At 71.8% G+C, this 47,913-nt stretch carries 49 protein-coding genes and 1 pseudogene (1 of these 50 running past the window's edge); 14 read left to right on the forward strand and 36 right to left on the reverse strand.

The genetic code is table 11. The features are described from left to right. From JJV70_RS10775 to JJV70_RS10820, 10 genes and pseudogenes are all read right to left on the reverse strand, one after another. On the reverse strand, positions 1–674 hold the 5' portion of the coding sequence (locus JJV70_RS10775) for an NADH-quinone oxidoreductase subunit J (protein WP_219047597.1). It extends 148 nt beyond the left edge of the window; only the first 674 of its 822 coding nucleotides appear in the window; it begins with the start codon at positions 672–674; the stop codon falls past the left edge of the window. Continuing rightward, complete coding sequence (gene nuoI / locus JJV70_RS10780) at positions 671–1,330, reverse strand: NADH-quinone oxidoreductase subunit NuoI (protein WP_257573704.1); 660 nt, start codon at positions 1,328–1,330, stop codon at positions 671–673. Before nuoI ends, JJV70_RS10775 begins: the two co-directional genes overlap by 4 nt. Further along, on the reverse strand, positions 1,323–2,711 hold the full coding sequence (gene nuoH, locus JJV70_RS10785; protein ID WP_219047652.1) for an NADH-quinone oxidoreductase subunit NuoH: 1,389 nt from the start codon (positions 2,709–2,711) through the stop codon (positions 1,323–1,325). Before nuoH ends, nuoI begins: the two co-directional genes overlap by 8 nt. Positions 2,712–2,755: 44 nt before the next feature. Continuing rightward, the gene (locus JJV70_RS10790) at positions 2,756–5,362 is read right to left on the reverse strand and encodes an NADH-quinone oxidoreductase subunit G (RefSeq protein WP_219047598.1); all 2,607 of its coding nucleotides are present in this window, start codon (positions 5,360–5,362) and stop codon (positions 2,756–2,758) included. Then, entirely contained in the window at positions 5,359–6,717 is a 1,359-nt protein-coding gene (nuoF, locus tag JJV70_RS10795; RefSeq protein WP_219047599.1) for an NADH-quinone oxidoreductase subunit NuoF, read from the reverse strand. The genes JJV70_RS10790 and nuoF overlap by 4 nt, the downstream gene beginning before the upstream one ends. Positions 6,718–6,857: 140 nt before the next feature. Then, a pseudogene (gene nuoE / locus JJV70_RS10800) lies at positions 6,858–7,655 on the reverse strand (NADH-quinone oxidoreductase subunit NuoE); the annotation flags it as partial. Positions 7,656–7,672: 17 nt separating this feature from the next. After that, a complete protein-coding gene (locus tag JJV70_RS10805; RefSeq protein WP_219047600.1) occupies positions 7,673–9,031 on the reverse strand; it encodes an NADH-quinone oxidoreductase subunit D in 1,359 nt (452 codons plus the stop codon). Then, on the reverse strand, positions 9,031–9,780 hold the full coding sequence (locus tag JJV70_RS10810) for an NADH-quinone oxidoreductase subunit C (protein ID WP_219047601.1): 750 nt from the start codon (positions 9,778–9,780) through the stop codon (positions 9,031–9,033). The genes JJV70_RS10805 and JJV70_RS10810 overlap by 1 nt, the downstream gene beginning before the upstream one ends. Further along, positions 9,777–10,331: an NADH-quinone oxidoreductase subunit B family protein gene (locus JJV70_RS10815; RefSeq protein WP_219047602.1), complete on the reverse strand. Its 555-nt coding sequence runs from the start codon at positions 10,329–10,331 to the stop codon at positions 9,777–9,779. Before JJV70_RS10815 ends, JJV70_RS10810 begins: the two co-directional genes overlap by 4 nt. 59 nt (positions 10,332–10,390) lie before the next feature. Continuing rightward, positions 10,391–10,750: an NADH-quinone oxidoreductase subunit A gene (locus JJV70_RS10820; RefSeq protein ID WP_219047603.1), complete on the reverse strand. Its 360-nt coding sequence runs from the start codon at positions 10,748–10,750 to the stop codon at positions 10,391–10,393. A 610-nt stretch (positions 10,751–11,360) separates the two neighbouring features. On the opposite strand from JJV70_RS10820, the gene JJV70_RS10825 reads away from it, so the two are divergent. Both JJV70_RS10825 and JJV70_RS10830 read left to right on the forward strand, forming a co-directional pair. Next, positions 11,361–11,621 carry a CopG family transcriptional regulator gene (locus tag JJV70_RS10825; RefSeq protein WP_219047604.1) on the forward strand — a complete coding sequence of 87 codons (261 nt, stop codon included), beginning with the start codon at positions 11,361–11,363 and terminating at the stop codon, positions 11,619–11,621. Then, complete coding sequence (locus JJV70_RS10830) at positions 11,618–12,061, forward strand: PIN domain-containing protein (RefSeq protein WP_219047605.1); 444 nt, start codon at positions 11,618–11,620, stop codon at positions 12,059–12,061. Before JJV70_RS10825 ends, JJV70_RS10830 begins: the two co-directional genes overlap by 4 nt. Before the next feature lie 97 nt (positions 12,062–12,158). Here JJV70_RS10830 and JJV70_RS10835 read toward each other — a convergent pair whose 3' ends face one another. Next, positions 12,159–12,545, reverse strand: coding sequence for a DUF2267 domain-containing protein (locus JJV70_RS10835; RefSeq protein ID WP_219047606.1), 387 nt, complete (start codon positions 12,543–12,545; stop codon positions 12,159–12,161). 149 nt (positions 12,546–12,694) lie between these two features. Between JJV70_RS10835 and JJV70_RS10840 the strand changes: the two genes are divergently transcribed. The 6 genes from JJV70_RS10840 (at position 12,695) to JJV70_RS10865 (ending at position 17,987) form a co-directional block, all read left to right on the forward strand. Beyond that, on the forward strand, positions 12,695–12,970 hold the full coding sequence (locus JJV70_RS10840; protein ID WP_219047607.1) for a type II toxin-antitoxin system Phd/YefM family antitoxin: 276 nt from the start codon (positions 12,695–12,697) through the stop codon (positions 12,968–12,970). Continuing rightward, positions 12,963–13,367: a type II toxin-antitoxin system VapC family toxin gene (locus tag JJV70_RS10845; RefSeq protein ID WP_219047608.1), complete on the forward strand. Its 405-nt coding sequence runs from the start codon at positions 12,963–12,965 to the stop codon at positions 13,365–13,367. The genes JJV70_RS10840 and JJV70_RS10845 overlap by 8 nt, the downstream gene beginning before the upstream one ends. A gap of 534 nt (positions 13,368–13,901) precedes the next feature. Further along, on the forward strand, positions 13,902–15,554 hold the full coding sequence (locus tag JJV70_RS10850; RefSeq protein ID WP_374227273.1) for an alpha/beta hydrolase: 1,653 nt from the start codon (positions 13,902–13,904) through the stop codon (positions 15,552–15,554). 295 nt (positions 15,555–15,849) lie between these two features. Then, entirely contained in the window at positions 15,850–16,212 is a 363-nt protein-coding gene (locus JJV70_RS10855) for a hypothetical protein (RefSeq protein ID WP_219047609.1), read from the forward strand. Next, positions 16,206–17,534 carry a peptidoglycan-binding protein gene (locus JJV70_RS10860; protein WP_219047610.1) on the forward strand — a complete coding sequence of 443 codons (1,329 nt, stop codon included), beginning with the start codon at positions 16,206–16,208 and terminating at the stop codon, positions 17,532–17,534. The genes JJV70_RS10855 and JJV70_RS10860 overlap by 7 nt, the downstream gene beginning before the upstream one ends. 36 nt (positions 17,535–17,570) lie before the next feature. Beyond that, complete coding sequence (locus JJV70_RS10865; RefSeq protein ID WP_257573705.1) at positions 17,571–17,987, forward strand: hypothetical protein; 417 nt, start codon at positions 17,571–17,573, stop codon at positions 17,985–17,987. Positions 17,988–18,078: 91 nt separating this feature from the next. On the opposite strand, the gene JJV70_RS23395 is transcribed toward JJV70_RS10865, so the two are convergent. From JJV70_RS23395 to JJV70_RS10880, 3 genes are all read right to left on the reverse strand, one after another. After that, positions 18,079–19,125: an N-acetylmuramoyl-L-alanine amidase gene (locus tag JJV70_RS23395; RefSeq protein ID WP_308294769.1), complete on the reverse strand. Its 1,047-nt coding sequence runs from the start codon at positions 19,123–19,125 to the stop codon at positions 18,079–18,081. Beyond that, positions 19,122–19,370: a hypothetical protein gene (locus JJV70_RS10875; protein WP_219047612.1), complete on the reverse strand. Its 249-nt coding sequence runs from the start codon at positions 19,368–19,370 to the stop codon at positions 19,122–19,124. Before JJV70_RS10875 ends, JJV70_RS23395 begins: the two co-directional genes overlap by 4 nt. A gap of 308 nt (positions 19,371–19,678) precedes the next feature. Beyond that, entirely contained in the window at positions 19,679–20,743 is a 1,065-nt protein-coding gene (locus JJV70_RS10880; protein WP_219047613.1) for an XRE family transcriptional regulator, read from the reverse strand. A gap of 122 nt (positions 20,744–20,865) precedes the next feature. On the opposite strand from JJV70_RS10880, the gene JJV70_RS10885 reads away from it, so the two are divergent. Next, a complete protein-coding gene (locus tag JJV70_RS10885) occupies positions 20,866–21,432 on the forward strand; it encodes a peptidoglycan-binding protein (protein WP_219047614.1) in 567 nt (188 codons plus the stop codon). Between the two features lie 54 nt (positions 21,433–21,486). Here JJV70_RS10885 and JJV70_RS10890 read toward each other — a convergent pair whose 3' ends face one another. Then, entirely contained in the window at positions 21,487–22,545 is a 1,059-nt protein-coding gene (locus JJV70_RS10890) for a helix-turn-helix transcriptional regulator (RefSeq protein ID WP_219047615.1), read from the reverse strand. A gap of 398 nt (positions 22,546–22,943) precedes the next feature. Here JJV70_RS10890 and JJV70_RS10895 point away from each other — a divergent pair, with 398 nt between their 5' ends. Further along, positions 22,944–23,795, forward strand: a complete 852-nt coding sequence (locus JJV70_RS10895) for a C40 family peptidase (RefSeq protein ID WP_219047616.1) — start codon at positions 22,944–22,946, stop codon at positions 23,793–23,795. Between the two features lie 183 nt (positions 23,796–23,978). On the opposite strand, the gene JJV70_RS10900 is transcribed toward JJV70_RS10895, so the two are convergent. The 5 genes from JJV70_RS10900 to JJV70_RS10920 all read right to left on the reverse strand — a co-directional run bounded on the left by JJV70_RS10900 (position 23,979) and on the right by JJV70_RS10920 (position 28,769). Next, positions 23,979–25,277, reverse strand: a complete 1,299-nt coding sequence (locus tag JJV70_RS10900; protein WP_219047617.1) for a geranylgeranyl reductase family protein — start codon at positions 25,275–25,277, stop codon at positions 23,979–23,981. A gap of 37 nt (positions 25,278–25,314) precedes the next feature. Next, a complete protein-coding gene (locus tag JJV70_RS10905) occupies positions 25,315–26,022 on the reverse strand; it encodes a demethylmenaquinone methyltransferase (RefSeq protein WP_219047618.1) in 708 nt (235 codons plus the stop codon). Positions 26,023–26,081: 59 nt separating this feature from the next. Beyond that, positions 26,082–26,591, reverse strand: a complete 510-nt coding sequence (locus tag JJV70_RS10910; protein ID WP_219047619.1) for a hypothetical protein — start codon at positions 26,589–26,591, stop codon at positions 26,082–26,084. A 9-nt stretch (positions 26,592–26,600) separates the two neighbouring features. Beyond that, positions 26,601–27,797, reverse strand: coding sequence for a cyclic dehypoxanthinyl futalosine synthase (mqnC, locus tag JJV70_RS10915; RefSeq protein ID WP_219047620.1), 1,197 nt, complete (start codon positions 27,795–27,797; stop codon positions 26,601–26,603). 108 nt (positions 27,798–27,905) lie between these two features. Then, a complete protein-coding gene (locus tag JJV70_RS10920; RefSeq protein WP_374227274.1) occupies positions 27,906–28,769 on the reverse strand; it encodes a menaquinone biosynthetic enzyme MqnA/MqnD family protein in 864 nt (287 codons plus the stop codon). A 234-nt stretch (positions 28,770–29,003) separates the two neighbouring features. On the opposite strand from JJV70_RS10920, the gene JJV70_RS10925 reads away from it, so the two are divergent. Continuing rightward, positions 29,004–29,207 (forward strand): cold-shock protein, encoded by a 204-nt coding sequence (locus JJV70_RS10925; RefSeq protein ID WP_219047621.1) that lies wholly within the window; start codon positions 29,004–29,006, stop codon positions 29,205–29,207. Between the two features lie 198 nt (positions 29,208–29,405). Here JJV70_RS10925 and otsB read toward each other — a convergent pair whose 3' ends face one another. The 4 genes from otsB to JJV70_RS10945 all read right to left on the reverse strand — a co-directional run bounded on the left by otsB (position 29,406) and on the right by JJV70_RS10945 (position 32,808). Then, positions 29,406–30,347: a trehalose-phosphatase gene (gene otsB, locus JJV70_RS10930; RefSeq protein WP_219047622.1), complete on the reverse strand. Its 942-nt coding sequence runs from the start codon at positions 30,345–30,347 to the stop codon at positions 29,406–29,408. 11 nt (positions 30,348–30,358) lie between these two features. Continuing rightward, a complete protein-coding gene (locus tag JJV70_RS10935; RefSeq protein WP_219047623.1) occupies positions 30,359–30,592 on the reverse strand; it encodes a DUF3263 domain-containing protein in 234 nt (77 codons plus the stop codon). Between the two features lie 115 nt (positions 30,593–30,707). Then, positions 30,708–31,952 (reverse strand): extracellular solute-binding protein, encoded by a 1,245-nt coding sequence (locus tag JJV70_RS10940; protein ID WP_219047657.1) that lies wholly within the window; start codon positions 31,950–31,952, stop codon positions 30,708–30,710. A 352-nt stretch (positions 31,953–32,304) separates the two neighbouring features. Further along, a complete protein-coding gene (locus tag JJV70_RS10945; RefSeq protein ID WP_308294771.1) occupies positions 32,305–32,808 on the reverse strand; it encodes a flavin reductase family protein in 504 nt (167 codons plus the stop codon). Between the two features lie 478 nt (positions 32,809–33,286). On the opposite strand from JJV70_RS10945, the gene cdgB reads away from it, so the two are divergent. Next, the gene (gene cdgB, locus JJV70_RS10950) at positions 33,287–35,065 is read left to right on the forward strand and encodes a diguanylate cyclase CdgB (RefSeq protein ID WP_219047624.1); all 1,779 of its coding nucleotides are present in this window, start codon (positions 33,287–33,289) and stop codon (positions 35,063–35,065) included. Between the two features lie 90 nt (positions 35,066–35,155). Beyond that, on the forward strand, positions 35,156–36,244 hold the full coding sequence (locus JJV70_RS10955; protein WP_219047625.1) for a hypothetical protein: 1,089 nt from the start codon (positions 35,156–35,158) through the stop codon (positions 36,242–36,244). A gap of 9 nt (positions 36,245–36,253) precedes the next feature. Here the strand turns inward: JJV70_RS10955 and nagA are convergent, their stop codons facing one another. The 7 genes from nagA to arfB form a co-directional block, all read right to left on the reverse strand. After that, complete coding sequence (gene nagA, locus JJV70_RS10960) at positions 36,254–37,495, reverse strand: N-acetylglucosamine-6-phosphate deacetylase (protein WP_219047626.1); 1,242 nt, start codon at positions 37,493–37,495, stop codon at positions 36,254–36,256. Beyond that, entirely contained in the window at positions 37,492–38,430 is a 939-nt protein-coding gene (locus JJV70_RS10965; RefSeq protein WP_219047627.1) for an ROK family protein, read from the reverse strand. Before JJV70_RS10965 ends, nagA begins: the two co-directional genes overlap by 4 nt. A gap of 137 nt (positions 38,431–38,567) precedes the next feature. Then, positions 38,568–40,001 (reverse strand): NupC/NupG family nucleoside CNT transporter, encoded by a 1,434-nt coding sequence (locus JJV70_RS10970; RefSeq protein WP_219047628.1) that lies wholly within the window; start codon positions 39,999–40,001, stop codon positions 38,568–38,570. A 246-nt stretch (positions 40,002–40,247) separates the two neighbouring features. Then, on the reverse strand, positions 40,248–40,376 hold the full coding sequence (locus JJV70_RS22670; RefSeq protein WP_257573706.1) for a hypothetical protein: 129 nt from the start codon (positions 40,374–40,376) through the stop codon (positions 40,248–40,250). 99 nt (positions 40,377–40,475) lie between these two features. Further along, positions 40,476–40,898, reverse strand: coding sequence for an RNHCP domain-containing protein (locus JJV70_RS10975; protein ID WP_219047629.1), 423 nt, complete (start codon positions 40,896–40,898; stop codon positions 40,476–40,478). Positions 40,899–40,923: 25 nt separating this feature from the next. Beyond that, positions 40,924–41,295: an RNHCP domain-containing protein gene (locus JJV70_RS10980; protein WP_308294772.1), complete on the reverse strand. Its 372-nt coding sequence runs from the start codon at positions 41,293–41,295 to the stop codon at positions 40,924–40,926. A gap of 539 nt (positions 41,296–41,834) precedes the next feature. After that, complete coding sequence (gene arfB / locus JJV70_RS10985) at positions 41,835–42,266, reverse strand: alternative ribosome rescue aminoacyl-tRNA hydrolase ArfB (RefSeq protein ID WP_219047631.1); 432 nt, start codon at positions 42,264–42,266, stop codon at positions 41,835–41,837. 159 nt (positions 42,267–42,425) lie between these two features. On the opposite strand from arfB, the gene JJV70_RS10990 reads away from it, so the two are divergent. Next, positions 42,426–43,001 (forward strand): TerD family protein, encoded by a 576-nt coding sequence (locus JJV70_RS10990; RefSeq protein ID WP_219047632.1) that lies wholly within the window; start codon positions 42,426–42,428, stop codon positions 42,999–43,001. A 157-nt stretch (positions 43,002–43,158) separates the two neighbouring features. Here the strand turns inward: JJV70_RS10990 and JJV70_RS10995 are convergent, their stop codons facing one another. From JJV70_RS10995 to JJV70_RS11015, 5 genes are all read right to left on the reverse strand, one after another. Continuing rightward, positions 43,159–43,605, reverse strand: coding sequence for a peptidoglycan-binding domain-containing protein (locus tag JJV70_RS10995; protein ID WP_219047633.1), 447 nt, complete (start codon positions 43,603–43,605; stop codon positions 43,159–43,161). Between the two features lie 321 nt (positions 43,606–43,926). Beyond that, the gene (locus JJV70_RS11000; RefSeq protein ID WP_219047659.1) at positions 43,927–44,109 is read right to left on the reverse strand and encodes a His/Gly/Thr/Pro-type tRNA ligase C-terminal domain-containing protein; all 183 of its coding nucleotides are present in this window, start codon (positions 44,107–44,109) and stop codon (positions 43,927–43,929) included. A gap of 115 nt (positions 44,110–44,224) precedes the next feature. Continuing rightward, entirely contained in the window at positions 44,225–46,432 is a 2,208-nt protein-coding gene (locus tag JJV70_RS11005) for an ABC transporter permease (protein WP_219047634.1), read from the reverse strand. After that, a complete protein-coding gene (locus tag JJV70_RS11010) occupies positions 46,429–47,034 on the reverse strand; it encodes an ABC transporter ATP-binding protein (RefSeq protein ID WP_219047660.1) in 606 nt (201 codons plus the stop codon). Before JJV70_RS11010 ends, JJV70_RS11005 begins: the two co-directional genes overlap by 4 nt. 187 nt (positions 47,035–47,221) lie before the next feature. Continuing rightward, positions 47,222–47,701 carry a hypothetical protein gene (locus tag JJV70_RS11015; RefSeq protein WP_219047635.1) on the reverse strand — a complete coding sequence of 160 codons (480 nt, stop codon included), beginning with the start codon at positions 47,699–47,701 and terminating at the stop codon, positions 47,222–47,224. Between the last annotated feature and the right edge of the window lie 212 nt (positions 47,702–47,913).

Here is a 47,913-nt window from a genome sequence, read left to right on the forward strand (position 1 = left end):
TCGGGCAGCAGGCCGGGCCGGTCCACGGCGTTGTGCCGGGCGTAGACGCCGGGGGCGGGCAGCGGCGGCAGGTGCTTGCCTGCGCGCACCCGCTCCTCGGCCTGCTCCCGCTGGGACTTGGTCTGCTCGATCCGCTCGCGGTGGGTGAGCAGCGTCGCGCCGACGGCGGCGACGGTCAGCAGCGCGCCGGTGACCTCGAAGGCGACGACGTACTCGGTGAACAGCCGCTCGGCGATGCCGGGCACGTTGCCGCCGAACTGGGCGTTGGCCTCGCCCACCCCGGCGAAGGTGCCCAGGGCCGCCTGGCCGATCCCGGCGATGAGCAGGATGCCCAGGCCCAGCGCGCAGGTGGCGGCGAGCCAGCGCTGCCCTTTGAGGGTTTCCTTGAGTGAGTCGGCCGTGGAGACGCCGACGAGCATCAGCACGAACAGGAACAGCATCATGACCGCGCCGGTGTAGACAACGATCTGCACGACGCCGAGGAAGTAGGCCCCGTTGGCCAGGTAGAAGACGGCGAGGATGACCATCGTCCCGGCCAGGCACAGCGCGGAGTGCACGGCGCGGCGCAGCGCGACGGTGCCCAGCGCTCCGGCGACGGCGATGGTGCCGAGCACGTAGAACTGCACGGCCTCGCCGGTGGTGGTGGCCGCGAGCTGCGTCCCCAGGGAGCTCACTGGTGCTTCACCCCTTCGACGGACTCGCCCGGCGCGGCGGTCGGCTCCGGCCCGGCGCCGGGGGAGGCGGGCTCGTCGGGGCCGAAGGTGTCGGCCGCGGGCTGCGGCGTGCCGGTGTCGGTGACCGGCTGCTGGACGGTGCCGGGCGCGGCCTCGGTGACCAGGCCCCGGTAGTAGTCCTTCTCCGTCATGCCGGGGTAGATCGCATGCGGCGAATCGACCATGTTCTCGCTGAGACCGACGAGCAGCTCCTCCTTGGTGAAGATGAGCGACTCGCGGGTGCGGTCGGCGAGTTCGTAGTCGTTGGTCATGGTCAGCGCCCGGGTGGGGCACGCCTCGACGCACAGCCCGCACAGAATGCAGCGCAGGTAGTTGATCTGGTAGACGCGGCCGTAGCGCTCTCCGGGCGAGTAGCGCTCCTCCTCGGTGTTGTCCGCGCCCTCGACGTAGATGGCGTCCGCCGGGCAGGCCCACGCGCACAGTTCGCAGCCGATGCACTTCTCCAGCCCGTCGGGGTGCCGGTTGAGCTGGTGGCGGCCGTGGAAGCGCGGCGCGGTGGGTTTTTTGTACTCGGGGTACTGCTCGGTGAGCCGCTTGGTGAACATGGCCTTGAAGGTCACGCCGAAGCCGGCCACAGGCCCCAGGGGATCAGGCATCGTCGGACTCCTTCTTCTCAGCGGTCCCAGCGGCCCCGGCAGTTCCGGCGGCCCCGGCGGTCCCGGCGTCCGTGGCGGGTGCCCCGGCTCCCACCGAGGCGGTCTGACGCTCGCGGCGCGGCCTGCGCCGGGGCACGGGCGGCAGGCTCTGGCCGGGCAGCGGCGGCACCGGGTAGCCGCCAGCCATCGGGTCGAACACGGGTGGGTCGCGGCGCGCGGCCTGCGCGGCTTCCCGCTCCTCGCGCTGCTCCCCCCGGTCGCGGAAGAGATCGACGACGAAGGAGACCAGCAGCAGGGCGATGACGCCGCCGGCGACCCAGAGCACGACCTCCTGGAAGTCGTAGCCCTCGTTGCGCATCGCCCGCACGGTGGCCACGAGCATCAGCCACACCAGCGAAATGGGGATGAGGACCTTCCACCCCAGCTTCATGAACTGGTCGTAGCGCACCCGGGGCAGCGTGCCGCGCAGCCAGACGAAGACGAACAGCAGCACGTTGACCTTGAGCACGAACCACAACAGCGGCCACCAGCCGTGGTTGGCGCCCTCCCACACCGTGGAGATGGGCGCCGGGGCCCGCCAGCCGCCCAGGAACAGGGTGACGGCCAGGGCGGAGACGGTGACCATGTGGATGTACTCGGCCAGCATGAACATCGCGAACTTGATGGACGAGTACTCGGTGTTGAAGCCGCCCACCAGGTCGCCCTCGGACTCGGGCATGTCGAACGGCGCCCGGTGCGCCTCACCGACCATGGCGACGAGGTAGATGAGGAAGGACACCGGCAGCAGCACCGCGAACCAGGTGTTGGCCTGCGCGTCCACGATGGCCGAGGTGGACATCGACCCGGAGTAGAGGAAGACGGCGGCGAAGCTGAGGCCCATCGCGACCTCGTAGCTGATGATCTGCGCCGTCGCCCGCACCCCGCCCAGCAGCGGGTACGTCGAGCCGGAGGACCATCCGGCCAGCACCGTGCCGTAGGCGGCGACGGAGGCGGTGGCCAGGATGTAGAGGACGGACACCGGCAGGTCGGTGAGCTGCATCGCGGTGCGGGTGCCGAAGATCGACACCTCGTTGCCGGGCGGCCCGAACGGGATGACGGCGATCGCCATGAACGCCGGAATGGCCCCGAGGACGGGGGCGAGGACGTAGACGGCCTTGTCCGCGCCCTTGACGACGACGTCCTCCTTCAGCATCAGCTTGATGCCGTCGGCGAGGGACTGGAGCATGCCCCACGGGCCGTGCCGGTTGGGGCCGATGCGCCGCTGCATCCAGGCGACGACCTTGCGCTCCATGACGATGGAGATCAGCACGGTCCCCATCAGGAAGGCGAAGCAGAACACCGCCTTGACCAGGATCAGCCAGAAGGGGTCCTGCCCGAACATGGACAGGTCCTCGACGGCCAGCACGGCCGTGGGCTGGGGGGCGATCACGACCGGACCTCCTGCGTCGTCGTGGCGGTACCCGGCTCGCCGTCACCGGGCGCCGGGGCGGCGTCACCAGGGCCGGGCGCCGGGGCGGCCTCAGCGGGCGCCGGGCCGATGCGCACCAGTTCGCCGACGCGGGCTCCGGTGCCGCTGGTGACGCCGCCGCCCGTGGAGTTCAGCGGCAGCCACACCACCCGGTCGGGCATCGCGGTGACTTCGAGCGGGAACGTCACCGACCCGGCGGGCCCGGTGACGGTCAGCTGGCCGCCGTCCGCGACGCCCGCCTCGGCGGCGGTGGCCGCCGACAGGCGGGCGAGCGCCGGGTGCCGGGTCCCGGCCAGCGCCTCGTCACCGTCCTGCATCCGGCCCTGGTCCAGCAGCAGCCGGTGCCCGGCGAGCACGGCCTCACCGGCTGCGGCGGCGGGCAGTGGGCGGGCGGGGGCGGCCGGGTCGGCGGCGCGCGGCCCGTCCCACGCTCCCTGGGCCGGGCCGCCGGGAGGTGCCCCCACGAGCCGGGCCAGCTCCGCGCGGGTGGTGCGCAGGTCGGGCAGGCCCAGGTGGACGTCGAGGGCGTCGGCGAGCAAGGTGAGCGCGCGGGCGTCGGGGAAGACGAAGCGGCGCGTCATCTGGTCCGGCTTGATCGCGGGCTCGAACGGGCGGTGGCGGCCCTCCCAGTTGAGGAACGCGCCGCCCTTCTCGGCGACGGCCGAGACCGGCAGCACCACGTTCGCCCGGGCGGTGACCTCGCTGGGCCGCTGCTCCAGGCTGACCAGGAACGGCACCGCCTCCAGCGCCTGCCGGGCCCGCGCCGGGTCCGGCAGGTCGGCGACCTCCACGCCGCCGACGACCAGCGCGGCCAGCTCGCCGGTGGCGGCGGCCTCGATGATCTGCCCGGTGTCCCGCCCGGCGGCGCGCGGCAGTTCGGCCACGCCCCACACGGCGGCGACCTCCGCGCGGGCGCGCGGGTCGGTGGCGGGACGGGCGCCGGGCAGCAGCCCGGGCAGCGCCCCGGCCTCGATCGCGCCGCGCTCCCCGGCCCGGCGCGCGATCCACACCAGGCGGGCGCCGGTCGCCGTCGCGGTGCGCACGGCGGCGGTCAGCGCGCCGGGCACGCCCGCGAGGCGTTCACCGACGACGAGGACGGCGCCGTCGGTACGCAGGGCCTCGGCGGCGTCCCGCGCGGCGGCGGTGTCCAGGCCGACGCCGCCGGCGAGCGCGTCCAGCCACTCGGTTTCGGTGCCGGGCGCGGCGGGCAGCAGCGTGCCGCCCGCCTTGGCCAGGCCCCGGGTGGCGTGTGAGGCGATCGCGTAGGTGCGCTGCTGGTGCTTGCGGTGCGCCTTGCGCAGCCGCAGGAAGACGCCGGGCGCCTCCTCCTCCGCCTCGAAGCCGACGAGCAGCACCGTGGGCGCGGCCTCCAGCGTCCGGTAGGTCACGCCGGTGGCGTCCAGGCTCACGCCGTGCCCGGCGACGCGGGCGGCCAGGAACGCGGCCTCCTCGTCGCTGTGCACCCGGGCGCGGAAGTCCACGTCGTTCGTGCCGAGCGCGACGCGGGCGAACTTGGCGTAGGCGTAGGCGTCCTCCAGCGTCAGGCGCCCACCGGTCAGCACGGCCGCGCGGCCCCTGGCCCCGGCCAGCCCGGCGGCGGCCGCGTCCAGCGCCTCCGGCCAGCTGGTGGGCTCCAGTTCACCGCTCTCGGCGTTGCGCACCAGCGGGTGGGTGAGGCGGTCGGGGCGCTGGGCGTAGCGGAACGCGAAGCGGCCCTTGTCGCACAGCCACTCCTCGTTGACCTCCGGGTCGTCCTGCGCGAGGCGGCGCATCACCTTGCCGCGCCGGTGGTCGGTGCGGGTGGCGCAGCCGCCGGAGCAGTGCTCGCACACGCTCGGCGAGGAGACCAGGTCGAAGGGGCGGGAGCGGAACCGGTAGGCGGCCGAGGTCAGCGCGCCCACGGGGCAGATCTGGATGGTGTTGCCGGAGAAGTAGGACTGGAACGGGGTGTCCTCGCCGGTGCCGACCTGTTGCAGCGCGCCGCGCTCCAGCAGTTCGATCATCGGGTCCCCGGCGATCTGGTTCGAGAACCGGGTGCAGCGCGCGCACAGCACGCAGCGCTCGCGGTCCAGCAGTACCTGGGTGGAGATCGGCACCGGCTTGTCGAAGGTGCGCTTGCGCCCCTCGAAGCGGGACTCGGCGGCCCCGGTGGACATCGCCTGGTTCTGGAGCGGGCACTCGCCGCCCTTGTCGCAGACCGGGCAGTCCAGCGGGTGGTTGATGAGCAGCAGCTCCATCACCCCGCGCTGCGCCTTCTCCGCCACGTCCGAGGTCAGCTGGGTGCGCACCACCATGCCGTCGGTGCAGGTGATGGTGCACGACGCCATCGGCTTGCGCTGGCCCTCGACCTCCACGATGCACTGGCGGCACGCGCCCGCCGGGTCGAGCAGCGGGTGGTCACAGAACCGGGGGATCTCGATGCCCAGCAGCTCGGCGGCCCGGATGACGAGCGTCCCCTTGGGCACGCTGATCTCGGCGCCGTCGATGGTCAGGCTGACCAGGTCCTCGCGCGGCTGGTCGGCCTCGCCGCCGCCGGAGGTCGTGGCGTCAGTGGTCACGGTCACGCGTTCACCTCCAGGTGTGCGGTGTCGTCGCTGCGGCCGGTGTCGTCGGCCCACACCGTGGACCTGGCTGGGTCGAACGGGCAGCCACGGCCGGTGATGTGCCGCTCGTACTCCTCGCGGAAGAACGTCAGGGAGGAGAAGATCGGGCTGGCGGCGCCGTCGCCGAGGGCGCAGAAGGACTTGCCGTTGATGTTGTCGGCGATGTCGGCGATCTTGTCGAGGTCGGCCATCTCGGCCTTGCCCGCCTCGATGTCGCGCAGCAGCTGCACCAGCCAGTAGGTGCCCTCGCGGCACGGCGTGCACTTGCCGCACGACTCGTGGGCGTAGAACTCCGTCCAGCGGGTGACGGCGCGCACCACGCAGGTGGTCTCGTCGAAGCACTGGAGCGCCTTGGTACCGAGCATCGACCCGGCCGCGCCGACGCCCTCGTAGTCCAGTGGCACGTCCAGGTGTTCGTCGGTCAGCAGCGGCGTCGAGGAGCCGCCCGGCGTCCAGAACTTCAGCCGGTGGCCGGGGCGCATGCCGCCGCTGAGGTCGAGCAGCTGGCGCAGCGTGATGCCCAGCGGCGCCTCGTACTGGCCGGGGTTGGCCACGTGGCCGGACAGCGAGTACAGCGTGAAGCCGGGGGACTTCTCGCTGCCCATCGAGCGGAACCACTCCTTCCCCTTGGCCAGCAGCGCCGGGACGGACGCGATGGACTCCACGTTGTTGACGACCGTGGGGCACGCGTACAGACCGGCGACGGCCGGGAAGGGCGGACGCAGCCGGGGCTGGCCACGGCGTCCCTCCAGGGAGTCCAGCAACGCCGTCTCCTCGCCGCAGATGTAGGCGCCCGCGCCCGCGTGCACGGTCAGCTCCAGCGGCTTGCCGGGCCCGAGCGCGTCCTCGCCCAGGTACCCGGCCGCGTACGCCTCGGCGACGGCCGCGTGCAGGCGGCGCAGCACGGGAACGACCTCGCCGCGCAGGTAGATGAACGCGTGGCGGGAGCGGATCGCGTGGCAGGCGATGACGATGCCCTCGATGAGCGCGTGCGGGTTGGCGAACAGCAGCGGGATGTCCTTGCAGGTGCCCGGCTCGGACTCGTCGGCGTTCACCACCAGGTAGTGCGGCTTGTCGTCACCCTGCGGGATGAACTGCCACTTCATGCCGGTGGGGAAACCCGCGCCGCCCCGGCCGCGCAGGCCGCTGTCCTTGACGTACGCGATGAGGTCGTCCGGGTCCATGGCCAGCGCCTTGCGCAGACCCTCGTAGCCGTCGTGGCGGCGGTAGACGTCCAGCGTCCAGGCGTTCGGCTGGTCCCAGAACGCCGACAGGACGGGGGCGAGCAGCTTCTCGGCGGACTCGGTGGCGGTCATCGGCCCGCACCGCCCTTCGGGTCGCGCTGGGTGCCGGTGTCGCGCTCGGTGCCGGTGTCGGTGCCGGTGTCGCGCTCGGTGCCGTGCTCGGGGTCGGCGGTGCGCTGGTCGTCGGCGTCGCCCTGGTCGCGGCCGGGGACCGGGCCGGTGGGGTGGGCCGGGTCGGACGCGGCGGTGGGCTCGGGCGCGTCGTGCGAGCTGGGGTGGCCCCCGGACTGACCCGACGTCGTACGCCTCGGCGGCGTCTCCGCGCGCGGGCTAACCACCCGCCCGGCGGGCGCCTCGCCCCGGGCCAGCCGCAGCCCCGCCAGCGAGGCGGGACCCGCGCTGCCGGTGGCCTCCGTCGCGCCGGGGCGCTCGTCGGGGAAACCGGCCAGGATGCGCGCCGTCTCCCGGAACGTGCACAGCGGCGCGCCGCGCGTGGGGCGCACCTCCCGTCCGGCCACCAGGTCGTCCACCAGCTGTTTGGCGGACTCCACCGTCTGGTTGTCGAAGAACTCCCAGTTGACCATCACCACGGGCGCGTAGTCGCAGGCCGCGTTGCACTCGATGTGCTCCAGCGTGACGCTGCCGTCCCGCGTCGTCTCCCCGTTGCCGACGGCCAGGTGCTCCTGGAGCGCGGCGAAGATCGCATCACCGCCGAGCACCGCGCACAGGGTGTTGGTGCACACCCCCACCTGGTAGTCGCCGCCCGCCGAGCGGCGGTACATGGAGTAGAAGGTGGCCACGGCGGTGACCTCGGCCGTCGTCAGGCCCAGCACGTCGGCGCAGAACCGCATGCCGGTCGCCGTCACGTACCCCTCCTCGGCCTGCACCAGGTGCAGCAGCGGCAGCAGCGCGCTGCGGCTGTCGGGGTAGCGGGCGACGATCCGCGCGGCGTCGGCGGCGAGCCGTTCGCGCACGTCGGCCGGGTACTCGGGGGCGGGCAGTTGCGGCATGCCCAGCTGGACGTCCGTCACCGGTCAACACCTCCCATCACGGGGTCGATGGATGCGACGGCGACGATGACGTCGGCCACCTGGCCGCCCTCGCACATCGCCGCCATGGATTCGAGATTGGTGAAGGACGGGTCGCGGAAGTGCACCCGGAACGGGCGGGTTCCGCCGTCGCTGACGACGTGCACGCCCAGCTCGCCCTTGGGCGACTCGACGGCCGCGTACACCTGTCCGGGCGGGACCCGGAAACCCTCGGTGACCAGCTTGAAGTGGTGGATCAGGGCCTCCATGGAGGTGCCCATGATCTTCCGGATGTGGTCGAGGGAGTTGCCCAGGCCGTCCGGGCCGATCGCGAGCTGCGCGGGCCAGGCGATCTTCTTGTCCGCCACCATGACCGGGCCGGGCTCGCCGAGCCGGTCGATGCACTGCTCGACGATGCGCAGCGACTGGCGCATCTCCTCCAGGCGGATCAGGAACCGCCCGTAGGAGTCGCAGGTCTCGGTGGTCGGCACGTCGAACTCGTAGGTCTCGTAGCCGCAGTAGGGCTGCGCCTTGCGCAGGTCGTGCGGCAGACCCGCCGAGCGCAGGATCGGGCCCGTCGCGCCCAGTGCCATGCAGCCGGAGAGGTCGAGGTAGCCGACGTCTTGCAGGCGGGCCTTGAAGACCGGGTTGCCGGTGGCGAGCTTGTCGTACTCCGGCAGGTTCTTGCGCATCGCCTTCACGAACTCGCGCAGCGCGTCGATCGCCCCGGCCGGGAGGTCCTGCGCGAGCCCGCCGGGGCGGATGAACGCGTGGTTCATGCGCAGGCCGGTGATCAGCTCGAAGACGTCCAGGACCAGTTCGCGGTCCCGGAAGCCGTAGATCATGACCGTGGTGGCGCCCAGCTCCATGCCGCCGGTGGCGATGGCGACCAGGTGCGAGGAGAGCCGGTTCAGCTCCATCAGCAGCACGCGGATGACGGTGGCGCGGTCGGGCACGTCGTCCTCGATGCCCAGCAGCCGTTCCACGCCCAGGCAGTACGCCGTCTCGTTGAAGAACGGCGTCAGGTAGTCCATGCGCGTGACGAACGTCGTGCCCTGCGTCCACGTGCGGTATTCGAGGTTCTTCTCGATGCCGGTGTGCAGGTAGCCGATGCCGCAGCGGGCCTCGGTGACCGTCTCGCCGTCGATCTCCAGGATGAGCCGCAGCACGCCGTGCGTGGAGGGGTGCTGCGGGCCCATGTTGACGATGATCTTCTCGTCGTCGGTGGCCGCCGCGGCTGCGGCGACCTCGTCCCAGTCGCCGCCGCTGACGGTGTAGACAGTGCCCTCGGTGGTTTCCCGGGGCACGGCCTCCGCCTCCGCCGGGCCCGCTGGTGCGTGCGGGGTGTTGGTGCTCATCAGCTGTACGACCTCCGCTGGTCGGGAGCCGGGATCTGGGCGCCCTTGTACTCGACGGGGATGCCGCCGAGGGGGTAGTCCTTGCGCTGCGGGAAGCCCTGCCAGTCGTCGGGCATCATGATCCGCGTCAGCGCCGGGTGGCCGTCGAAGACGATGCCGAAGAAGTCGTACGCCTCGCGCTCGTGCCAGTCGTTGGTCGGGTAGACCTCGACGACGGAGGGGATGTGCGGGTCGGCGTCCGGGGCGCTGACCTCCAGCCGGATCACCCGGTTGTGGGTCAGCGAGCGCAGGTGGTAGACGGCGTGCAGTTCCCGCCCGGCGTCCCCGGGGTAGTGCACGGCCGAGACGCCGGTGCACAGCTCGAACCGCAGCGCCGGGTCGTCGCGCAGCGTGCGGCACACCTGGAGCAGGTACTCCCGTTCGATGTGGAAGGTGAGCTCGCCCCGGTCAACGACCGTCTGGCCGATGACGTTCTCCGGGACGAGGCCCTGTTCCTCCAGCGCGCCTTCGAGCTCGTCGGCCACCTCGTCGAAGTAGGAGCCGTAGGGCCGGGTGGCCGGTCCGGGCAGCCGCACGGTACGCACCAGGCCGCCGTAGCCGGAGGTGTCACCGCCCGCGCTCGGGCCGAACATGCCCCGGCGGACGCCGATGACGTCCCCGGCGCCGGTGCGCGCGGCGGGCACCGTGCCGTTGGTGCCGTTGGTGCCGTGGGGTTCGCTGGCGCCGTTGTTCTGGTGGTTCTCGCTCACCGCAGCAGCCCCTTCATCTCGATCGTCGGGAGTGCCTTGAGGGCCGCCGCCTCCGCCTCGCGGGCCGCCTCCTCGCGGTTGACGCCGAGCTTCTCCTCGCTGATCTTCTGGTGCAGTTTGAGGATGGCGTCCAGCAGCATCTCCGGCCGTGGCGGACAGCCCGGCAGGTAGATATCGACCGGCACGATGTGGTCAACGCCCTGCACGATCGCGTAGTTGTTGAACATGCCGCCCGACGAGGCGCACACCCCCATGGAGATGACCCACTTGGGGTTGGGCATCTGGTCGTAGACCTGCCGCAGTACGGGCGCCATCTTCTGGCTCACCCGCCCGGCGACGATCATCAAATCGGCCTGGCGCGGGGAGCCACGGAAGACCTCCATGCCGAAGCGGGCCAGGTCGTAGCGGCCGGCGCCCGTGGTCATCATCTCGATCGCGCAGCAGGCGAGACCGAACGTGGCCGGGAAGACGGACGACTTGCGCACCCACCCGGCGGCCTTCTCCACCGTCGTGAGCAGGAAGCCGCTCGGCAGCTTCTCCTCGATTCCCATCTCGTTTCGCCCCTATCCGAGTTCCGCTGGTCCGCCCGCGGGTGTGGCGGGCGCGCCGGTCAGTCCCACTCCAGGCCCCCTCGGCGCCAGTCGTAGGCGTAGGCGACACCGATGAGGCCGACGAAGATCAGCATCTGGACGAGGCCGAACATCCCGAGCGCGTCGAAGTGGACGGCCCACGGGTAGAGGAAGACGATCTCGACGTCGAAGACGATGAAGAGCATCGCGGTGATGTAGTACTTCACCGGGAAGCGCCCGCCGCTGGCCGGCATCGGAGTCGGCTCGATCCCGCACTCGTACGCCTCCAGCTTGGCGCGGTTGTAGCGCTTGGGGCCGATGACCGAGGCCATCACCACGGAGAACACCGCGAAGGCCGCCCCGAGGGCTCCGAGCACGAGGATGGGCACGTACGCGTTCACCGCACCTCGCTCCTTCCAGTCGCCGATGACTAGCTGGGGTACGCCCGGAGCCCGCTCCCCCGCCCCACCCGCCCCGATCGGTTGCGAAGATCGTGCATATGTGAGGCAGTTCACAAGCCCGAGTCGAAGGCATCCTATGCCCCTGCATCTGTGACATGCGACACGGGGTACGGGTCAGACTTTGTGATCTTTGACACCTGACGATCGATCACCCGGCGGGTGAAGCGGTGATCTTCATACGCGAAGCCCGCGAACGGTCACCGATAGTGATTCTCGCAGGCTTCGCCGCAGGCGGGAAGGGTTTTGGCTAGCAAAAGATGTCTCGGCCATGCAAATTCGCAATGCGCGCGGGAAGGTGCTAGCCGAACCGCCGCCGGGTGGTGCCGGGACGTTCACCCACCGCCCCCGGCTCACGGGCCGGGACGGCCCGCGCCACCTTGTGCACGGCGGCACAAGCGCATCGCCCCTTCCCGGGGCACCCGCACCGCGTTGGCGACGAGTCTCCGCCCGCGCCCGCCGCCCCTACCCACGCAGTCCTGGTCCACCGGGTCCGGGCGGTGCGCCGTCGCGGGCCGGGCGCCCTCATGGGTACATGTACTACTCTTGGTACATGCCCCTCAAGCGCACCAACGTCTACGCCGACTCCGAGGACCTCGCCCTCATCAAGGAGGCCGCCCAGCGTCGTGGCATCAGCGAGGCGGAGATCATCCGTCAGGGAATCCACCTGGCCGCCATGGCCCACCGCGTCTGGGACGAGCCCCTGTTCTCCCGCACGTTCGAGGGCACCGGTCGCACGCCTACCCGGGAGACGGTGCGAGATGCCGTCGCTGACGCCGTCCAGCGGGGCGAGCAGCCGGGCACCGCCGCGTGATCATCGTCATCGCCGACACCTCCGGGCTCCTGGCCGCCCTGGATTCAACACACCCCGAGCACACGCCCGCTAACGAGGCGATCATGGCGGCGGGTCTGCTGGTCATCTCCCCGCTGCTGCTCGCCGAGATCGACCATGTCGCCACCCGAGAACTGGGGCGCGAGGCGGCCGTAAGCGCCGTTGACGACATCCGGCGCTGGATGGCACACGGACGGGTGGCCGTGCCGGAGATCACCGAGGCGCATCTCGGTGCGGCCCAGTCCGTGCGGCTGCGCTACCGGGGGCTCGACCTGGACCTCGCTGACGCGGTGAGCATCGCCCTGGCAGCCGAGTACGATACCGACACCGTGCTCACCCTCGACCGTCGTGACTTCCGTACCGTCCGCCCGCTCGGGCGGCACAAAGCCTTTCGGCTGCTGCCCGACGATCTGCCGGTGTGAGGCGGTCACGCGTAGGGGGACGCCGCCGCGCTCCCGGCCCCGGCGGCAGCCGTGCCCGCGCCGCCTGTCACCGGTCATCCCGCCCCGCCGGTCCGGTTCAGCTCAGCTCCGGGTGGCCGAAGAGGTCGGCGTAGCCGGAGGGCAGGTCGCTGATCACCTTGTTCAGCTCGCCGCCGCTGACCTGCCCGGCGACGGCGGTGAGCACCGCGCGGCTGTGGGCCTCCGCCTGCTCCTCGGTGTCGCCGGTGATCTCCGCGACGCGGTGCACGAACTCGCTCACGCCCCAGTGCCGTGGCGTGGAGTTCGCGCCCTCGATCAGCTCCGCGACCGGTTCCGGCAACTGTTCTGCCAGGTGCCCGGCGGTCTCCGGCGGCAGCCGGTCGCCCAGCGTGCTGATCACCGCCTCCATCACCCGCGCGGCGTCCTCCCGGTCGGCGTAACCGCCTGCCTCCGTCACGGTCATCAGAAACTCGTCGTACACCATGCGCGTGCCGTCTCCTTACCCGATGCCACGTTGCACGTACCTCGGCCCATCGAGCCCCAGGGGTTCCCGGGCCGGGGTCACCCAAAACAGCGGTGCGCTTGCTGTCGGGCGACGTAGCTCATGGTGCTACATGTCGCTACAATGATGCTATGAGGACCATTACGCAGCGCGAGTTCCGCAACGACTCCGCAGCCGTCATGGACGCCGTGGAGGCGGGCGAAACATTTCACATCACCCGCAATGGCCAAGAGGTGGCCGAACTGCGGCCTCTGGTGCGCAGACGAGCGCTGAGCGCGGAGGAACTGGTGGCAGGCCACCGGGGGCTACCCCCGCTCGACGCCGGCGAGCTGCGCAGCGAGGCGGACGCGTTCTTCGGTACGGACGCGGTGGACGCGGACGATCCGTGGGACCGGCCCCGTGGTTGACCGGCACCCCTCCGGTGTTCTCGACACGTGCACCTTCATCGACCTCGGCACCCTCGATCCCCTGCGACTGCCGCACGTACCCGAACTCACCGCGATCACGATGGCGGAACTTCAGCAGGGTGTGGTCTTGGCGAAGGACCCCGCCTCACGTGCCGCGCGCATGGAGAAACTCGGCGCCGCAGTCGCCGACTTCACCCCGCTGCCGTTCGACGCCGAGGCGGCAGCCCGGTACAGCACGCTCGTCGCCCTCGTGGTAGCGACGGGACGCAGCCCCAAGCCCCGCCGCCCGGACTTGATGATCGCCGCGACCGCCTCAGTGCGGGGACTGCCGCTCTACACCCGAAACGGTGCCGACTTCGCGGGTCTTGGCGATGCCCTGACGGTGGTCGAAGTCTGAACGCGGCACGCAGGAGGCACCGCTCGCCCGGCCCGTGACCCGGGCGCCGGTCCGCCCTGTCGGTCCTGCTTCCGCCCCGCCCGGTGGCGGCGGACATGCTCACCCCCGTGATGGGATGCGTCCAGTCAGGTTGCCCAGCCCCTTGGTCTGCGCCGGTGTGCCGCCACGCGTCACGCCTTGGCGCCCTGCTTCCGCGTCGCCGTGTCCCGGCCTGCCGCTGACGGGAGACCGGGACGCCGCATGGGGGCGCGGAGCGCGGTATCGCCCGGAGCCGTGGAAGCGCCGGACTCCCTTCTCCCGGAATCCGAAAATCCGGAATGTCGCATTTCGAATTATGCGGAAATCTCTGGCCCCCCTCGTCGATCGTTCTTATCATTTTCGCGGAGATATCACGTGTCCGCCGCCGGTTATATCCAGAGCACTAGGATTCTTCCGGCCAGCGGGGCGGCCTGCACCACTAAAGGGGAAGGAAAACGGGGTCGCCGAAATCTTCAGGGAATTCACAAGTGACGCACAGACGGAGGAGCACGCTGCGTGTTCGGTAACTCATCCCCCACGGCCGCACCCCGGCGGCGGCCAGCCTGGGGCCGGATCATCTCCCGGGGCACACTCGCCGGGCTGATGCTGTTCGCGTCCGCCGGAGCGGGGTCCGCGGCGGCCGCGAGCGCGGACCACCCCCCGGCCGCCCCGGTGCCGGAACTGGACTGGAGCCCGTGCGAGACCTCTTTCGAGTGCGCGGAAGCCCGGGTCCCGCTGGACTACCGGGACCCGACGGGAGACACCCTCACCCTGGCCGTCATCCGCAAGCAGGCCACCGAGCCCGGACAGCGGCTGGGCACCCTGTACCTCCAGCCCGGCGGCCCGGGCGGCTCCGGCGTGGACTTCGTGAAGTACAACTACGCGGAGCTGCCCGATCAGCTGCGGGAGCGCTTCGACGTGGTCAGCATGGACGTGCGCGGCGTGCACCGCAGCAACCCCGTCCAGTGCTGGGACGACGCCCGCTACGACCAGGCCGTGGCCGCGGCCAAGGGCGCCCCCGGCCCCGGAGCCTTCGAAGCCGCCTACCGCCAGGCCGCCGACTTCAACCAGGCGTGCGCGGAGAAATCCGGTGACCTGCTGCCCTTCATCGGCACCGGCTACGTCGCCCGCGACCTGGACCTGCTGCGGCAAGGGCTGGGCGAGGAGAAACTCAGCTTCTACGGGCGCTCCTTCGGCACCTACGTCGGCACCGTCTACGCCAGCCTCTTCCCGCAACGGGTCCGGGCCATGGCACTGGACGGCGGCTACAACCCGGTGGACCACACCCTGGTGCCCTACCGCTCGGACCGGGCCCAATACCGGGCACTGGACGGAGCGATGGAGCGCTTCCTCCAGTGGTGTGCCGACCACGCCGCCCAGTGCGGCTTCGGTGACGGCCAGCCCCGGCAGCGCTTCCAGGAGCTGAAGCAGGAGCTGGACGACAACCCCGTGCCCGTCGCCGGCGGCAAGACGGCCAACGGCTACACCCTCGCGTACCGGCTGCTCTTCAACATCAACGCCGGGAAGGAGATCTGGCCCGCCCTGGGCAAGGCCCTCCAGCAGGCTGTGGACCGCGACGGCACCTCCTTCCTGCTCCGCCCGCCCTCCCCGGCGTCCTACGACTTCCTCATCCCCAACGTCACCGTCGAGTGCACCGACCGCGCCTACCCGCCGTACCAGGGCTGGCTGAGGTACGAGGTCAAGAACAACGTCCGCGCCGCGCCGCTGCTCGGCCCCGCCCTCACCTACGGGCCCCCCACCTACGACCACACCCACGGCATCACCTGCTCCCAGTGGCCGGTGCGGCAGGTCAGCCGCTACAGCGGCCCCTACAACGCCCCCGGTTCCGCCCCGATCCTGGTGATCGGCACCACCGGCGACCCCGACACCCCCTACCAGGACTCGGTAGCGCTGGCCCGGGAGTTGGACAACGGGCGGCTGCTGACCTTCGAGGCCGAAGGCCACACCGCCTTCGGACGCAGCCAGTGCGCCACCACCGCGACCACCGACTACCTGGTCAACCTGACCCTCCCCGCGCCCGGCCAGCGCTGCACCGACGAGCAGGCCCCGACCCCGCCGCCCGCCAAGAAGCTGGCCCGCGACGCCGCCAACGCCGAGCTCTACTACGGCGTCAACGACCGCATCGACATGCTCCCCACCCTCGACTGAGCTGACCCAGCCCGCAGCGGCTCGCGGTGGCTCGTGGCGCAAGGCCGCCACGAGCCACCGCGTTTCCCGCCGGGACACCGGTGCGCGGTCCGTCGCGGCGAGACGGACCGCGCCCTCGCGTCCCGGGTGTCCCCCCGGCTCCCGGTGTCCCACCTCGCGGTGGGACGCCGCAGGTCAGACCGGGTGGCGTCCCGGTACCTTCCGTCCCGTGGGGTGATGCTCGCCTGCCTGCGGCGGCGCTTGCCAGGCTCGTGGCCGTCCACCTGAACGACTGCGGCCAAAGGAGCAGGCAGGCATGAGAGCGAAAGCCATACGACGCGCGGCGGGAGCCGCCGGAGCCCTGGCGCTGGCGGCGGGACTGAGCGGGGCCACCGTCGCGCCCGCGCAGGCGGCGCCGAGCGGTTGCCCCTACCCGTACGTGTGCTTCTACGACGGCCCCTACGTGCTCGGCAAGTACAAGGACGTGACGTCGTATTACCAGAGCGTGTCCAGGAGCGCGAAGGCCACGACCGTCTACAACACGCGTAACGACGATGTCGCCTACATCCGGCTCAGCAACGGCAACGTGGCCTGCGTCGGGCCGAAGCAGCGCCTGGCGCTGAACCCGTTCAACATCCGCGTCACCGGCATCAAGATCTCCTGGTCGGCGACATGCTGAGCCTCAGCCGACCAGCGGCAGCGGGAACGAGAGCGGGGACGGGCCGGGGGCCGCTGGTGCTGCTCGCCCTGCTGATGGCGCTGACGGGACTGTTCGCGGCGCCCTCGCCCGCCGTCGCCGCTCCCTCGTTCACCGTGCGGCAGGTGCAGATGAACCTGGCCGGGCTGGCCTACCTGCCCGCCAACGGGATCGACGGCATCGCCGGCCCGGCGACCGCTGCGGCGGTGCGGGCGTTCCAGTCCGAGAATTGCCTGGCCGTGGACGGCATCGCCGGACCCAACACCAACTCAGCACTGGCCCAGCGCGTCAAGGCGGTCCAGCGCGCGGCGGGGGCGACGGCGGACGGGATCTACGGTCCCCGCACCGAAACCGCCGTGCTGCGCTACCAGCGGACGCATGACCTCCTTGAGGACGGGATCGCCGGACCGCAGACCATGGGAGCCATGGGCGTCAGCCGTGGCGCCTGCGCGGGTGGCGGCGGTGGCGGCGGCGGCGGCGGTGACAGCGGCCTGCCGTACCCGTCGTCGCACGCGCTGCAGGTGCAGTGGAACCTGGCGGGCATGGGCTACCTGCCCTGGTCCGGCGTGGACGGCATCCTCGGCCCGCAGACCGCGAGTGCCGTGCGCGCCTTCCAGCGGGACGCGTGCATCACCGTGGACGGCATCGCCGGTCCGGTGACCGACTCCCACCTGGCCCGCCAGGTGCGCAAGGTGCAGCGGAAGGCGGGCAGTACGGCGGACGGCGCGTACGGTCCCAACACCAAGTCCGCCGTGGAGCGGTACCAGCGTGCGAACGGCCTGTCCGTGGACGGGATGGCGGGTCCGGCGACCATGCGCGCCATGGACATCGACCGCGCCATGTCCTGCGACGGCGGCGGCACCGGCGCCAACCCCACGCCGCCCGCCAGCGGTTCCACGCGGGAGAAGATCGTCGAGATCGCCCGCAGCCAGCTGGGCGTGCGCGAGACGGGCAACAACTGCAACCCGTACGGCTGGTGCGCCGCGTGGTGCGCCATGTTCGGCACCTGGGTGTGGCAGGAGGCCGGGGTGGACGTGCCCTCGTACGCGTTCACCGGCGCCTGGTTCAACTGGGGCCAGCGCAACGGCCACTCCTCGTGGGGGTATGACGGCGTCCAGGCAGGCGACGCGATCATGTACGGCACCGGCCCGTCCAGCGTCTCGACCAGCACCCACGTGGACCTGGTGGAACGGGTCAACGCGAACGGCACGCTCACGGTGATCGGCGGCAACGTCAGCGACGCCGTGACGCGCAGGACCATCAACCCCGCCAGCGCCGGAATCTACGGCTACGTACGGCCCTGACCACGGATCATCGCCAAGAAGAAGGAGGAGGAGACGATGACGTTCCCCACCACGCGGCGACGGCCGCTCGCGCGAACCCTCGGCCTGGCGGGTGCCGCGACGGCGGCGCTCGTCACGGCACCCGCACCGGCCGCGGCGGCCACGGAGGCGGCGGGCACGGCACCTGGGGCGTCGGCGGCGTCCGCTGCCGCCGCCCGGAGTATCGGCGACTGCCCCTACCCGTACGTCTGTCTCTACGACAACCGCTCCGGCCGGAAGCTCGCCCAGTTCCGCGACGTGACCAGCGGCTACCAGCCGCTCACCCGGCGCGCGTACAAAGTGGTCAACACCCGTAACGACGACGTCGCGTACTTCCGGCACTTTGACAGCTACGTGTGTATCGCCCCGCGCACCTCCACCTCGCTGCCCGTGGTGAACGGCATCCGCATCAGCTGGGAGGCCACGTGCCGGTGAGAGGGGCCGTTGGCTCGTGACGCCAGCGCGTCGGGTGGTGGGGCCGTCCCCCGTGGCGGCCCCACCACCCCGCTCCCCCGGGCGGCCCGGATCAGGTGACCGGGGAACTCCAGGCGGCGTGCCAGGTGGTGGGGCCGACGACGCCGTCCTCGGTCAGGCCCTTCTCCGCCTGGAACGCCAGGCACACCCGCCGCGACTCCTCCCCGTACGCCCCGTCCACACCCAGCGACCAGCCCCGCTCGCGCATCCGCGCCTGCCACGTGCGGACACCGGAGTGCACCGTCACGGGCGGGTAGGTGAACAGCACGCCGGGCCAGTCGGGCGCGGCCGCCGGGTGGGAGGCGGGCGGGGTGGCGGGCGTCTGCCACGCCGCGTACCACGTCCGGGGGCCGACGACGCCGTCCACGGTCAGGCCCTTCTCCGCCTGGAACGCCAGGCACACCCGCCGCGACTCCTCCCCGTACGCCCCGTCCACACCCAGCGACCAGCCCCGCTCCCGCATCCGCGCCTGCCACGTGCGCGCCGAGGGGTGCACGGTCACCGGCGGGTAGTGCAGCAGGACGCCCTCGAAGGGCGGGACGCCGGGTTCGGCTGGCGGGGTGTCCGGGTCGCCCGGGTACTCCGCCCCGGGTTCGAACGTCCCACCCCGCACCAGGTCGTACAGGGCTCCCGGGCAGGCGGTGCTGAGGTGGTCGCGGTGGCCGTTGATGCCCGGACCGGCACTGCCGTTGCTGCGCAGGCGGGCCACGGCGAGCCGCACCCCGGCCACCATCTCGGCCGTGCGGGTGTCGTAGTTCGCGCCGCTGCCGCCCAGCAGCGCGCACACCGCGTACCAGCGGGCGTTGGCCACGTTCGTGCCGTTGGCCGCGGTCCGGATGCCGACGCCACGGCCCTCGTAGACGTAGCCGTGGGTGCACACCAGGTACGAGTAGGCGATGTCGTCCCAGCCGTTGCCGTCCATGTGGTGGTTCTGGATGCCGCGCACCTGCCCGGCGCACTTGCTGTGGTACCACGAGGCGAACGGCGTGCCACCGGTGTGGTGGATCGTCACGCCGCCGCTGCCGGGGTCGGAGATGTAGGCGTACTTGCGGCGCGGGCGGGCTCCCCAGGCGCTGCGGGGCACGAACGTCGCGGTCACCGCGTGCCTCCCGTCGCGCACGAGACACTGCCGTTGAGCGGTTCACGGGAGACCCCGGCCGCGTAGTCGCTGTCCGAGACCCGGGGGTGGATCGCGTGCGGGTCCTCGGGGTGCAGCACGATGGGCAGTTCTTCCGCGTGTGCCTGTGCGGTGCAGATGACGGGCAGCGCCGCCGCCACCGCGGTGACCGCCGCGGCCCGCCCGCCCAGCCCCAGGAACCCCCGGCGCGTCGTTCCTCCGTGCACGTGCCTCGCCTTTCTCTCGTCATGGTGATCGGGTGCGCTTCGGAGCTTGCCCGGTACGGGGCGCGGGGCGCCAGGGCTGGTGCGCATGTGGGACATGGCAGGACAGACACGCCGCTGACCTGCTGGAACGCCGACCGCGAGGGCCACGGGCCGGGACGCGGTGGGACGCCGAGCGGGGCGCGGGCGGCGCGGGCGGCGTGCGCCCACGGCGGCAGGCGCGACGGGGCAGACGGGGTGCGGCGCGCTGACGCGTCCTGCGTGGGCGCGGGGAACGCGTCAGCACCGTGGCCCTACCTCAGCCGAACCGCTCAGGAGGGCACGGGCGGCGCCTCCGGCAGGGGCTCGCTGCCGCCCGGGGCTGTACAGCCTTCCTCCCCGTCGGCGGTCTGCCAGCAGGCGCGGGCCTCACCGGGCATGGGTGCGCCCACCATGAAGGTGAAGGCGGCCAGGTTGGCGTCGTCAGGCACCGTCTCGGCGTAACGGCGGCCGTCCGTGGTCACGATCTCCACCCGGTCGCCGGGCTGCGCCCACCTGATGCGCGCCCAGGCCGCGCGGCAGGAACTGCTGTAGCGCACCTCCACGTAGGTCTGGCCGACGCGGCTGGTGGCGGCCGTCCACGCGTCGGCACCGCAGCCCTGCTGCACGGAGTCCTGCCCGTCGCAGGAGGAGTCGTGGCAGTCCACCACCTGGCCGTTGACCGGATCGTCCACGGCCTGGGAAAGCCCGGCCCCGCCGCCCGGCCCCGCCGGTTCGTCCCGCCCGGTGAGGACGACGGCCAGTGCCACCACGGCCAGCGCGGCGGCGGCGGCGCCCGCCAGCAGGCCGACGGGCAGGCGACGGGTGGGAGCTGCGGGCGGGAACTCGGCTGCGTCCGGGACGGTTTGTCCGGGTTGGCCCGGGGGCACTCCGGGCGCCGGGCTCTGCCGGTCCGGTGCGACTACCGGACCGGGTGCGTCTGCCGGGCCGGATGCGTCTCCCGGGCCGGGTGCGTCTCCCGGGCCGGATGCGGGGGCCGGGTCAGGTGCGGCCGGGGGCGGCGGGGCGGCACGGCCGGGCTCCGGGGACCTCGGGGTGGGCGCGGCCGGGGGCGCGGTGCGTCCACGTCCGCTGGCCGCGTGCTCGGCCAGCTCCCACAGCGCCAGCAGCCGTTCCGCGTCACCGCCGCCGATGCGCTGGGCGAGGGCACGCACCGCCGTCTCGGGCGGGAGCCGGCCGCCGTTAAGGCACCGCTCCCACGAGGACTTGCTGTACGCCGTCGCCTGGGCGAGCGCCACCAGGCTGAGCCCGGCGGCGTCCTTCCGCGCGCGCAACTCCTTGACGAACCGCTCCACGTCGGGCTCCAGCCCGGCGGGAAGTGGCTTCCACTCGGTCATCCGCATCCCCTGGTGCTCTGGCGGGCAGTCAGCACTCCCGTCTTCCGCGAGGCGCCGTGACAACCCACCGGTGCGAGGAAGGCGGGGGTGCGCCCGCGCGTGAAGTCGGTAAGAATCTTCCCATGCTCCGATCCCGGTATCCCGCCGTGACCGTCCTGGCCGTGGCGGTGCTCGGCCTGTCCGGCTGCGGGTCCAGCGCGTCCTCGCCGGACGCCAAGACCCCCGGCAGCGCGACCGCAAGCCCCACCGCCATCCCGCCCGAACGCGCGTACGTCAGCGGCGACGGCGCTCCCGCCGACGACTGGGAGGACGAGGGTCTCCTCGGCGAAGACCTCCCGATCCGCAGCGACCTGGCCGCCCTGTGGCAGACGGTGCTGTGGGCGGACGGCTACCTCGAACGATCCGACGTCAACTGCCGTTACACCGGGCCCACCGTGCAGGCCACCCGCACGTGGCAGAGCAACCGGAAGCTGGCCGCCGACGGCATCGTCGGCCCGTTGACGTTCGGCCGCGCCGGGGAGCAACTCGTGGAGCGGGACGGCGCGGTCCACTACACCGGCACCGAGCACACCGTGGAGTTCCGGCGCGCCGAGGACGGCCGCTACCTGGTGGAGGACGTCGGCAGTTACCGGCCGCTGCGCCGGGACCGGGCGACGCTGGACGTGTGCGAGGGGGCCGCCGGGAGCTGAGCCGGGCTCACCCCCGGTGGCCGGCTGGGGCCGCACGCGCCGCCACCGCCGCACTCACCGCACACCCCTCGCGGACCACACCTGATGCCCGGCGTCCAGACACGCCTGGACGCCGGGAAGCACCGCGCAGAACTGCACGTTGCTGCCGAGCCGGGCGGGCGCGGGCAGCATGCGGGACTGCGCGGTGCCCGGCTCCTCCCAGCTCTGCCCGGCGCCGCGCACGCTCAGGGAGAGCCCCCGCACGTCGTCCGACGGGGCCACCTCGCCCCACACCGCCGCGCACGCGGGGCTGTGGAACAGCTGGACGCGGTGGCCGTCCCGCACGTAGCGGCCCAAGCTGCGGCGGTCCTCCGCACACCCGGTCCGCTCAGCGTCCCGCCCCCGGCACGTCTGCCCCCGGCACCCGGCCACGGTGTCGCCCGGAGCCTGGGACGCCTGGACGCCCACGGGCCACGGCCACTTGGGGCGGGCCACCCCGTCCGGAGCGGAAGCGGGTACGGCCGCCACCAGCGTCACCGCGAACACCCCGCTCACCGCCCGGACCACCCGGGCGCGCCGACGGGCCTTCGGGCCACCGGGCCCCGGAGCGGCGGCGGGCGCGCCCGGGCCGGTGTGGGGGGAGGGACGCGGTACGGGTGGCCCGGGCTGGGGCTTGCCGGGCAGGACCGGAACGGGGCTCGCGGACGAGGGCGCCGACGCGGGCGCGGACTGAGACGCGGACGCAAATTCCGGCGCGGACGCCGACGCGGGCTCCGGCGAGGCCCCAGACGCGGGCTCCGGCGAGGCCCCAGACGCGGGCTCGGGTGCCGACGCGGGCTGAGGCGGCGTCGGCGGGCCGGAGCGGCGGTCGGTGTCGGCGGCCTCCCACAGCACGCGCAGCCGGACCAGGTCGCGCGCGTCGGCCCCGGCGAGACGGCCGAGCGCGTCGGCCGCGTCCCACGGCGGGAAGGTGGTGCCCCCGAGGTAGCGGTGCCAGGAGGACGCGCTGTACGGCGTCCGGCCCGCCAGCGCGGAGTAACTCAGGCCGGTACGGTCCTTCAGCAGCCGCAGCCGCTGGATGAGCCGCTTGGTCTCCGGCGGCAGTTGGGTCGGCAACGGGCGCCAGCGTGCCATCGCCTCCTGCCCACCTTCCCCGGTTCGATGGTCGCCACCAGTGTCGCACTCCCCGCTGGCTGTGCCGCTCGCACCAGCGCCGCACCGAGCCCACCCGGGTGTCCGATTGGGGCCGTTGTGCACCAAGGAGGCCACGGAAACGGGTGTGACGTGCACCACTAAACACACTCGGCGGCAACTGTCACATTGGCGTTACCGGGCCGAGACATGCTAGGCGTGCCAACCTGGCCGACAAAGCGGACAACTGCGTGGTCGTGGGCTCGTAGTCGGACATTGATCATGCCCGCCCAGCACGCCTGATGACGGATCAAACACCGCGAATCGGGCACCGGGTGAGGGCTTGTGGTGGAGAACACGACGGTTGAGCGGAACGTTCGGGCTCTGGTTCTCTGTTTCCCATGTCCAACGCTCACATACGCAGCCACCGGAAACCCCGGCGTTCCTCACGGAACACGCTCATCCGCTCGGGTGTTGCTGGTGGCGTCCTCACGACTCTCGCGGTGACGGGCGCGGCCTCGCCGTCCTCCGCCGCGGACCAGGCCGCCCCCGACACGGTGGAGCTGCCGACGCTGGACGGGCTCATCAGCTCCGGTACCGCGCGCGCCGCCCAGGCCACGCAGACCATCGCCATCCACTACGACGTGGAGGCCGCGCAGACTCAGGCCGCCGAAGAGGCCCAGAAGTCCGCCGCCGAGACGAAGAAGAAGGCTGAGGCCAAGGCCAAGAAGGAGCGCGAGGAGGCCGCTGCCCGCGCCCTGGCCGAGAAGCAGGCCGAGGAGCGGGCTGCCGAGGCCGCGAAGGAGGCCGCCGAGGCGCCGCGCGCCACGCGCAGCGCTGAGCGCACCGAGGCGCCCGCCCCGCAGGCCGCCACCCCGGCACCGTCGAGCGCCGCCACCGGCAGCGCGTCGGCCATCGTGAACTTCGCCTACGCCCAGGTGGGCAAGGCGTACGTGCTCGGCTCCACCGGCCCGAGCGCCTTCGACTGCTCCGGGCTCACCAGCGCCGCGTACAAGCAGGCGGGCATCAACCTGCCGCGCACCTCGCAGGCGCAGTCCTCCATGGGCACCGACGTGCCGCTGAGCCAGGTACGGCCCGGCGACATCCTGTACTGGGGCGGCAAGGGCAGCGCGTACCACGTCGCGATCTACGTGGGCGACGGCAAGTTCGTGGGCGCGCAGAACAGCGGCACGGGCGTGGTGGAACGCGACATGAGCTGGGACCAGCCCTCCGGCGCGGTCCGCGTGCTCTGAGGCGTCGCGCACCGCTGGCATCAACGCGAACGGGCCGTCACCCGGTAAGGGGGGCGGCCCGTTCGCGTTGACGTGGGTGGGCGCACGTTCCCGCCAGCCAGCTCCCGCCCCGGGGGCGCGCACCCTCAGGAAGGCGGGGTCTTCCCGAGCACCCGGAGGCGGGAACGGGAAGGGGGGCCGGGGCTACGCGCGCGGCGTGACCCGCGTCAGCGCGTTGATGAGCCGGTCCCCCGCGTCGCCGCCGGTCGGATCGGTCAGATTGGCCAGCAGCTTGAGTGTGAACCGCATCAGCACCGGATGCGTGAGCCCGCGCTGCGTGGCCAGCTGCATGACCTTCGGATTGCCGATGAGCTTCACGAACGCCCGGCCGAGGTTGTAGTAACCGCCGTAGGTGTCGGCAAGCGCCTTGGGGTACGCGTGCAGTGCCCGCTCGCGCTGCGCGGCCGTCGCGCGGGCGTGGGCCTGCACGATGACGTCGGCGGCCAGCTGCCCCGACTCCATGGCGTACGCGATGCCTTCCCCGTTGAACGGGTTCACCAGTCCGCCCGCGTCACCGACGAGCAGCAGGCCGCGCGTGTAGTGCGGCTTGCGGTTGAACGCCATGGGCAGGGCGGCACCCCGGATCGGACCGGTCATGTTCTGCGGGGTGTAGCCCCACTCCTCGGGCATGGACGCGCACCACGCCTTCAGCACCTCGCGCCAGTCCAGCTCGCGGAAGGCGCTGGAGCTGTTGAGGATGCCCAGGCCGACGTTGGACGTGCCGTCGCCCATGCCGAAGATCCAGCCGTAGCCGGGCAGCAGGCGGTCCTCGGCGCCGCGCCGGTCCCACAGCTCCAGCCACGACTCCAGGTAGTCGTCGTCGTGCCGGGGCGAGGTGAAGTAGGTGCGCACGGCGACGCCCATGGGCCGGTCCTCGCGCCGGTGCAGGCCCATCTTCAGCGACAGCCGCGTGGAGTTGCCGTCAGCGGCGACGACGACGGGCGCGCGGAACACGGCGGGCCGCTTGTCCTCCCCCAGCTTCGCCTCGACGCCGACGACGCGCCCGGCGCCGTCCAGCACCGGGTCCTGCACGGTGCAGCGCTCATGCAGGCGTGCCCCGGCCTTCTGGGCCTGCCGGGCCAGCTGTTCGTCGAAGTCGTCGCGCTTGCGGACGAGGCCGTAGTCCGGGTAGCTGGCCAGGTCCGGCCAGTCCAGCTGGAGCCGGTGGCCGCCGCCGATGATGCGCAGGCCCTTGTTGCGCAGCCAGCCCGCCTCCTCGGAGACGTCGATGCCCATGGCGACGAGCTGCTTGACCGCGCGCGGCGTCAGCCCGTCGCCGCAGACCTTCTCGCGCGGGAACGCCGTCTTCTCCAGCAGCAGCACATCCAGGCCCGAGCGGGCGAGGTGGTAGGCCGCGGTGGACCCGGCCGGACCGGCGCCGACGACGATGACGTCGGCCTGGTGCTCGGAGGGGGCAGTCAGCTTCGGCCGCGGTTCCGCCACGAGAACTCCCGGAGGGTAGGCGCTGGTACCGGGCAGTCTATGCGCCGGTGTCTTCCGGCCGGACGGCGCGGTGCAGGGCCACGATGCCGCCCGTCAGGTTGCGCCACGCCACGTCCGTCCACCCGGCGCGCTGGAGGCGGCGGGCGAGCGCGGGCTGGTGAGGCCAGGCCCGGATCGACTCGGCGAGGTAGACGTACGCATCCGGGTTGGAGGAGACCGCGCGGGCCGCTGGCGGCAGCGCGCGCATCAGGTACTCGGTGTAGAGGGTGCGCAGCGGCGCGGCCACGGGGTGGCTGAACTCGCAGATGACGACGCGTCCCCCGGGCCGGGTCACGCGCAGCAGCTCGGTCAGCGCGGCGTGCGTGTCCTGGATGTTGCGCAGCCCGAAGGAGATGGTGACGGCGTCGAACGTGCCGTCGCGGAACGGCAGCCGGGTGCCGTCGCCGGCGGTGAACGGCATCCACGGCTGCCGCCGCTTGCCCTCGCGCAGCATGCCGAGGCTGAAGTCGCAGGGCACGGTGTAGGCCCCGGCGTCGGCGAACGGGGCGGAGGAGGTGCCGGTCCCGGCGGCGAGGTCCAGCACGCGTTCCCCGGGGCGGGCGGCGACGGCCCGCGCGACGGCGCGGCGCCACCGGCGGGTCTGGCCGAGCGAGAGCACGTCGTTGGTCACGTCGTATTTGGCCGCGACCTGGTCGAACATCGCGGCGACTTCACGGGGCTGCTTGTCCAAGCTTGCACGCGTCACCCGCCCATTGTGTCCGCACCCCGCCTCCTGCCCGGCACCGGGTGCCCGGCTCGCGGCGCTCAGTCGCGGCGGTACACCAGGCGGCCGGACAGCACCGTGGCCAGGCACGTGCCGTCAGCGGCGCGTACCGCGAAGTGGGCGGGGCCGCCGAGGGTCAGCACGGGCGGCCCGGCGGCGGCCACCACCGGTACCCCGAGCCGCCGTACCGCGGTCCGCACGGCCGCCCGCGTGAACGGCCCGGTCACCGACGTCACCCCCTGCGCCAGCAGCCGTTGCAGGCCGCGCCGCGCGCTGTGGCCCCACCGCGCGTCGTCCATCGCGGGCAGCGCGGAGCCGGTGAGCGGCTCGCTGCCCAGCGTGTCGGCCTCGCGCGGGTCGGGGTGGTAGGTCTGCTCCAGGTACCGCACGGCGCCGGGGTGGCAGCGGCCGGGTTCCACGGTGCCCGCCCAGTGCCGCTGCCGCGCGCCGGGGTGGGCGCGCGCCAGGGCGTCGGCGGGGCCGAGGCCGGCGATCCGGGTACCGGAGACGAGAACGGCGTCGCCACCGGCGGGGACGTGCAGGGTCAGCAAGGGCGTGGCTCAGCCCGCGTCGATGAGCTTCAGCTCGGGGTGGGCGGTGCCGCCGTCGAGCGCGGTGGAGGACAGGTGGGAGACGACGCGGCCGTCCTCGGGGTCGTCGGCCGGGTCGGCGTTGACGCGCAGGTGCTCGTAGGTGGTGGAGCGCTGGGCGGGTACGCGGTCGGCGGCGCGGATGAGGTGCAGCAGCTCGGTGAGGTTGGAGCGGTGCCTGGCGCCCGCCGAGGAGACGACATTCTCCTCCAGCATGACCGAGCCGAGGTCGTCGGCGCCGTAGTGCAGGGACAGCTGCCCGGCGTCCTTGCCGACGGTGAGCCAGGAGCCCTGGATGTGGGCGACGTTGTCCAGGAACAGCCGGGCCACGGCGATCATGCGCAGGTACTCGAAGAGCGTGGCCTGTGTGCGGCCCTTCAGTGTGTTGTTCTCCGGCTGGTAGGTGTACGGGATGAAGGCGCGGAACCCGCCGGTGCGGTCCTGCACGTCGCGGATCATGCGCAGGTGCTCGATGCGCTCGGCGTTGGTCTCGCCGGTGCCCATGAGCATGGTGGAGGTGGACTCCACGCCGAGGGTGTGCGCCAGCTCCATGATCTCCAGCCAGCGCTCGCCGGACTCCTTGAGCGGCGCGATGGCCTTCCGCGCGCGCTGCGGCAGCAGCTCGGCGCCCGCCCCGGCGAAGGAGTCGAGCCCGGCGGCGTGGATGCGCACGATGGCTTCCTCCGCGCTGACGCCGGAGATGCGCGCCATGTGCTCGACCTCGGAGGCGCCGAGCGAGTGGATCACCAGCTGCGGGAACGCCTGCTTGATGGCGGCGAAGTGCCGCTCGTAGTACTCCACGCCGTAGTCGGGGTGGTGGCCGCCCTGGAACATGATCTGGGTGCCGCCCAGCTCGACGGTCTCGGCGCAGCGGCGCAGGATGTCCTCCAGGTCACGCGTCCACACTTTGTCGCTCTTCGGCGGGGCGTAGAAGGCGCAGAACTTGCACGCGGTGACACAGGCGTTGGTGTAGTTGATGTTGCGCTCGATGATGTACGTCGCGATGTGCTCGCTGCCCGCGTAGCGGCGGCGGCGTACCGTGTCGGCGGCCCGGCCGAGCGCGTGCAGCGGCGCCCGGCGGTACAGCTCCAGGGCTTCCTCGGCGGTGATGCGCCCGCCCTGCGCGGCGCGGTCGAGCACGGACGTGAGGTCGGCGTTCTCGCTCACCGGGGCGGCCCCTTCCGACGGGTGGTACGACGCGCCCCAGCCTACGCGAGCGGGCCGGGCGCCCTGGTGGCCGGTGGGGGCGGGTGCGCGGAGTGGAGAGCGGGGGCGTCAGGCGGGCGGCAGGAGGTGCACGCGGACGTCGGCGGGGTAACCGGTGCCGGGGCCGGTGCGGCGCGCGAACTCGGCGACCCCGGCGAGCTGGGCCGGGCCGAGGCGGAAGTCGAGCGTGGTGAAGTAGCGGGCCAGCAGATCGGCGTCGAACGCCTCCCAGCGGGCGGCCTGCTCCGCCACCTTGTGCACCTCCTCCAGCGACAGGTCCCGGGAGGCGAGGAACGAGCGGTGCACCTCGCGCACGGTCTCCGGCTCGCGGGCCAGGTAGTCGCGGCGGGCGGCCCACACCGCGAAGACGAACGGCAGCCCCGTCCACTCCTTCCACATCTGGCCCAGGTCGTGCACGCGCAGCCCGAGCCGGGGCGCGTCGTGCAGGGCGGCGCGCAGGGCGGCGTCACCGATGAGCACGGCCGCCTGCGCTTCCCGCATCATCAGCCCGAGGTCGGGCGGGCAGGTGTAGTAGTGGGGCCGGATGCCGTGGCGCTCGGCGAGCAGCAGTTGCGCCAGCCGCACCGAGGTCCGCGACGTGGAGCCGAGCGCGACCCGCTGCCCGTCCAGCGCGCCGAGGTCGCCCTGGGAGACGATGACGCACGACATGACGGGGCCGTCGCAGCCCACCGCGATATCGGGCAGCGCCACGAGCTGCTCGCTGTGCCGCAGGAATTCCACGAGGGTGACCGGGCCGATATCCAGGTCACCGTTCACCAGCTGTTCACTGAGTCTTTCGGGAGTGTCCTTGGTGAGCTCCAGATCGAGGAGTCCGCCCGTCCTGGCCAGGCCCCAGTAGAGCGGCAGGCAGTTCAGGAACTGGATGTGGCCCACACGCGGGCGGGATCGCGGAAAGCTCGGCAGCGCACTCACACCGGCGAGCGTACGCCTGCCCCGGCGCCCCCGTTCACCAGGGACGACGCGACCAGCCCAGGAGCACTTCCACCCCCGCACGCAGCGTGCTACGCTCGGCGCGAGTTGCAGTTTGGTTTCCTTGCAGTACAAAGCCTGCGGAGCATGTGACCGCGGGCTTTTGTCGTATTCAGACTTACAAGTGTGCTTGCGGGTTCTGGAGCAGGGCGACCCTTATAGGCCCAAGGAGGGCTTATGGCTACCGGAACCGTCAAGTGGTTCAACGCCGAGAAGGGCTTCGGATTCATCGCCCAGGACGGCGGCGGTCCCGATGTCTTCGTCCACTACACCGCCATCAACGCGGCCGGCTTCCGGTCGCTTGAAGAGAACCAGGCGGTGACCTTCGACGTCACGCAGGGCCCCAAGGGCCCGCAGGCCGAGAACGTCACCACCTCCTGACCCGTCAGGAGCTCAAGGAGCCCCCGCCGTTTTCGGCGGGGGCTCCTGCTGTTCGCGGCCCCGCGCTCCCCGGCCCCCTGCCCTGCTCCCTGTCCCCGGCTCTCGGTGGCCGGCTCTCGGTGGCCGGAACCGGGGGCGGCGCCGCTCGGCCGGGGCGCTGGGCCACCGCCCCGCGCGCTTCCGGCCCAGTGCCGCGCGCTACAGCGTCGCGAGGAAGGCGGCCACGCCCGGGGGGCCATCGACCACGAGGTCGGCGCGGTCGGCCAGGGCGGTGACCTCGGTGCTGCCGCTGCACACCAGCAGCCCCGGCGTGCCCCCGGCCCGCCGGGCGGCGACGGCGTCGAACGCCGCGAGGTCGCCGAGGTCGTCCCCGGCGTAGAGAACGGGACCGGCGTCCTTCTCGGCCAGGAAGGCGGTCAGGGCGCGGCCCTTGTCCATGCCGCCGGGACGGAGTTCGAGGACGAAGCGGCCCGGTTCGAGGTGGAGGGCGTGGCGCTCGGCGAGGGTGGCGAGCGGATCGCGCAGGGCGGCGAACGCACCGGCCGGGTCGGGGGCCTGGCGGGTGTGGACGGCGAGGGCCAGCCCCTTGTCCTCCACCCGTACGCCGCTGGGGGCCGCCAGCTCCCGGAGCAGGCCGGGCAGCTCGGCGCGGACGGCGCGGACGCCGGGGTCGGGCGGCGGGGCGGTCAGGCGGCCGGTGCCGGCGTCCCAGCGTTCGGCCCCGTACGCGCCCAGCACGGTCAGGTTCTCCAGGCCCGGCGCGGTGTCGAAGCCGCCGTAGCGGACGGCCAGCCCGGCGGGCCGGCCGGTGATGACGACCAGCGCGCGCAGCCGCGGGGCCAGCCGGGTGAGGGCGGGCAGCACGTCGGGGTGCGGGCGGGCCTGGTCGGGGTCGGCGACGATGGGCGCGAGCGTGCCGTCGAAGTCGAGGGCGACGACCGAGCGCCCGGGAGACGCCCGGAGCGCGGCCAGCCCGGCCCGGCCCTCCGCCGTCGCCACCCCGGGCGGGGAGACGCCGGGCTGGAAGACGCCGGGCCGGGCGTCGGAGCTTCCGCCGGGGCTGCCGTCGAAGCGCGCGTCGGAGCTGCGGTCGGAGCGGTCGCCGGGGCTGCCGTCGGGGTGGGTGTCGGGGCTGGCCATGGCGCCCGAGCCTACCGGCGGCGGCGCTGGGCGTCGCGGCGGCGGCGGAGGCGGTTGATCGTCACCGGGTCGTGCGCCAGGGCCCGTTCGTCGTCCAGCAGGGCGTTGAGCAGCTGGTAGTACCGGGTGGGCGAGAGGTCCAGCTCCTCGCGGATCGCGCGCTCCTTGGCTCCCGGGCCGGGCCAGCCGCGCCTCTCCAGTGCGAGCACGGCCCGCTCGCACTCCGACAGTCCGCTTTCGCTCACGGCGCCACCTCCCCGCGTCCCAACCTATCCGCAGCCGCTGCCGCCCGACGCTGCCGCCGACACGCCCGCCGCCCACGGCGGACGGCGGGTGCTGCCCGGCACGGCGGGGACGGCGTCACACCGCGGACGTCTCCGCGGACAGCGCGCTGCGCTGGAGCGTGCCGAGGACGTTCTCGGGGCGGCCCCCGGGTTCGACGGCCTTGCCGATTCGCTCCTTGACGTCCAGGCTGGTCTGCGCCCAGGACACCTTGCCCATCGGGTAGAAGACGGCGGCGGGCAGCTGCTCCAGGAAGGAGCTCAGGTGCTTTTGCTCCGCGTCCTCGCTCATCCGGTCGGACGCGGAGGTGGTGACGGGCAGCAGGTCGAAGCTCTGGACGAGCGTGGCGTACTGCTCAACGCTGTAGAGGAAGTCCAGGAAGAGGCCGATCTCGCGGCGGTTGCCGTTCTGCTTGAACGCCAGCACCCAGTCGGCGACGCCCATGGTGGACTCGGCGGGCCCCTCGCGGCCCGGCAGCGGCGCCGTCCCGTACTCCAGGTCGTTGTCCCGCGCGAAGTCGATGAGCAGCGGGTGCCCGTTGAGCATGCCCACCTCACCCGCGGCGAAGGCGGTGAACATCTCCTGCCGGTTGGTGTTGCCGGGGCTCTTGCTCTGCACCAGCTCGCCGCGCACCAGCTCGTCCCGCAGCCAGGTGAACGTGCGGACGTTCTCCTCCGAGTCGATCGTGTAGGTGCCGACGTTGTTGGTGAAGCCGCCCCCGCCGCTCAGCATCCACAGCATGGTCTCGGCCGGCGCCTCCTCCGGGCCGAGCGGCAGCCCGTAGGGGATCTTCACCCCGGCGGCCTTGAGCGCCTCGGCGGCCTCGCGCAGGTCCTTCCACGTCTTCGGCGGGCGCTCGGGGTCGAGTCCGGCCTCGCGGAAGAGGGTTTTGTTGTAGAAGAACAGCCGGGTACTGGCGGCGAAGGGCATGCCGTACTGCGTGCGGCGCAGTTCCCCGGCCTGCGCGAGGCCGGGCAGGAAGTCGGCCTGCACGGGTATGGAGAGCAGGTCGTGGGCGGGGTAGAGGTCACCGCCGGCGGCGTAGCTCGCGTAGGAGCCGATCTGGGCGATGTCGGGGGCCTGCCCGGACTCCACCATCTCGGCCACCGTGCGGTCCACGTCCTGCCAGCTCTGGATGGTGACCTGGACGTCGATCTCCGGGTGCTGCTCGCGGAACGCGCTGACCCGGTCGTGCCACCACGTCTTGGAGGAGTTGCCACGGGTGCCGTACTCGGCGGCGACCACGCGCAGGGTCTTGCCCTTGCCGTCGCCCGTGTCGCCGCCGCCGCAACCCGTGGCCGTGAGGCCCGCGCCGCTGACCATGCCTGTGGCCGCGAGGGCCAAGAACCGCCGCCGTCGCACTGCCGTCCCCTTTGGTGGTGTCCGTGCCGCCGGGGCGCGGAGGTGGCGCACCGGAGTCTTCGTGCGCAGGCGAGTTTCACGTGGTGTTCAGCCTGGCGCAAGGTATGAGTCTCCCCCGGATGCGCGGCACGACGGACACCGGGGCTCGGTTACCGGACGGTAGCGCGCTCCCCGTGCCCCTTCCCGGAAGCCGGGGGCCAGCCGGAGCCGGGCCGGGAAGCGGCCGGAGCCGGGCCGGAGTGAGGCCGGAGCCAGGCCGGGAAGAGACCGGGGACGGGCCGGGAAGAGACCGGAGTCAGGACCGGGGGCGGAATCAGCTCAGTGTGCGGTAGCGGCCCTGGAAGTAGGTGAGGGGGCCGTCCGTGCCCGAGCCGCGGACGGCCGCCGTCAGCACGCGGGCGACCAGCAGGGTGTGATCTCCGGCGAGCACGCGCTGCTCGGTGCGGCACTCCAGTTGCGCCAGCGCGCCGTGCACCAGCGGGGCGTGGGCGACATCGCCCCGCTCGTGCGGCAGCTCCTGGAACAGCAGCTGGTCGCTGAGCCTGCCCTTCATCGCGAACCGTCCGGCGACCTGACGCTGGTGCTCGGCGAGCAGGTTGGCCGCCCACAGCTCGCGGCGGGCGAGTACCTCCTCCATGCGGGAGCCGGTGCGCACGCTGAGCAGGACCAGGGGCGGGTCAAGGGAGACCGAGACGAACGCGGTCGCCGTCATGCCGACGTAGGCACCGCGCGGGCCGTCCTCGGGGTCGTAGGCCGTCACCAGCACGACGCCGGCCGCGAGCCGGGCCATGGCGGCCCGGAACTGCTCCTCGTTCACCCCTCCAGGATGGGGGACGCCGGGGCCGGGAGCCGGGGCGGGTGCGGCCGGGTGCTGGACATGGGTCTGCGCTGCTGTCGGATACACGCCCTCGACGCTAACCAGTGCCGCCGCACCCCCGCATCAGGCCCCGGGACCAGTCCTGGTCCTAGGACCAGGGGGTCCGGGGGCGCGGGGCGGGTCTGCCCGGCAGATAGCCCGCAACCGCGCCACGGCATGATCACGCGCCGAGCGGGCATGATCGGTGCCATCGCCACGTGCGTTCGACATATGCGGGAGAGGGGGGGCGGCTGGGGAGGCCGGACCGGGAGCGCTGACACGCCTCCTGTCACCCCAAGCATCCTACTGTGACATGAGTCACAGATGGGATTATTTGTTGACCCTGTGTACCGAGTGAGCAGCAGCCTGTGATTCAGTGGCGGGGGACACTCGGATGAGTGGCATTCGGAGCCTGGCGAAGAGCCACGGGGGGAGGGCGATGGACACCACCGACTCGGAGCCGGCCGTCCGCCTCACCACGCTGCGCCGCCTGCACCAGTCCGTGGCCCAGCTCAACACCGCCCGCAGCCTCGCCGACACCCTGCAAACCGTCGCCGACGGCGTCGTCACCGGCCTTGGCTTCGAGATAGCCGCCGTCAACCTCGTCCGCCCCGACGGGGACCTGGTCGTCGCCGCCGTCGCGGGCAGCACCGGCGCCGAGGCCATGATGGCGGGCCGCGTCGGCTCCCGCGCCTCCTGGGAGCGCCGCCTGTCGATGGGCGAGTCCTGGGGCGAGCTGCGCTTCATCCCCTACACCGAGGGCTGGGTGCTGGACGACGACGACGTCCCGCAGTGGCACACCCCCGGCCCCGCCCCGCGCTACGCGGGCGAGTGGCACCCCATGGACCGGCTGTTCGCCCCCCTGTACACCTCCGACGGCGACCTGCTCGGTGTCATATCCGTCGACAAGCCCCGCACCGGCCGCCGCCCCGGTGCCTGGGGGCGCGAGGCGCTGCAGATGTACGCGTTCCAGGCGGCGATAGCGATAGCCAACGCCCGGCTGCGCGCCAACATGCAGCGTGCCCTGGTCCGGCTGGAGCGCGAGCAGCAGGCGCTGCGGGCCAGCGAGGAGAGCTTCCGGGCCGCGTTCGAGTACGCGCCCAGCGGCATGGCGATCGCGGAGATGGGCGGGGACCAGCACGGGCGGCTGATCAAGGCCAACGACGCGCTGTGCCGCCTGCTGGGCCGTACGGCGTCGATGATGCGCCGCTACTCCTTCTCCGACCTCGTGCACCCCGAGGACATCGGCACCCTGCTGCGCACCGCCGCCGAGGGGGGCCGCGCCGAGTTGCGGATGAGCCGCCGCGACGGCTCCTACGTGTGGGTGTCGCTGCGCAACTCCGTGGTCGCCGACGTCGCGGACGGGCCCCGGTTCCTGCTCACCCACGTCGAGGACATCGAGGAGCGCAAGCGGCACGAGCTCCAGCTCGCGCACCGCGCCAGCCACGACTCGCTCACCGGCCTGCCCAACAGCGCCGAGCTGCGCGCCCGGCTCAGCGCGCGGCTGTGCGAGCGGCCCGTCGCCGTCCCCGAACCGGACGCCCACCCCGCCGCCGCGCACGCGTTCGCCACGCCGGGCGGCCCCGGGGGCTACGGCGGAAGCGGGGTGCGCCCCGGGCACCCCGGGCCTGGTTCCACCGGCGGCCTGGCGGGCGCCGCGTACGGGCCGGACGACTTCGCCGACCTGCCCGGGCTCGGCACCCCAGCCGACCTCGGCACGAGCCTGGACGGCACCGGCTTCGACACCGCGCCTCCGGTCGCGGGCGGCTTCGACCACCACGCCCACGTCACCCACCCCCAGGACGGCACCCCCTCCGACAAGGGTCTGGCCGTCCTCTTCTGCGACCTGGACGGGTTCAAGTCGATCAACGACCGGCACGGCCATCACTGCGGTGACGCGGTGCTCATCGAGGTCGCGCGGCGGCTGACGGCCGGGGTGCGGGACAACGACACCGTGGCCCGGCTCGGCGGTGACGAGTTCGTCGTCCTCGCCGACGGCCTCGGGCAGGCGGACGCCAGCGACCTCGCGGTGCGGCTGCGGAACGCGATCATCCCGCCCATCCGGGTGGAGGGCGGCCGCACCGTGCGGGTCGGTGCCAGCTTCGGCATCAGCTGGGCCTCGTGCGGGCAGTCCGTTGACGAGATCTTGCAATCCGCCGACCAGCGCATGTATGTCGAGAAACGCGCCAGGTCAAAGGGCCATCGGCGCGCCGGATAGGGCCTTCGGGCCCTGGGCGACCCGCCGTGGTATTCCCCCGAACGGGGTAGGCTCGCGGGGTCAGCCGATGCCGTGTGAGGAGAACAGGGGATGACCGCCGGTAACAACGGTACGCAGCCGCCTGAGGGGGACGACCCGTTCGGCTACCTGTACCGAGGGGAAGGCGGCCAGCAGGCCCCGGCCCAGCAGCAGGGCGTTCCCCGCACCTCCTACCAGCACGTCCGTGCCGTCGGTGAGCGGCGGTACAGCGGCCAGCAGGCACCCGCCCCGGCCCAGCAGGCCGCACCGCCGTCCGGCTACGGCTACCCGCAGACACCACCCGGCCAGCCTTCCGGCTACGGCTACCCGCAGGGTCCGCCACCCGGCCAGCCCCCCGGCTACGGCTACCCGCAGACCCCGCCCCCCGGGTACGCGCCGACGCCCGGCGCGCCCCATCCGAACGCGCACTACGCCGCGCCCGAGACGCATCCCGGCGGTCTCCGGACCGGTGCCGCCCCGGGTGGCCACGGCAGGACCGACTCCGGCGGCGGCGCCCGCCGCAACGGCCTCCTGCTCGGCGCGCTCGCGGTGGTCGGCGCCGTCGTCATCGGCGTCGGCGCGGCGGTGGCCTTCAGCGGCGACGACGCCGACCCGGGCGGCCCGGCCGCGGTCGCCGGTGAGCAGCAAGGCGGCTCGGACTCCGGCTCCGGGAAGCAGCAGGACAGCCAGGAGCAGCAGCCCGGGGAGGAGAAGGCGTCGGAGGAGGAGAAGAACACCGACCTCCCCAGCGAGGACGCCTCCAGCCTGCGCCTGGACAACGGCCCCGTTGTCGCCGGGGACGTGTCCGGCTCCCAGGCCCGCGACGGCAACTACGTCACCGGCATGAACCAGCCGGGCGCGAGCGTGACGTGGAGCACCGAGGTGCCCAAGTCCGGGAAGTACCGGCTGTATTACGGCTACACCGTGCCCGGCAAGGACATGGAACTGAGCCTCCAGGTCAACGACGGCGCGCAGCCGAGGAACGTCAACTTCAAGAACTTCGCCCACGGCCCGGAGAACGACTGGGAGAAGTCCTGGACCTACACCTACGCGGAGGTCCAGGTCGATCAGGGCCAGAACACGTTCCGGCTGAGCTGCGGCCAGGGCGACCAGTGCGACGTGGCGATCGACCGGGTGTGGCTCGCGCCGGACGGGGGCTGACGGAGCCGTTCACCCGGGTAGAACCGGCCGCACCGGTTCCACCACCCACTCCCCGCGCCGCAGGACGCCGGTGACGGTGAAGCCGTCGTCCAGGACCACCAGATCGGCGTCCAGGCCGGGGGCGATGGCACCGATGCGGTCGGCGCGGCCGAGCAGCCGCGCCGGGGTGGTGGACACCGCGTGCACGGCCTCGGGGAGCGGCAGCCCGTCCACGGTGACGGCGCGGCGCAGCGCGGCATCCAGGGTGAGCGTCGAACCGGCGATGGCGTCGCCGCCCGCGAGCCGGGCCACGCCGTCCACGACGTCCACCTCCAGCGGGCCGAGCCGGTAGCGCCCGTCGCCGAAGCCCGCGGCGTCCATCGCGTCGGTGATGAACGCGGTGCGGTGCGGCCCCGCGTGGGTGGCGGCCAGCCGCAGCGCGGCCGGGTGCAGGTGCACCCCGTCGTTGATCAGCTCGACGGTGACCCGCTCGTCCTCCAGCAACGCCGCAATCGGCCCGGGCGCGCGGTGGTTCAGCGCGGGCATGGCGTTGAACAGGTGTGTCGCCACAGTGGCGCCCGCGTCGATCGCCGCGCGCGTCTGCTCGTAGCTCGCGTCGGTGTGGCCGACGGCGGCGAGGACGCCGTGGTCCACCAGCGTGCGCACCGCGTCCAGGCCGCCGGGGCGCTCGGTGGCCAGCGTGCACATCACCGCCGTGCCGTGCGCGGCGCGGACCAGCTCGCGCACCTCGGCCGGGTCCGGGTCGCGCAGCAACTCCTCGCTGTGCGCGCCCTTGCGGCACGGCGAGATGAACGGCCCCTCGAAGTGGACCCCGGCCAGCTCCCCTTCCTGCACCAGCTCCGCCAGCATCGACGCCTGCCGGGCCAGGGTCTTCAGCTCCCCGGTGACGGTGGACGCCACCAGCGTCGTCGTCCCGTGCCGGCGGTGGGTGCGGACGCCGGTGAGGACGTCCTCGGCGGTGCCGGAGGTGAAGGACGCACCGCCGCCGCCGTGGTTGTGCAGGTCCACGAAGCCGGGGACGAGGTAGTGCCCAGTGAGGTCGAGCGCCGCCGGGTCCTCACCCGGGGCCGCTTCCACGGCCGCGATCCGGGTGCCCTCGACGGTGACCCGGCCACCGGCCAGCACGCCCGTCGGCGTCACCACCCGGGCGCCGGTCAGCACCAGCCTTCCCGGCGGCGCGGGTGCCCTCACCGGGGCCGGGTCGGATGCCGTGCCCGGGGCCGGGCGGGGTGCCGTGTGTGGGGCGGTCATCGGGTAGCAACCTCCGCGGAGAGCAGGTCCCAGGCGAGGAGACCCGCGCCCAGGCAGCCAGCGGCGTCCCCCAGGGCCGCGGGCACGATCAGGGGCTGCCGCTGGAACGTCACCTTGGCGCTGACGGCTTCGCGGAGCGGGGTGAACAGGGTGTCGCCCGCCTCTGCGAGCCCGCCGCCGATGATCAGCATGCGCGGGTCGAGGAGGGTGAGGGCGGCGACCAGGCCGGTGGCGAGCGCGTCCACGGCGTCCGCCCACACGGCCCGGGCGCGCGGATCACCGGCGGCGACGGCACGGGCGGCGTCGGCGGCGGTGGCGGCCGGATCACCGCTGGCCGTGGCCCAGGCGCGGCCGACGGCGGAGGCGGAGGCGAGCGTTTCCAGACAGCCGCGCTGCCCGCAGCCGCACTCCGCTCCCCGCGGGCGCACGACGAGGTGGCCGATCTCGCCCGCCCCGCCGTGCGCCCCGGCCTCCACCCGTCCGTCGATGCCGATGGCGCCCGCGATGCCGGTGCCCAGCGGCACGAACAGAAAGCGGTCCACGCCCGCTCCGGCGCCGATGCGGCCTTCGGCGAGCCCGCCGGTACGCACGTCGTGGCTGAGACAGACGGGCCCGTGCAGGCCCAGGTGCTCGGTGAGCAGCGCGCGCAGCGGGAGGTCCGTCCAGCCCAGGTTGGCGGCGAAGCGCACCACCCCGGCGGCCTCGTCGAGGAGGCCGGGCACGGCCACGCCAGCGGCGGCGGGCTCGGTGCCGTGCTGCTGGACGCCGACGCGGCGCAGGTCGGCGGCGAAGCCGAGCACCGCCGAGGTGACGGCCTTGGGGCCGCGCTCGCGCCCGGTGGGACGTCGCGCCTGGTGCAGCAGCTGACCGTCCGGCCCGACCAGGGCGGCCTTCATCCCGGTGCCGCCCACGTCCAGGGCGATGACGTATCTCACGGGGGTCAGTGTCCCCGACAAGCGCCAAGAGGTCTAGTCCAGTGGCTTCGGCCCGGCGCGCGTCGGCCCGGCGCGCGTTAGCCCGGACGGTGCCCCGCCGCCCCTGCCACCCGCGTCACCGGCGGTCGGCGGCGCCGTCAGCCGACGAACATGCCCGCGATGGTGGCGCTCATCAGGTTGGCGAGGGTTCCGGCGAGCACGGCGCGGAGGCCGAGCTGCGCGATCTCGCCACGGCGCTGCGGGATGAGGCTGCCGAGACCACCGAGCAGGATAGCCAGGGAGGAGAAGTTGGCGAACCCGGTCAGGGCGAACGTGGTGACGACGGCGGTCTTGTCGCTGAACTGGTCGATCTGCGGGGCGAAGTCGGCGAAGGCGACGAACTCGTTCAGCACCAGCTTCTGTCCGACGAAGCTCCCCGCGTCCACGGCCTCGCTCCAGGGGACGCCGATCATCGTCATCACCGGGGCGAAGACGTACCCGATCAACTGCTCGAAGGAGAGGTCCGGGGCGCCGAACCAGCCGCCGACGGCGCCCAGCAGGAGGTTGAGCAAGGCGATCAGGGAGATGAACGCCAGCAGCATGGCGCCGATGTTGAGGGCGAGCCGCAGGCCGTCGGCGGCACCCCGGGCCGCCGCGTCGATGACGTTGCGGGGACGTTCCGCCTCCGGTTCGCCGCCCGACGGCTTCGTCGCCGCCGCAGCGGCGGTCGCGGCGGCCGTCCCGGCGCTGGCCCCGCCGGTTTCGCCGGTCCCGCTGGTTTCGCCGGTCCCGCTGGTTTCGCCGGTCCCGCCCGCCCCACCGGTCCCGGCCTTGATCCCGGGGCGGGCGCCGCCCTCGGCGACCGTTCCCTCCGCCCGCTCCGGCGGCTCCCCGCCGTCACCCTCCGTCTCCGCCCGGGCGCCGGTGACGACGGCGGGCTCCTCGGTCTCCGGAATGAGGATCTTCGCCATCAGCAGTCCGCCCGGGGCCGCCATGAAGCTGGCCGCGATCAGGTAGTCCAGGCGCGCGCCCAGCAGGGAGTAGCCGACCAGCACGGTCCCGGCGACGGTCGCCAGACCGCCGACCATGATGGCGAACAGCTCGGAGCGGGTGGTGCGCGCCAGGTAGGGGCGGATGAACAGCGGCGCCTCGGTCTGGCCGACGAACACATTGGCCGCGGCGTTCAGCGACTCGGTGTGGCTCGTGCCCAGCAGCACCCGCAGCCCACCACCGATGACATGCACGATCTTCTGCATGATCCCGAGGTAGAAGAGCACTGCCACCAGCGACGCCACGAAGATGACGACGGGAAGCACCTGGAACGCGAACACCGTCCCCTGCCCCTCCAGCAGCCCGCCGAAGAGAAAGCCGATGCCCTCCCCCGAGGCCCCGATCACGGCGTTGACGCCCTTCGCCGCCCACTCCAGCGCCCGCGCACCCTCGTCCCAGTACAGGACGAGCAAACCCACCCCGAGCTGAATGGCCAGCGCTCCCCCGACCGTGCGCAGCCTGATCGCCCGCCGGTTCGTGGACAGCGCGACCGCGATGGCGAGGAGCCCCACCATGCCGCCAAGTCCCCAGAGCACATCCATCGCTGCCAACTCCTCCGTGCGTGCGCGTCATCTGTGCACGACGACCATGCCGCACCCACACACCCGCCACGCACAACCAGCCAGCCCGGCGCGCCCTACCACCTCCGCGTTCCGGCACGACCTGGCGCGGCCGGCACTGAGTTCGCCCACACGGTCGCACGCCGGCTGGTGATCCAGCCGCACCGGAGATCGCGGCAGCCGTCGGGTTCGAGTCGGTGGTGACCTACCGGCACCACTTCGGGCGGCTCACGCGTACGTCGCCGTCGGCGTACCGCCGTGGCTTCCGGGCCGGGCAGCCAGCGCGGAGATGGGTATGGCGGTGATCACCTCGCGTACGCGGTCGGTGTCGTACGGGGTCTCGGTCCTGATCTTCACTGCTGAGGTGTTCCTTCGGTAGTGGTGATGTTCGTGAGTGGGATGCCGTGAGCGGGGCGCGGCTGCGGGTGTGACTCGCCCTCAGCCGACGTGACTGGATCACAGGGTGAGCAGGGCACGGCCGACGTGCTGGAGGTCGGCGAGGGGTCTGAGGGCGAGGCGGACCAGTGCGAGCGGGCTGTCGTCACCGGCGATGCGGTTGGCGCTGAGCTCGCCGCAAGAGGCGCACTCGTGGATGATCATCCACTCGCCGTCCGGGCGGACGGAAACGCCCAGCGCCTCCATCCGACCACGGCAGTCCGCGTCGCGATCGCCTGGGATCTTCCGATCGACGTGCAGGCTCGCCAGGCAGTTCGGGCAGTGGTTGCGGTGCGCGGTGCCCGGTGCGTCCAGGGACACGTCGAGTCGGCAGGACGCGCAGCGGAAGTCGTTCACCCGGTGTCCGCCCTGGGTGTGCAGGACGTCCTTGTGCCGCTGCGGACGGCGCCGCTGCCCTCGCCCGCTGTGGTTGTTGCGTGCCATGAGGTGCTCCTTTCCTGTCAAGCGGTCAGAGAGTCCCGAACGCTTCGAGAGGGAAAGGCGGTTGGGCCAGCGGCCGGACGGCCATGCGCATCAGGATGAGCTGGTTGTCGTCCGTGCACACGGGGCTGGAGGTGAGCTCGTCGCAGCGCACGCAGCGATGGATCACCATCCAGTCACCGCTGCGGAGCATGGCGATGGCGATCGGGGTCATCCGGCCCTCGCAGTCGCTCGAACCGCCCTCGACGTGGTCGAGAACGTGCCGGGAGTGCAGGCAGGACGGACAGTGGTTGCGCGGCACGCCATCGGCGGCGTATGCGGACACGGTCAGCCCGCACCACGCGCAGGCGAAGGCACCGAGGCCGAGAGTGTTGATGTTGGTTGTGGTGTGGCTGGACACCGGGTGCTCCTTGCTGGAAGTCGATCGGGACAGCAAGAGCAGGCCGAGTGGCCTCGTCAGAAGGCAGCCCGACATCGCCGCGGAACGGCGGACAGGCAGATCAGAGCACCGGAGGGCACGTCCGGCAGCAGCCCGGAGAAACGGGCAGCGAACGACAGCGGACGGTTACGCGGTACGGCGAGGCGCACTCGGCGCGGGCCGGAACATCAAACACCCTTTTCCAGGGCACACAGGCCCAGAACGAATCAGAACGACCCCTTGAGGCTAACAGGACATCTCTCTGGGGCGTCAACGCATTATTCGTCACCCGCAGACGGCGGTGCGGTTCCCGTCGCACCCGCCCAGCGCGTGCACGGTCACCGCGGCCCCTCCGGAAGGGTATGCCCCAACGAGTGGGCACGGTCGGACAGCGAAGCGGCCAGAAGATGCGGACCGAACGCGGGCGCCGTCGGCGTCGCCGCAGGTCAGACACGTCGGCGTCGCCGCAGGTCAGACACGACGCGGCAGGCCGCTCGCGCATCTCATTCTGAAACGATCAGCTAGTCCCAGCCGCGTCCCTGGCGTCCCCGTTTGAGGTCGCCGCGTTGGCGCTTGGTGCGCAGGCGGCGCTCGACGACGCGGCGCGGGACCTTGCGGGGCTTGCGCGGCGGACGCGGCGGGGCCGTCGCCTCCGCGAGCAGGGACGCCATGCGCGTGGCCGCCGTCTCCCGGTTGCGCCACTGGGAGCGGTGTTCGCTCGCGCGGACGGCTAGGACGCCGTCGGTCAGCCGGTCGGCGAGCCGCTGAAGCGCGCGCTCTTTCCACACCGGCGGCAGCGCGTCCGTCGCCGCCAGGTCGAAGCGCAGCTCCACCTGGCTGTCGCTGGTGTTGACGTGCTGCCCGCCGGGGCCGGAGGATCGCGAGAACCGCCAGCGCAGCTCCGTCTCCGGCAGGACGACGGAGCCACGGATCACGTAGGGCGGCCCAGACATGCCACCCATGGTCCACGCTGGGACCGGCAGAGCGCATCCCGGTTTCCCCACTCCGTTCGCCGGGGCTGGAACCCGCGCGTACCCCCACCGCGTTGTGGGAAGTGAATGTACCGTCGTCGGCACCAGACGAGCGGAACCACGAGAAAGGGACTTCATCCCATGGCTGTGAGCCTTTCCAAGGGCGGCAACGTATCGCTCTCCAAGGAGGCCCCGGGCCTCACCGCGGTGACGGTCGGCCTTGGCTGGGACGTCCGCACGACCACCGGCACGGACTTCGACCTGGACGCGAGCGCCATCGCGGTCAACGCCGCCGGCAAGGTCCACACCGACCAGCACTTCGTCTTCTTCAACAACACCGCTTCGCCGGAACAGGCGATCGTCCACACCGGCGACAACCGCACCGGTGAGGGCAGCGGCGACGACGAGCAGATCAACGTCAACCTGCAGACGCTGCCCGCCGAGATCGACAAGATCGTCTTCCCGGTGTCGATCTACGACGCCGAATCGCGCAGCCAGAACTTCGGCCAGGTGCGGAACGCGTTCATCCGCATCATCAACCAGGCGGACCAGCAGGAGATCGCCCGCTACGACCTCAGCGAGGACGCGGCCACCGAGACGGCCATGGTCTTCGGCGAGATCTACCGCAACGGTCAGGAGTGGAAGTTCCGCGCCGTCGGCCAGGGCTACGCCTCCGGCCTCACCGGCATCGCCCAGGACTTCGGCGTGGGCGTCTGACGCCCACGTCCTGGCGGCGAGCCCCGCACCACCCGGCGAGGGCCGGGGACGGGCCGTTGGTTCCCCTTCGGCCCTGACGCCCAGCCGCAGCGGCACAGCCGTACGCGCCGGAGGGAGCTGCCCTCCGGCGCGTACGCGTCGCCCTTACCCGGCCGCCCTAGCGAACGCTTTTGACGAACTCCTTGAAGGCGGCCTGCGTCCCCGAACCGGCGATGCCGTCAATCTCCCCCTTGTAGCCGTAGTACCTGAGGGACTTCTGCAGCGACTTCACCGTGTTGGGTCCGACGATCCCGTCGATCTGGTCCTGGTAGCCGTAGTACTTACTGAGGTACCTCTGCATGGCCTTCCAGCTGCCGGAGCCCATCAGGCCGTCGATCGAGCCCCGGTAGCCGTAGTAGTTGTTCAGCCAGCGCTGGAGCTTTTTGGCCTGGGTCTTGCTCAGACCGAGGTTGTTCACCGCCTGCGGGGCGAGGGCTTGGGCGCTTACCGCCTGCGGGGCGGCCGGTGCGGGGGCGGCGAAGCTGGATCCCGCCGTGGCGACACCGCCGAGGGCGATGCCCGCCGCCGTGGTGAGGGTGACGCATGTCTTCGTGAGACGTCGCACGTGTTCTCCTGTCCGGTCTGCGGAACCGACCCGACTGGCCGGCTCGGCAACCAGCTTGCTCAGTGCGCCGCCCAGACCGCCACGGTCCTCGCTGATGTGACGTCAGCAAGGGACGTCCCACCCGCTGACCTGCGGGGACGTTCGCACACCTGACGACGCGGCGGGACAAGAGACGGCACTGAAACCCGCCGTCCCCTTCAAGAAGTACATCAAGGGGTCTTGGCCTTCGCACCCGGCCGCGGGAATGACGTACGCCATGGCCCGGCGTACGCCGGGCTCGGTCTCCCGTCAGCTCCGGCGCACGCCCAGACTGTGCCGCCGCTACCCGAGGGCTTCGCGTGCGTGCAGGGCCGCTTCCGCCAGCGGCAGCCGCGTCTGTTCCCCGCTGCGCATGTCGCGGACGGTCACTTCCCCGGCGGCCTGCTCGCCGTAGCGGACCGCCAGCCGTGTCTTCTGCTCGTCGGCCCGGTTGGCCGTGCCTGATGTATCCCGCTCCTCGGCAATGACGTCCCCTCAGCCGGACAACAGCAGCACGTATTCGATCAAGTCCCTACGCCGGTGAGGGACGTTACGCGGGCGCGAGGCCGTGGGATTACGTTTGCCAGACTGCACACGCGTTTCATTCACCGCGGGGCCGCCAAAGGGCGGCCTGGCGTAGGGATACTTTCGATGCATAGGCCCAGGCAAGGACCGCGATAGCGGCGACGGAAGCCAGGCAGGCGACTAGGAAAAGATCGGAGATGTGGGACCCTCCGTCTGCTGTTTTAGGGAAAGCCAACCAGACGCCGACCAGGCATCCGAGAGCGCCAGCGAGGGCAAGGGGGAGAAGAATACTGACCGCAGAGGCCGTCCAGTAGACGCGACGGTTTCCTGACAGCGCGGAAAGTGGCGCGAGAGCACGTCCGGCACGCAGAAACTCGGCCATTCCTGTGGTCCCAGCAGCGAATGCTAGGGTCGTGATGCCCAGAAATCCAAAGAAGGTGAGCCAGCGCCCCTGTTGCTCGTTCACCTGACTACCGGACAGCCATTCCCCTCCGGCAGTCGCTACGTCTGCCCCCATAGGGAACGAGCGGTAAGCGAGTTGCTTGATATCGCCAACTGATAGGTCATCCCCTTCGGGTGAAACCAGGACCGTACTGGTGAAAGCATCATCAGTGACGGTTTGGCTGACCGGGTCTCCCACACGTACGCTTACCCTCCCCTCAGTTCCTCCATACCAGCCCAGAAGCTCTACCAGCCTGGGGTCTTGTGGCGGACCATTGAGGGGGGAAGGGGAGGTGGAACAACTCAGGGAAAGAGCATTGAGGGCTGGACAGGTACCCTCGATTGTCAGCGTGTTCTCCTCCGGAGGTGCGTGGAAGGCCACAGATAGGGCATCAGGCGCCACAGCTGCTTCAAAGGCTCGTAGTTGTTCGTTCGTGCTCCCAGGCCCTGGTCTGACGACCAGCGCACTCTGGCCGATGCGCTCAATGGTGCTTCTCGCCTGTTGTGCAGCTTCACCGAACTGGCCTTGCCAGGCAACCACCTGAAGAAGCAGTCCGAGAGCAACGGCCACACCTGCTGTCATACGGGCCACGGGGCCAGGATGAGCAGCTGCCCGGCATCCGGCAATGATGAGTCCGGAACTGCCGCTACGGCGCCCTGCCCGGGCGATCAGCCGCCCGGCAAAGGCCATGACGATAGCGATGGCTGCGGGCAAGGTGGCCAAGGCCCCTGCCGCTCCTGCCCAGTTGACCATGACGTAGGGCGTGGTCCCCGGTTCGAAGAAGTCCGGCCCCCGGACAGCGACCAGCAGAAGCACCGGGCACAAGATCGCCCAGCGGGTAGGCGGCTTACGCGTTCCCGTGGGTCGGTTGCCCGCTTGACGCGCGTGACCCAATTGGTCAGTGGTCACGGTTACCGACAGGACCGTGACGGCAGCAAAGGCGATCGCCAGCAGCGCGGCCCACCACCAGGCCCGCATGTCCGCGGCCACGACGACATGTCCGGTCCATGGGAGGCGCAGGTCTACCGTCCAGAACAGCGCAGTCGCCGCTGAGGCCAGTGCCGCGCCGCACAGGACGGGCAAACCTGCCTCTCCCACCACGATCAGTGCGCGGTGTCCGCGCTTTCCGCCGAGTGTTTCAATCAGCGTGGTGCGCCGGTCACGCGCTAGTGCCCCGGTCCGCGCGGCGACCACCAGTAGTACCCCTGCGGGCAACAGCAGCAGAAGGACGGGGAGCACCTGGAAGTTCCACTGGGGTTTGGCGTATTCCGTCTGACCTACCTGGTAGTACACCGGTCCCGTCTCGGGACCGTACCCGACAATCGCCTTGGCCTCATCGGCAGGCAGGGCTAGACGCGGCCGCACGTAGGCCAGGAGTTCGTCCGGTGACTGCAATCCCTGAGCGGTGATGTCCTGCGTTGCCTGCCCATACCGGGTGGCGATACCCTCATCACTCCCTTGCTCCCGTAGCGCGGGAGACAGCGCGGCTTCCCCTCGTGCCGGCCACTGGGTGAGCCCGGGGGGCAGAGGCGCGTCGGCGCTCAGAGGAGATAGGTAGATGACGGGGAAAGGCATGCTGCCCTCCACCGAGTCACCAGTCACATCCCACAGGACTTGCGCGGTGAGCTCAGATGCGTCTTCGTGGAGAACTGGAGTTCGCTCCAGCCCCCTTCGCTCCTGTCCTTGGTAGGTGGCGTGTACTGCCACCATGGAGATGAACGCCAGCGCCAGAAGGGCTGTGGCCAGGGCCAGTGCGGTGAAACGGATCCGCCCTGCCTCCGCGCGCCCTCCGGCCAGACTCCCGATACGCAGGAGACGGCCGCCCAATCCCTGCTGCCTCACGGCGTCACCGCTTCCGTGCCGAGCACACCATTACGCAGCGTGAGTACCTGATCCGCTCGGGCAGCGACGGCGTGATCGTGTGTGACCAGCAGGAGGCCACACCCATACCGTTGCGGAGTGGAGAACAGCACATCCGCGACTTTCTCCCGGGTCTCGGTGTCCAGAGCACCCGTCGGCTCGTCAGCCAACAACAGGGACGGCTTGTTGATCAACGCCCTTGCCACCGCTGTCCGCTGCCGTTCACCTCCGGACAGGTGTTGGCATGTCTCAGCTTCGGCGACGCCCAGCTGCTGGAGGAGGTCAGATGCTTGTTCATATGCCTGCTCCTTGCCGACGCCGGCGAGCAGCGCGGCCAGGGCAACGTTGTCAACCGGAGAGAGCTCAGGAAGCAGCTCACCGAACTGGAACACCATGCCGATGTGCGCACTGCGGTGTTCCGCCAGGTGTCGCCCCGACAGCTTAGCCATTTCCATGCCAGCGACTTTGATGCTTCCAGCTGCCGGGCGGACCAGACCGAGCACGCAGGAGAGCAGCGTGCTCTTTCCTGAGCCACTAGGCCCCGTGATGGCAACCGACCGTCCGGCCTGTATGTCCAACTCCATAGAGGCGAATAGCTGCCTGCTCCCAATATCGTGTCGCAAGCCTTCGATGCTGAGCACCGACTCGCTCACCGACCCGCTCCCCACCGCCACCCGACTCTCCCTTTACGCCATCGCCCGAAGACGCGATGGGGGCGGCGCACGGGCACCGCCCCCAAGAATTTACTGCTGGCAGGATTTCACACCGTGCCTAACGGTACTTCCAGCTCGTGCACGGGTCCGGCTGAAAATTGATGGCCACACATGCCTGAAGAGCGCGCACATAGTTTTTGGTGTCCTTGCGGCTATACACAGTGGTGCCGTAGCCGCTGTGGTTGCGCAGCTCATGGTTGTCATTGTAGCGCCGGTGGTAGTTGGCGTAGGCCGCCCTACTATCGCCCTTCGTGTCCTTCACAGCTACCTGGCCGTTAGTGCCTTTGCTCCAGGCAGACACGCCCGTCCTGTTTGCCACCATGTCGGCGGCGAACGCGGGTGACGAACCCAGCAGCGCAACCGCAGTGACCGCCAGAGCGGCCATTCTCTTCTTGGCACTCATGATGATGAATTCCCCTCCGCCCCTGAAGCGGGGCCGATCTGAGCGCGACGTGGCCAGCACGGGAGCTGAGGCCGCATCACAAACATGGCGCACACGTTCATGCGTCGCGTTCATGATCAACACCAGGCGTTGCATCGGTCAACGATCTTCTCGATGTTGGCCGGAAAACGCCCACTGAGGACGTGCACAAGGCGACCGTGCGGCGCCGGGCCTCGCCCTCTCGTCGGTCCTGACCTCGCCCGGCCCGTGCCGCCGCTACCCGAGGGCTTCGCGTGCGTGCCGGGCCGCTTCCGCCAGCGGCAGCCGCGTCTGTTCCCCGCTGCGCATGTCGCGGACGGTCACTTCCC

Source organism: Streptomyces sp. JJ66 (assembly GCF_019303495.1).
Lineage (GTDB): Bacteria > Actinomycetota > Actinomycetes > Streptomycetales > Streptomycetaceae > Streptomyces.

What these genes read in the sequence shown, in the direction of transcription:
- nuoI (WP_257573704.1), bottom strand. Translation starts at nt 1,330, where the DNA reads ATGCCTGATCCCCTGGGGCCTGTGGCCGGCTTCGGCGTGACCTTCAAG.
- nuoH (WP_219047652.1), bottom strand. Translation starts at nt 2,711, where the DNA reads ATGTTCGGGCAGGACCCCTTCTGGCTGATCCTGGTCAAGGCGGTGTTC.
- nuoF (WP_219047599.1), bottom strand. Translation starts at nt 6,717, where the DNA reads ATGACCGCCACCGAGTCCGCCGAGAAGCTGCTCGCCCCCGTCCTGTCG.
- JJV70_RS10805 (WP_219047600.1), bottom strand. Translation starts at nt 9,031, where the DNA reads ATGAGCACCAACACCCCGCACGCACCAGCGGGCCCGGCGGAGGCGGAG.
- JJV70_RS10815 (WP_219047602.1), bottom strand. Translation starts at nt 10,331, where the DNA reads ATGGGAATCGAGGAGAAGCTGCCGAGCGGCTTCCTGCTCACGACGGTG.
- JJV70_RS10825 (WP_219047604.1), top strand. Translation starts at nt 11,361, where the DNA reads ATGCCCCTCAAGCGCACCAACGTCTACGCCGACTCCGAGGACCTCGCC.
- JJV70_RS10835 (WP_219047606.1), bottom strand. Translation starts at nt 12,545, where the DNA reads ATGGTGTACGACGAGTTTCTGATGACCGTGACGGAGGCAGGCGGTTAC.
- JJV70_RS10840 (WP_219047607.1), top strand. Translation starts at nt 12,695, where the DNA reads ATGAGGACCATTACGCAGCGCGAGTTCCGCAACGACTCCGCAGCCGTC.
- JJV70_RS10855 (WP_219047609.1), top strand. Translation starts at nt 15,850, where the DNA reads ATGAGAGCGAAAGCCATACGACGCGCGGCGGGAGCCGCCGGAGCCCTG.
- JJV70_RS10860 (WP_219047610.1), top strand. Translation starts at nt 16,206, where the DNA reads ATGCTGAGCCTCAGCCGACCAGCGGCAGCGGGAACGAGAGCGGGGACG.
- JJV70_RS10865 (WP_257573705.1), top strand. Translation starts at nt 17,571, where the DNA reads ATGACGTTCCCCACCACGCGGCGACGGCCGCTCGCGCGAACCCTCGGC.
- JJV70_RS10880 (WP_219047613.1), bottom strand. Translation starts at nt 20,743, where the DNA reads ATGACCGAGTGGAAGCCACTTCCCGCCGGGCTGGAGCCCGACGTGGAG.
- JJV70_RS10885 (WP_219047614.1), top strand. Translation starts at nt 20,866, where the DNA reads ATGCTCCGATCCCGGTATCCCGCCGTGACCGTCCTGGCCGTGGCGGTG.
- JJV70_RS10890 (WP_219047615.1), bottom strand. Translation starts at nt 22,545, where the DNA reads ATGGCACGCTGGCGCCCGTTGCCGACCCAACTGCCGCCGGAGACCAAG.
- JJV70_RS10895 (WP_219047616.1), top strand. Translation starts at nt 22,944, where the DNA reads ATGTCCAACGCTCACATACGCAGCCACCGGAAACCCCGGCGTTCCTCA.
- JJV70_RS10925 (WP_219047621.1), top strand. Translation starts at nt 29,004, where the DNA reads ATGGCTACCGGAACCGTCAAGTGGTTCAACGCCGAGAAGGGCTTCGGA.
- otsB (WP_219047622.1), bottom strand. Translation starts at nt 30,347, where the DNA reads ATGGCCAGCCCCGACACCCACCCCGACGGCAGCCCCGGCGACCGCTCC.
- JJV70_RS10940 (WP_219047657.1), bottom strand. Translation starts at nt 31,952, where the DNA reads ATGGTCAGCGGCGCGGGCCTCACGGCCACGGGTTGCGGCGGCGGCGAC.
- cdgB (WP_219047624.1), top strand. Translation starts at nt 33,287, where the DNA reads ATGGACACCACCGACTCGGAGCCGGCCGTCCGCCTCACCACGCTGCGC.
- JJV70_RS10955 (WP_219047625.1), top strand. Translation starts at nt 35,156, where the DNA reads ATGACCGCCGGTAACAACGGTACGCAGCCGCCTGAGGGGGACGACCCG.
- nagA (WP_219047626.1), bottom strand. Translation starts at nt 37,495, where the DNA reads ATGACCGCCCCACACACGGCACCCCGCCCGGCCCCGGGCACGGCATCC.
- JJV70_RS10970 (WP_219047628.1), bottom strand. Translation starts at nt 40,001, where the DNA reads ATGGATGTGCTCTGGGGACTTGGCGGCATGGTGGGGCTCCTCGCCATC.
- JJV70_RS10975 (WP_219047629.1), bottom strand. Translation starts at nt 40,898, where the DNA reads ATGGCACGCAACAACCACAGCGGGCGAGGGCAGCGGCGCCGTCCGCAG.
- arfB (WP_219047631.1), bottom strand. Translation starts at nt 42,266, where the DNA reads ATGTCTGGGCCGCCCTACGTGATCCGTGGCTCCGTCGTCCTGCCGGAG.
- JJV70_RS10990 (WP_219047632.1), top strand. Translation starts at nt 42,426, where the DNA reads ATGGCTGTGAGCCTTTCCAAGGGCGGCAACGTATCGCTCTCCAAGGAG.
- JJV70_RS11010 (WP_219047660.1), bottom strand. Translation starts at nt 47,034, where the DNA reads ATGGAGTTGGACATACAGGCCGGACGGTCGGTTGCCATCACGGGGCCT.
- JJV70_RS11015 (WP_219047635.1), bottom strand. Translation starts at nt 47,701, where the DNA reads ATGCAACGCCTGGTGTTGATCATGAACGCGACGCATGAACGTGTGCGC.